Source organism: Mesorhizobium sp. M0618 (assembly GCF_040320765.1).
GTDB lineage: Bacteria > Pseudomonadota > Alphaproteobacteria > Rhizobiales > Rhizobiaceae > Mesorhizobium.
Window position 1 is genome coordinate 113,899 of the sequence record NZ_JAMYQH010000017.1, and the last position, 44,630, is coordinate 158,528.

Here is a 44,630-nt window from a genome sequence, read left to right on the forward strand (position 1 = left end):
AGCGCAGCCAACACCGTCAATTTCCTGGTCGACCTCAATGCGCGGCTGCAGCGCGAGATTGCCTATATCGTGCGCATGGAAACCGGGGTGTTCTCGCCGGAAGAGACCTTGGCCGCGAAAAAGGGGTCTTGCCGGGATTCGAGCTGGCTGCTGGTGCAGATCCTACGCAATCTCGGTATCGCGGCACGCTTCGTTTCCGGCTATCTGGTCCAGTTGAAGCCCGATCTGGTGGCGCTGGACGGTCCGCCGGGAACGGCGACAGACTTCACCGATCTGCATGCGTGGTGCGAGGTCTATCTTCCCGGCGCCGGCTGGATAGGCTTCGATCCGACCTCGGGCCTGCTCACCGGCGAGAGCCATGTGCCGCTGGCCGCCACGCCGCATTTCCGCAACGCGGCCCCGATTTCCGGGATGGCGAGCTTCGCCAATGTCGAATTCGGCTTCGAGATGCGGGTCGACCGCATCGCCGAGCATCCGCGCATCACCAAGCCATTTTCGGACGAAAGCTGGCAGGCGCTCGACGCGCTGGGCAACAAGGTCGATGCAGCGCTTGCCGCCGGCGACGTGCGGCTGACCATGGGCGGCGAGCCGACTTTCGTGTCGATCGACGATTTCGAGTCGGCCGAATGGAACACCGCCGCCGTCGGTCCCACCAAGCGTGAAAAGGCGGACGAACTGATCCGTAAACTGCGCGAGCGCTTCGCGCCCGGCGGCTTTCTCCATTACGGCCAGGGCAAATGGTATCCGGGCGAAAGCCTGCCGCGCTGGACCTTTTCGCTCTACTGGCGTGCCGACGGCCAGCCGGTATGGAGCGATCCGTCGCTGATCGCACGCGAAAAGAGCGAGGCCGATATCGGCCCGAAGCAGGCCGAAAGCCTGCTCACCGCGATTGCCGGCGAACTCGGCATCGACAAGGCCATGGTCAGCGAAGCCTATGAGGATCCGGCCGAATGGCTGCTCAAGGAAGGCAAGCTGCCCGACAATGTCGATCCGTCCAACTCCAGGCTGGAGGATCCGGAAGAACGCAGCCGCATGGCGAAAGTGTTCGAACGCGGACTGACCAAGCCGTCCGGCTATGTGCTCCCCGTCCAGCGCTGGAACAGCCAGGCATCGGATCCGCGCTGGCGCTCGGAAAAATGGAAGACGCGGCGCGGCCGGCTGTTCCTGGTGCCAGGCGATTCACCGGTCGGCTACCGGCTGCCGCTCGGCACGTTGCCCTATGTGCCGCCCGAGCAATTCCCCTATATCGTGCCGGTCGACCCGTCGCTACCACGCGGCCCGCTGCCCGCGCGTGAAGCCATACTGGCCGGACCGGCTCCAGCCGAACTCGAAGGCGCCGACGAGATGGCGCGCCGCCAGCAGGCGGCATCGTTCACCGCTGCGACCGGCCAGCAGGAGCGGGTCGAGCAGGAGATCACCGAGATTGGCGGCGCTGTGCGCACCGCGCTTTCGGTCGAACCGCGCGACGGGCGGCTGTGCGTGTTCATGCCGCCTGTCGAGGCGCTGGAAGACTATCTCGAACTGGTCGCGGCGGCCGAGAACGCGGCAAAGGCGATCGGCCTTCCCGTGCATATCGAGGGCTACGGCCCGCCTCACGATCCGCGCCTCAACGTCATCCGCGTTGCGCCTGATCCCGGCGTCATCGAGGTCAACATCCATCCTGCTTCCAACTGGCAGGATTGCGTGGCGACGACGACGGCGATCTATGAGGAAGCGCGGCAGACACGGCTTGGCGCCGACAAGTTCATGATCGATGGGCGCCACACCGGCACCGGCGGCGGCAACCATGTCGTGGTCGGCGGTGCGACACCCAATGACAGCCCGTTCCTGCGAAGGCCGGACCTGTTGAAGAGCCTGGTGCTGCAATGGCAGCGCCATCCGTCGCTGTCCTATCTGTTCTCTGGCCTGTTCATCGGGCCGACCAGCCAGGCGCCACGCTTCGACGAAGCGCGTCACGACTCGCTCTACGAGCTTGAGATCGCGATGGCGCAGGTGCCGCATCCAGACCAGGGCAACGCACCCTTGCCATGGCTGGTCGACCGGCTGTTCCGCAATTTGTTGACCGACGTCACCGGCAATACGCATCGTTCGGAAATCTGCATCGACAAGCTGTTTTCGCCGGACGGACCGACCGGTCGGCTGGGGCTGGTCGAATTCCGCGGCTTCGAGATGCCGCCCAATGCACGCATGTCGCTGGCGCAGCAACTGTTGGTGCGCGCCATCATCGCACGTGCGTGGAAAGGCCCGCTCGACGGCCGTTTCGTGCGCTGGGGCACATCGCTGCACGACCGCTTCATGCTGCCGCATCATGTCTGGGCCGATTTCCTCGACGTGCTCGACGACCTCAAGCTCAACGGCTTCGAATTCAGGCCCGAATGGTTCGACGCCCAGCTCGAATTCCGCTTCCCGTTCTGCGGCGAGGTTCAGCATGCCGGCATCAAGCTGGAGCTGCGCCAGGCGCTGGAGCCGTGGCATGTGATGGGCGAGCAAGGCGCGATCGGCGGCACCGTGCGCTTCGTCGATTCCTCGGTCGAACGGCTGCAGGTCAAGACCGAAGGGCTGAACCCGGAGCGCCACGCAGTCGTCTGCAACGGCCGCATCGTGCCGATGAAGGTCACCGACAATCGCGAAGTGGCGGTGGCGGGTGTCCGCTTCAAGGCCTGGCAGCCGGCATCGGGCCTGCATCCGGCGCTGCCGGTCAACACGCCACTGGTCTTCGACATCTATGACCGCTGGTCGGGACGTGCGGTCGGCGGCTGCGTCTATCATGTCGCCCATCCCGGCGGGCGCAATTACGACACCTTTCCGGTCAATGGCAACGAGGCGGAAGCTCGGCGGCTCGCCCGCTTCGAACCGCGCGGCCATACGCCATCCGCCTATGTGATCCGTGAAGAACAACCGGCGGAAGATTTCCCGATGACCCTTGACCTTCGGCGGCCGGCAAGACTCTGATCAGCGATGGCAAAGGGGAATCACAAGAGAGGACACGGCAAGCCGCGGACCCACAGCCTGCTGGAGCACTACCAGCCGATCGACGGCGTCGTCGACGAGATGGTCGATGCGTCAGGCAATCCTCGCCCGGCCTGGAAGCATTTTGTCGAGGCGCTCGAGGAACTTGGCGCTGAAAAGCTCGGCCAGCGCTTTGCCCGCGCCGACCAGTATCTGCGCGATGCCGGCGTTTATTACCGCGTCTATGACAAGGCCGGTGCCAATGAGCGCGAATGGCCGCTGGCGCATGTCCCGGTTCTCATCGAGGAGAGCGAGTGGGCGGCGATCAGCGCCGGCCTCGTGCAGCGCGCCGAACTGTTCGAGGAAACCATCGCCGATATCTACGGGCCGAACCGGCTGGTCGAGAAAGGCATCCTGCCGGCGGGATTGATCGCCGCCAGCCCCGAATATTTGCGGCCTGTCGTCGGCACCAGGCCGGCCGGCGGCCACTTCCTGCATTTCTGCGCCTTCGAGCTCGGCCGTGGACCTGACGGCCAGTGGTGGGTGCTGGGCGATCGCACGCAGGCGCCGTCCGGCGCCGGTTTCGCACTGGAAAACCGCGTCGCCACCACACGCGCGCTGTCCGACATCTATGGCGAGATGCATGTGCACCGCCTTGCCGGCTTTTTCCGCCGTTTTCGCGATGCGTTGATCGGCATGGCCAAGGAGACCGACGGCCGCGTCGCCATCCTGACGCCGGGGCCGCTCAACGAAACCTATTACGAACACGCCTACATCGCCCGCTACCTCGGCATCATGCTGCTCGAAGGCGAGGATTTGACCGTCTCCGACAGCCGGCTGATGGTGCGCACGGTTTCCGGCCTGATGCCGATCAGCGTGTTGTGGCGGCGGCTCGACGCCGCTTTCGCCGACCCGCTCGAACTGCGCCCGGATTCGCAGATCGGAACGCCGGGCCTGGTCGAGGCGATCCGCCAGGGCGCGGTTGCTACCGTCAATGCGCTGGGCTCCGGCCTGATGGAGACGCGCGCGCTGCTTGCCTTCCTGCCCAAGATTTCACGGGCCTTGCGTGGCGAGGAATTGCTGCTGCCAAGTGTCGCGACATGGTGGTGCGGGCAAGCTACCGAGCGCGCGCATGTGCTGGCCAATATCGATCGCATGGTGATCGGGCCGGCGCTGTCGACGAGGCTTGCCTTCGAGGACGACGATTCAACGAAGCTAGGCTCGGCTCTGTCGGCCGGGGAGCGGGCGGAACTGGTGGCGCGCATTGAACGTGATGGCGGCGATTTCGTCGGCCAGGAAGCGGTGACGCTTTCGACGACGCCCGTCTATGTCGGCGGCTGGCTGGAGCCGCGGCCAGCGAGCCTGCGCGTCTACCTGGCGCGAACGCCGGAGGGCTGGACGGTGATGCCGGGCGGTTTTGCCCGTATCGGCCTGTCGCTCGACCCGACGGCGATCGCCATGCAGCGTGGCGGCCAGGCGGCGGATGTCTGGGTCGTCAGCGACAAACCGGTGGAGCGCGAGACGCTGCTGCCGCAAGAAGGCGACAGTTTCAGCCGCACCAGGCCCGGCAGCCTGCCCAGTCGCGCGGCGGAGAACCTGACCTGGCTCGGCCGCTATATCGAGCGCTCGGAAGACACGGTGCGCATCCTGCGCGCCTACCATGTGCGGCTGGCCGAAACCTCCGACCCGGATATGCCGCTGCTCGCCGACATCAGGGATTATCTCGAACCTTTCGGCATCGATGTGGAGACGGCGATCCCGTCAGGGCTGATCGGCACGCTGGATAGCGCGGTCTACAGTGCCGGGCAGATCCGCGACCGCTTCTCGCCCGATGGCTGGCTGGCGCTGAAGGACCTGTCGAAAACCATCCATCAGTTCGCAACGACGGTCGCGCCCGGCGACGACGCGACCCGGGCGATGACAGTCATCCTGCGTAAGCTCGCCGGCTTTTCCGGCCTGCTGCACGAGAACATGTACCGCTTCGCCGGTTGGCGCTTCCTCGAGATTGGCCGCCGGCTGGAGCGCGGTATCCAGATCTCCCGCACGCTGTCGCGGCTGACCAGCGCCAAGGCGCCGGACGGCGCGCTCGACATGATGCTGGAAATCGGCGACAGCGTGATGACCCATCGCCGCCAATATCCGGTGCAGGCCGGTCGGCGCACGGTGATCGACCTGCTGGCGCTCGATCCGCTTAACCCGCGCTCCATCCTGTTCCAACTTGAAAGGCTGAAGGCCGAAATCGGCCTGTTGCCGTCGCTCGGCGGGGAGGGGCAAATGTCGCCGGCGGCGAAGGAAATCCTGCAGCTCAACACCCAGATCGCCATCAAGGAGCCTTCGGACATGACCGCAAAGGCGCTGGACGACCTCGCCTATGAAATCGGCGGCCTCTACAACAGCCTCGCCAAAGCCTATTTCGGATAAAGCATGCTCTACGACATCAGGCTTCATCTGCATTACGATTACGCTGCGGCGGCCGGCGGCGGTCGTCATCAGGTGCGCGTACTGCCGTCGACGATATCAGGCGTGCAGCGTGTCATCGCCGCATCCCTGTCCTTTGCGCCGGCACCCAACGAGCGTTCCGACTTTTCCGATTTCTTCGGCAACAACGTCACCTCGATCGCCTTTCGCGACGCGCATGACGCGCTCGACATCAGGATGAGCGCCCGCGTGTCGGTGTCTCGGCCCGAGCCCGGGCTCGACGTGTCGCCCGATATCGCCCGGCTGAGGCAGGAGCTCGCCGCGGTGCGGTCTCTGGCACCTGATGCACCGCACCATTTCCTGACGGCCAGCACCCATGCCGGCATCGACGATGCGATCACCGCTTACGCACGCGACAGCATCGCCGGCTCTGCCGCCGGCACGGTCATGAGCCTGTGCAATCGCATCCATCGCGATTTCACCTATGACGGCGAAGCGACAACGGTGCGGACCCGGGCCAGTGATGCCTTCAAGTTGAAGCGCGGCGTTTGCCAGGACTTTTCGCACATCATGATCGCCGGCCTGCGCGGGCTCGGTATTCCGGCCGGCTATGTCAGCGGATTCTTGCGCACCATCCCGCCGAAGGGCAAGCCCCGGCTGGAAGGCGCCGATGCCATGCATGCCTGGGTCAAGGTCTGGTGCGGGCGCGATGCAGGCTGGCAGGAATTCGACCCGACCAACGGCATGCGGGCCAGCAACGACCATATCACCGTCGGCCACGGCCGCGACTATTCGGACGTGGCGCCGATCGTCGGCGTGCTCAAGACCACGGGGGGACAGGTTGGCGAGCAAGCTGTCGACGTCATTCCCGTCGTGCTCGAAAGAGCCTGAAGCAGGTCGTACACGCAGCGGTATTTGCGCCGCAATTCGGGATGGACAAGACTGCTTCTCAAATACCGATGCGGCCGCTAGTCTGTATTCGTTTCGGGGTGACGGTAGTTGTATCCTCAAGCGCATGGCGCGAGGGTTTGTAATTGAGAGCAATCAGCGTCGTCATTCCTGCCTGTAACGCGGCGGCGACCATCGCTGCAACGCTGGCGTCGCTACGCAGCGAGGCCGAGATCATCGGCGAGATCTTGCTGGTCGACGACGCGTCGACCGATGGGACGGCAACCATCGCGCGGGAGGCCGCGGCACAACTGTCGTTGCCGCTGCGCGTGCTGTCGGCCAAATGCCGCGATGCAGGCGGTGCCCGCAATTTGGCGCTGGCCGAAGCGGTCTATTCCTGGGTCTACCTGATCGATGCCGACGACCTGCATCTGCGGGGCGGGTTGCGCGCACTGCTCCGCAAGGCCCGGGAGCAGCCGGAGGCCGACATGATCGTCGGTGCCTACCGGCGACGGGTGAACGGCCAGGACCGGCAGATCAAGATGCCGAACGGCTACCAGGCTGCGTGCCTGGCAAATGCTTCGGCCTATGTCAAAGGCGACATACGTTCGGTCGCCGTGGGCAGCGTTCTGGCATCGCGGACCCTGATCGGCGAGACGCGGTTCCCGATCGGAATGGCCTATGACGAGGACACGCTGTTCTGGGCACGGCTGATGAGCAAGGCATCGCTCGCCATGGTTTCGCAACCTGTCATGGTCTACGAGGTTTCGCCGGTACGTTCCGATGACCGCTTTGCCATCAACCCGGTGCGGCGCTTCCTGGACTGGCGCCGGGAACTGCGCACACTCACCGACTGCAACATCCCGTTGTCGGCCCTCAAGGCCAGGGAAGGCCTTGTCGCCCTCAAGATCGCCCGGGTCCACTATGCGCGCGGCGATCTGGGCACCGCGGCGCGCGTCCTGGCGGTAGCCGCGGCCGCGCCAAAGCGGCGCTCAGAAGCTTGGCGCTGCCTGCGCTACAGGTTCAAGCTCGCGGCGCGGCGGCGTTTGTCCGCGCCGCCGATCAAGCTGGAAGGCGCTCTGTAGGCGCCAGCCAACACGATATCGGCGCGAGACGCTTTTCGGACGGCGCGTGGAACCAGCGGTCGGCCAGTGGCTTATCTACGGAATTCGCGTGGAGCCGACATGTTGCAAAAATCCGGATTGTCGCCCAGCCGACCGGCTGGCCAGGATGCTGTGTCGCCAGATGGCGCGCCCAAAAACGGGGCACAAAGCTCGGCCGACCATGCGTCGCTTAGCTATGTCAGTGATGCTGAGCCCGGTATCCGGCGGCTGAAAACAGGCAAGGGGTTTTCCTACCAGGGACCGGACGGAGGGACAGTTTCGGACACTACCAGGGCCCGCATCGAGGCGATCGTCATTCCGCCGGCCTGGACGGATGTGTGGATTTCGCCGGACGCGGACGGCCATATCCAGGCAACCGGCAGGGACCAGCGCGGACGCAAGCAATACCGCTATCATCCGCAATGGGCCGAAGAGCGCGATGGTGCCAAATATTCGAGCCTGGTTGCTTTCGCCGAGAGCCTGCCGGACCTGCGGCACAGGATCGACAGCGATCTGCGCCGTCGTGGCCTGCCGTTCGAGCGTGTCGTCGCCGCGGTCGTCTGGCTGCTCGACAACACGATGATCCGCGTCGGCAATGCCGCCTACGCCCGTGACAACAAGAGTTTCGGGTTGACCACGTTGCGCGACCGGCATGTGGATATTGTCGGTTCAAGCCTGCGCTTTGCCTTCAAGGGCAAGTCGGGCAAGGAGTGGAAGCTGAAGCTGGTCGACCGCCGCATCGCCAGGATTGTGCGCGGCGCGCAGGACCTGCCAGGCCAGAAGCTGTTCCAGTATCTCGATGAGGACGGCAACAGGCGGCCGGTCCGCTCCGAGGACGTCAACCGCTATATCCGTGAGGCGGTCGGTGACGCCTTCAGTTCGAAGCATTTCCGCACCTGGGGCGGCACCATTCACGCCGCGTCGCTGTTTGCCCAAACGGAACTGCCGCAAAGCCAGGCGCAGCGAAACAGGGCGATGAACAGCGTTATCGACAAGGTTGCCGAGCGGCTGGGCAATACGCGTGCCGTCTGCCGCAAATGCTATATCCATCCGCGGGTCTTCGAAGCGTGGTCGCAGGGGCGGTTGCTGAATGAAATGGCGCAAGCCAACAAACGCAAACGCTCCATCGATGGTCTCGATGACGAGGAAGCTCTCGTGCTGCGATGGCTGAAACTGCGAGAAAGCTGACCAGCGCGGCCGGCTGTGGCCAAATCCGCCACATCTGGATTTTTTTATCGACGTCGTGTCGGGATCGGTCTTACTGTTTCGTCCTTTGACAGAGAAAAGGACCAGCCATGCTCTACGCAATCCTCTGCTATGCTTCCGAAGATGTCGTCTGCTCCTGGAGCAAGGCACAGGACGACGAGGTCATGGCCAATCTCCTCGACGTTCAGGACAAGTACGCCAAGGCCGGGCGGCTTGGCCCGGTGGCAAGGCTTCTGCCGACGACCGCCGCGACGACCCTGAGAAAGGTCAAGGGTGAATCGGTCGTCATCGATGGGCCGTTCGCCGAGACCAAGGAACAGTTTCTCGGCTTCTACACGCTCGAATGCGCTGATCTCGACGAGGCGGTGGAGTTCGCCCGCGAGCTTTCCGAGGTCAACCCGAGCGGTGGGTCGTATGAAATCCGGCCGGTTTCGGTCTTTAACCCAACAAGAGTTTCCGCATGACCGAAATGGCCTGGATAAGCTCCGCGATCAGCGCCGCCCGCCCGCAGGCCATGGGTGCGCTGCTGCGTTATTTCCGCGATCTCGATACGGCGGAGGAAGCTTTCCAGGACGCGTGCCTCAGGGCGCTGAAGAACTGGCCGCAGAACGGGCCGCCGCGCGACCCGGCGGCCTGGTTGATCTTCGTCGGTCGCAACAGCGGCATCGATGCGGTGCGCAAGCGCGCCAAGCAGGCGCCGATGCCGGAGGAAGACCAGGTTTCCGATCTGGAAGACGCCGAGAGCGATATCGCCGAGCGGCTGGACGGGGCGCACTACCGCGACGACATATTGCGGCTGCTGTTCATCTGCTGCCATCCTGATCTGCCGGCAACGCAGCAGATCGCGGTGGCGCTGCGCATCGTCTCCGGTCTTACGGTCAAGCAGATCGCGCGCGCCTTCCTGGTTGGCGAAAGTGCCATGGAGCAGCGCATCACTCGCGCCAAGGCGCGCATTGCGGACGCCGGCGTGCCGTTCGAGACGCCGGGCGCGGTCGAGCGGTCGGAACGGCTCGCCGCCGTCGCCGCCATGGTCTACTTGGTCTTCAACGAGGGCTATTCGACCAACAGCGGCGAGGCGCCGGCCCGCGCACCGCTGTGCGAGGAGGCAATCCGGCTGGCACGGCTGTTGCTGCGGCTGTTTCAGACCGAGCCGGAGATCATGGGGCTGACGGCGCTGTTGCTTCTGCAGCATGCGCGCGCACCGGCCCGTTTCGACGAGAGCGGCGAGATCGTGCTGCTCGAAGACCAGGATCGCAGCCTGTGGAGCCGCAAGATGATCGATGAGGGGCTGGCGCTGGTCGACAAGGCGCTGCGCCATCGCAAGCCCGGCCCCTACCAGGTGCAAGCGGCGATTGCCGCGCTGCATGCGCGGGCCGAAAAGGCCGAGGACACCGACTGGAACGAGATCGATCTGCTCTATCGCTTGCTCGAGCAGATGCAGCCGTCGCCGGTGGTCACGCTCAACCGGGCCGTCGCGGTCTCGAAGGTGCGTGGACCGGCAGAGGCGCTCGCCATGATCGAGCCGCTGGAAGAACGGCTTTCCGGCTATTTCCATTTTTTCGGTCTCAAGGGCGGCCTTTTGATGCAACTCGACCGGGGCGACGAGGCGCGCGTCGCCTTCGACCGCGCCATAGCGCTTGCGAACACGGCGGCGGAAGCTGCCCATATCCGCATGCATATCGACCGGCTGATCAAGGACGGTGCGGTACGCCCAGCGGCCAAGAAGGCAAACTGAGCGCCATCTGGCTCAATCGTGCAGTTTGGGCTTAGACCATGCCGGGGTGGTGATTTTCCCTTGAACCGAGTAATGCCACGCGATGATCGTGCCTGAGGTGCCTTTGTGCACGCGGGCAGCATGGCGCCAGGCTTTGACCGGCGTGCCTTTTGTGCATGTCGTTGTCCCAAAACCGCTGGGCACTTTTGGGCGACATGCATTATGAGCGACTGGATCTGAAAGGGACAAGAATGACGATAGGCAAGGAAACGACCGAACTGCTGGCGAAACTGGGTGTGGCCAAGGAGACGCTGGTCGGCGGCGACCTGATCGTGCGCAGCCCGGTGACGGGCGAGCAGATCGCGGCGCTGAAGACGATCTCACCGGCTGACGCGGCCAAGGTGATCGATGCCGCGCACAAGGCCTTCCAGGCCTGGCGCATGGTGCCAGGCCCGCGGCGTGGCGAACTGGTGCGGCTGCTCGGCGAGGAGCTGCGTACGCACAAGGCCGAGCTTGGCCGGCTGGTCTCGATCGAGGTCGGCAAGATCCCGTCCGAGGGGCTCGGCGAAGTGCAGGAGATGATCGACATCTGTGATTTCGCCGTAGGCCTCTCCCGGCAATTGTACGGCCTGACCATCGCCACCGAGCGCCCAGGCCATCGAATGATGGAAACCTGGCATCCGCTCGGCGTCGTCGGCGTCATTTCCGCCTTCAATTTCCCGGTGGCTGTGTGGTCGTGGAATGCCGCCCTGGCGCTGGTCTGCGGCGACGCTGTGGTGTGGAAGCCGTCGGAAAAGACGCCGCTGACCGCACTTGCTTGCGAAGCCATCTTCAAACGTGCGGTCAAGCGCTTCGGCGCGGACGCACCTGATGGCCTGGCGCCGGTGCTGATCGGCGATCGCGCCGTCGGCGAGATACTGGTCGATCACCCTAAAGTGCCGCTGGTTTCGGCGACCGGCTCGACCCGCATGGGCCGCGACGTCGGTCCGCGGCTGGCCAAGCGCTTTGCGCGCGCGGTGCTGGAACTCGGCGGCAACAATGCAGGCATCGTCTGCCCGACCGCCGATCTCGACATGGCGCTGCGCGCGATTGCGTTTGGAGCGATGGGCACGGCCGGCCAGCGCTGCACGACGCTGCGGCGCCTGTTCGTGCATGACAGCGTCTACGACGCCTTGGTTCCGCGCCTCAAAAAGGCCTACGAGAGTGTGTCTGTGGGCAATCCGCTGGAGACCTCCTCGCTGGTCGGGCCACTGATCGACAAGGCGGCATACGAGGCCATGCAGAAGGCGCTGAAGGAAGCCGCCGCCCATGACGGCAAGGTGACCGGCGGGACGCGGGTCGAGAACGGCCACCCCGATGCCTACTACGTGCACCCGGCGCTGGTCGAAATGCCAAGCCAGGTGTCACCGGTCACGGAGGAGACCTTCGCGCCGATCCTCTACGTGATGAAATATTCGGATTTCGACGTGGTGCTCGAAGAGCACAATGCCGTGGGGGCAGGCCTGTCCTCGTCGATCTTCACCCGAGACCTGCAGGAATCCGAGCGTTTCCTGGGTGTCGACGGATCGGATTGCGGCATTGCCAATGTCAACATCGGCACCTCGGGCGCCGAGATCGGCGGTGCCTTTGGCGGCGAAAAGGAAACCGGGGGCGGCCGCGAGAGCGGCTCCGACGCATGGAAGGCCTATATGCGGCGCGCCACCAACACGGTGAACTATTCCAAGGCGCTGCCGCTCGCCCAGGGCGTGTCGTTCGACATCGACTGAAGGGCTCGCCGGCTTGGGCATCCCGCACGGGGGATGCCCACCGGTCAGCTGCCTGCTGGCGAGTCAAAGGCCTTGACGAACGCGGCATCGATGATAGCCAGCTTGACGGCCTGGGCGGTCATGTACTCCCGGTAGAAATCGCCCGACACCCACATCACCGAATTGCCGCGCTGGCCAAGCCAGCCAACGCTGCCGAGGTCTTCGGCATCCCGCAGTTTGCGTGCCAGGTGGGTTCGCGACAGCTTGAGCCATTTGGCGAAATCGCCGATCGAGACGACGCCAGTCGGTATTGCAGCGAGGCCGGCATGGTCGGGATCGACGCCCGATATCAGCCAGTCCATGACGACGCCGCCATTGTTAAGCCAGGTGAACAGCGAAAAGGTCTGCTTGGGCTCGCGCACGGGACTGGAGGAGATCAGCCCGTCAGCCACCAGCGGTTGCACCCTGGCGAGCGCATAGGGCCGCTCCAGAAACGTTGCCAGACGGTTCGCGCCGTCGAGACTGTCCAGTGTGTGCAGATGAGCCATCATCCAGCCGGCGAGCGTGTCCAGCGTGTTCACTGTAGGCTGTATGGGGCGGATGCGGCCATCCTGAGCTGCCGAGAGGTGCTCGATGAAATTGTAGTGCAACATCTCCTTGAGGAAGGCGTCGGCGGTGTTGCGGCTGGCGACGGAATTCTCCTGGATGACGTCGATGAAACGCGCCGCCGTCAACTGCTTGCGGTAGTCATCGGGCTCCCGTCTGAAATGCAGGGCAAGGCCGATATGCGCCATCAGCCAACGCTGCTGGGTGGCAAATATCGAGGCAAGCCTCGGGTTCGTCTCGTAGGTCTGGATAAGCGCCTGCGCCTGGGCACGGACACAGCGATGCAATGCCGGGTGACCGGCAATATGGTCCAAGGTCAGCGCCATTCTCCCCCCGTGCGTCAAGCCCCCCAACGCGAAGACGCAGATCACATTTTCAGCCTTCAAGGCCCGTGTCCAGACGCGCCCGCTCTATAACAGGTTATGATCGCCAGTAGACAATGTTCACGGCCCGGGCAGATATCGATCGCGCCGATCCTTCAGCGGTCTTCCGGAGCTGGAAAACAGGCGTCGAAGGCCGCATCGACAATGGCCAGCTTGGCGGCCTGGACGGTCATGTACTCCTGGTAGAAAGTGTTCGATACCCACATCACCGAATGGCCGCGCTGGCCGAGCCAGCCGATGCTGCCGAGTTCCTCGGCAGCGCGCAGCTTGCGGGCGAGGTGGGTCCGCGACAGCTTGAGCCATCTGGCGAAATCTCCGATCGAAACCACGCTGGTCGGAATCCGGTCCAGGCCGGCATGATCGGGGTCGATGCCCGACATCAGCCAGTCCATGACGATGCCGCCATTGTTGAGCCAGATGAACAGGGAAAAAGTCTGGTTGGGCTCGCGCACCGGCTTGGAGGCAAGCAGGCCGTCCGCCACCAGAGGCTGCAGCCTGACAACCATGTCGGGCCGCTCCAGGAACCTGGCCAGCCGGTTGCCACCGTCGAGATGATCCAGCGTCTGCAGATGGGCAAGGACCCAGCCGGTGAAAGTCTGCACGGTTGCCGCCGTTGGCTGCAAAGGGTGCGTGCGCCCGTCGCCACCCGAAACATACTCGGCGACATGATAGTGCAGCATCTCCTTGATGAAAGCGTCCGCCGTGTTGCGGCTGGCCACCGCGTGCTGGTGTACGAACTCGATGAAACGCGATACCGTCAGCTCCTTGCGGCGGTCGTGCGGATCGCGCCTGAAATGCATGGCAAGGCCGACATGACCCATCAGCCAACGCTGCTGCGTGGCGAAAATGGAAGCCAGTCGCGGGCTCGTTTCATAGATGTTGATCAGCGCCAACGACTGTGCCTGGACACAGCGATGCAGGGCCGGATGGCCGGCAATGTCTTCCAGATTCAGCGCCATCCTCCTCATGTTCCGAGTTAACTCCAACAGCGGAGTCGCGTCCACATTTTCCAGCCTTCGATAGCTGTGTCCAGAGGCACCAAATGCGAAGAGCAAGCCCAACCCGAACATGGGGCCGGCCACGATCGGTTCATGGGATCCGCTAACCGATTGCTATGGCTTGGAAAACCCCTCCCAATAATAGTCAGCCGGAGGGCCGCCCGTTGAATTGACCTTCACCAGGGCCCGGCATAGTTTCCGCGACATCCGAGCGGCGGGGGCACGCCTTCCCGGAAGTGAGTTCGAAAGCAGAAGCCAATTAACGAGCGATGAAATCTCGCGCGGTGGCGAAGTTTTGCCGAACTCTACCTCGAAGGACGAGTGATTGAGTGAAGTATACAAGCAAGATCGCGGTTGGCAGGGATAACGACTGTCACCCAGTTTTCGGTGAGCTGGCAGCCCGTAAGGGATGGTTGATCCTGTTTGCCGTCTCGGCGTGCCTGTGGCTTCAAGCCGGCGCGTTTGCCCAGACAGCCAGCCAGATCACGCCGCCCAGCTTTCGGCCGCCGCCGGCAGCCAACACGGCAGGTGTTTCCATTCCCGAAGGTGAGGGCCTCGAGGCGCCGGCGGGCGCCGGGAAGCTCAAGGTCAAGCTCGGGGATGTCAGGGTCGAAGGCGGCTTGCCCGACATGGCTGACGCAACACGCAAGATCGTTGCCGGCCTTGCGCACCGCACGGTGACGGCGGCGGAAATCTTTGCCGCGGCGCGAAAACTCGAAACCGAATATGGACGGGCCGGCTATGCGCTGGTGCGGGTGGTGCTGCCGGCGCAGAAGCTCAACGACGGCGCAGGGCTCCGGCTGGTCGTCGTCGACGGCTTTCTCGAACGGATCGACACCAGCAATCTGCCCGAGCGCATACGCGGGCGGGTCGAGGCAACGCTGGCGCCGCTCGTTGGACAAAAGAGCATCAAGCTGTCGGCGATCGAACGCAAGCTGCTGCTGGCTGGCGATACGCCCGGGGCCCGGCTGCGCTCAACCTTGCAGGCCGGAACAGCCAAAGGCGCCAGCGTGCTGGTCATCGATGGCAAATATCGCCCGATCGGCGGCCAGGCGACCGTGGACAACTCGCTATCGCCGTCGTTGCAGCGCTGGTCTACGGGCATCGGCGTCGATTTCAACTCATTGCTCGGCCTCGGCGAACTCGTCTATGTCAGGGCAGGCGGCTACCCCGATGGCGGCGAGAGTGGCCTGTTCACGGATGGCCCACGCAATCGCAACTATGCCGCGGGCATCGTCGTGCCGATCGGCTATGACGGGCTGACGCTCAACCTGGAAGCCAGCCGCACGCAGGCCAATCCGACAGCCGAGCCCGGCACGCTCGGCTTCGGCAGCGCCTTCGAGCGTTATTCGGCGCGGCTTCGATATCCCTGGATCCGCAGCCGTGCGCTTACGATCAGCACCGAACTGTCCTTCGACGTGCAGAACGACACGCTCGACGCGGTGACGCCGATTTCGCTGCCGATCGCCGAGGACCGGCTGCGCATTGCCCGGCTCGGTCTCGACGGCATCTGGTTCACACCGCTTGGCGGCGTCTTCATCGGCAACGTCGTTGCGTCCTTCGGTATCGATGGGCTCGGCGCGCGTTCAGCCGCCGATGCGACGCCGCTGCTGCCACTGTCGCGTCAAGGCGCCGACGCCGATTTCCAGAAGCTGGAGGTCTCGGCCAGCTACAGCCAGCCGCTGGCCACCCATCTCGGCCTCGATCTCTACGCCTGCGCGCAGACCTCGTTTGGCAAGCCGCTGCTGCAGTCCGAACAGATCGGGCTGGTCGGCGCGAACGGTCTGTCGAGCTTCGACGCGGGCGCGCTGCAGGGCGATGCCGGCTATGTGCTGCGCGGCGAGCTGTCCTCACCCTGGTACGTGCCGTTCACTGGCGGCATCGTTTTGTTGTCGCCCTACGTGTTCGGCGCTGTCGGCCAGGTCCATCTCGAAATGCCGACCGCGCTCGAGACGGCCAACATCGTCGGCGCGTCATACGGGCTTGGCCTGAAGGTCGGCACCGCGCTGGCGGGCGACGCGACCAACGCCAGCCTGACGCTGGAATGGGGCCGCCAGCATCGTGACAACCATCTGCCGACAAGCGATCGCTTTTCGCTCAGCGGCGCCGTCCAATTCTAGAGAGATGACCATGCAGCGCAAAGCCCACCTCCCACGACGGCACCTGAACCGCACCGGCGCGCCGTTGATGGCGCTGCTTTTGACGTCGACGGCGCTTGTCGGCTTCACGTCGGCGCGGGCACAGGAACTGCCGACCGGCGGCAGCGTAGCATCCGGCGGCGTCACCATCGCCAACCCATCGTCGTCGCAACTGAACATCAGGCAGTCGACCAGTTCGGCGATCGTCAACTGGCAGAGTTTTTCGATCGGTGCCGGCGCGACAGTCACCATCGACCAGCCATCATCCTCGGCAACGATGCTGAACCGCGTCACCGGCGGCACCAAATCGACCATTGCAGGCCAGCTCAACGCCAATGGCCAGGTGTTCCTGGTCAACCCCAACGGCATTGCCATCTCCAAGACCGGCAAGGTTAGTGCCGCCGGCTTCGTCGCCTCCTCGCTCGGTATCAGCGACGAGGATTTTGAGGCCGGAAAGCTGGAATTCGAGGGCAAGGGAGCTTCAGCCGCCGTCTCCAACCAGGGTGCGATCAGCATCGGGCGTGGTGGCTATGCCGCATTGATCGGCGGCAGCGTCGACAATGCCGGCTCGATCACCGTGCCGCTTGGCAAGGTCGGGCTCGGATCGGGTGAGAAGGCAACACTTGATTTGTCCGGCGACGGCTTCCTGCAGGTTTCCGTGCCGAGCAAGGCTGACGGCAGCAATGCGCTGGTCAGCAATTCCGGACGTATCAGTGCCGATGGCGGGCTGGTCGAACTCAAGGCGGCTGCGGTGCGCGATGCCGCACGCCAAGCCGTCAACATGTCCGGTGTCATCGAGGCACGCACGGTGTCTGGCCAATCCGGTGCCATCGTGCTCGGCGGCGATGAAGGCTCGGTCGAAATCACCGGCATGCTCGACGCTTCGGCCAAGGCCGGCGGCAAGGGCGGCAAGGTCACGGTCACCGGCCGCAAACTGAAGCTCAAAGCCGCCAAGGTCGATGCCTCGGGCAAGGATGGCGGCGGCAGCGTCAGGATCGGCGGTGACAAGCAGGGCAAGGGCACCTTGCAACGCGCGGTCACAACCGAGATCGATGCGAAGACGACAATCAGTGCCGATGCGACCGGCAACGGCACTGGCGGCACGGTCATCGTCTGGTCGGACGAGCAAACAAAGTTCGCCGGCAAGATTTCCGCACGCGGCGGTGATGACGGCGGCAATGGCGGCTTTGCGGAAGTGTCCGGCAAGCAGCGCCTCGACTTCACCGGTGAGGTCGATCTGCGCGCCCGCTTCGGCGACACCGGTGACCTTTTGCTCGATCCCTACAACGTCACTATATCGAACGCTGCCGGCAACACCGGCGGCAGCATGTCCGCCAACACCAATGACAGCGTCATCAACGTCACCACGCTGCAGAACCTTCTTGCAACGGCAAACGTCACCATCTCGACCGGCAGTGGCGGTTCGCAGGCTGGCGACATCACCATTGCAGCACCGATCGCCTGGAACACCAACACGCTGACGCTCAGCGCCTCTCATTCGATCGTCTTCAATGCGAACGCCACGATCGGCGGCGTCGGCGGACTGGCGCTCATCACCAACAATGGCGGCACCGGCGGCACGATCTCCTATGCCTTGGGCGCATCGGCGACCTTCACCGGCACGCCCGGTGCGCAGGCGCTGTCGGTCAACGGCCAGAGCTACACGCTGATCTATGATGTCAACGGCCTGCAGGCGATCAACAGCGGGCTCACCGGCAGCTACGCGCTGGCCAAGAATATCGATGCCAGCTCCACGTCCAGCAGGAATAGCGGTCTCGGCTTCATATCGCTGGGCACCGACGGCAACAGCAACATCCAGAACGGCGGCAACGGCTTCACCGGCTCGTTCGACGGGCTCGGCCACACCGTCGACAGCCTGTCGGTGACGCAGTCCGCTGCCCAGTATGTCGGCCTATTCGGCTATATCGGCGCGGGCGGCCTGGTCCAGAATGTCGGCGTCACCAATGTGACGGTCCGGGGGTTTAGGACCCTTGGCGGGATCGCCGGGTTCAATGCCGGCACGGTGGCCCAGAGTTATTCGACTGGTCAGCTGTTCACCACGCAATACGGGTCCACCTCAGGCGGTCTGATCGGCGAGAACGATGGCGCACTCTCCGACAGCTTCTCGACAGTGGTCATCAACGCACGCGACACAAATGCCGCGGGCGGCGCGGTGGGCTTCAACAATTTCGGCACCATCGATCGCGTCTATGCCATGGGCGCTGTCGATATCGGCAGCGGCGGCGCGGCCGTCGGCGGCCTCGTCGGATCGAATTATGGCTATTCGTTTGTCGGCGAGGGCGGCAGGATAACCGACAGCTATTCGACCGGCGCGGTCAGCGGCGGATGGAATGTCGGCGCGTTCATCGGCAACAACCTTTACGATGGCGTGATCACGGGCGCGTACGACACGTCGACATCCGGCCCCTACAACACCACATCCAGCGCCAAGCCTGCGATCGGCGGTGGCACCACCGGCCCCAATGTCAATGTCGTCGGCCTGTCGACCTCCAGCTTCCAGAATGGCGGCGCCAATGGACTGAGTGCCGCCTTTGGCGGCGGGACTGGCGGCCTCTATCCCTATCTGAAGAGCTTCTACCCCAATGGCGTTCAGGCGATCTCCGGAATTGCTTACAAGGATGCCGGCAACACGCCGCTGATTTCCGGTACCGGCCAACCCTATTACACAAAGAATCCCGGGCTGGTGTCCGTCGTCTCCGGCGGCGTGAACCTCGGCACAGTCTCGACCGGCGTCAACGGCTACTATTATCTCGCTCTGCCGGCCGGCGCGGTCTCGAACTCGGTGCTCGCTTACACCGTTGCCGAAGCGGACTCGGGCGCCAAGAATGGCGTGACCTTCCGGACCGGCCTGTCCGGCAGCAATGTCTCGAACCTCAACGTCTATGGCGACTGGCGGCTCGACGAGGCGGATGGCTCGATCGCCTCGCTGTCGGCGCTGAGCAGCGCCTATAGCGCGGCGATTGGGTCAGCCTCTGTCGGCAGCCTGTCCTTCGCCAATCGCCAGATTGAAACCGTAGCAGCCACCTTCGCCCTCAACCAGGCGCTGTCGGTCGGCACCGGCACGCTGGCGCTGTCGTCGAACGGCGTGGTGACGCAGACTAGTGGCCTGACGGCGGCGTCGCTGGTTCTCGGTGGCACGGGTAGCTTCACCCTGACCAACGCCGGCAACCAGGTCGGCAACGTCGCCGGCAGCGCCGGTTCCGTCGATCTGCGCGATGGTGCAAGCCTGACGATCGCCAGTGCTTCCAGCGCCCGTGGGGTTATGGCGACCGGGGTGAACACCACCGGTTCGGTGAAGCTTCAGACGACGGGCGATTTGACCATTGCGGCAAATGCGACAATCAGCGGAACGGATCCAGTGCTCTCGGCCGCTGGCCTGTTCGTCAACAACCGGGGCAGTGACGCCGTCGCCGCCACCAGCGGACGCTGGCTGATCTATGCGGCAAATCCCACCGGCAATACATTCGGCAATCTGGACAGTGGCAACACGGCCGTCTGGAACACGTCGGCGGGTGGTCCGGTGAGTGCGACAGGCAACCGCTATGTCTTTGCCTATCAGCCGACACTGACCTTCAAATCCAGCAATGCGACCAAAACCTATGGCGATACCGCCCTGCCGGCACTGACCTATTCAGTGGCGGGCTACCAGGCAGGCGTGATCGGCGCCTATCTCGGCGACACCGCCGCCACGACCTTCAGCGGCGGCCCAAGCGTTACGTCCGTCAATCCGCCGGGCAATACACAGGCCGGAGCAGGATCCTATGCAATCACCGTCGGCGCCGGCAATCTCGCGGCGTTGAGCGGCTATGGCTTCGCCTACAACAGCGCGGGCCTGCTTACCATCGGCAAGCGCGCGGTGACGGTGACGGTGACGCCGGGCCAGGGAAATATCTATGGAGACGCCAATCCATCATCCTATGCATACACCGTTTCGGATCTCGGCGCTGGCACGGCCTTGGTCGGTAGCCTTAGCCGCACGGCAGGGAACAGCGCCGGGACTTATGCCATCAACCAGGGCAGCATCACCAACACCAGCAATTCGAACTACGACATCACCTATGTCGGCGCCAATTTCACCATCGCCAAGCGCGCGATCACGGTAACGGCCGATGCCAAGAGCCGTACCTATGGCAACTCCAATCCGACGCTGACCTATCAACTCACAACAGGCAGCCTCGTCAGTGGCGACAGCTTGGGCGGTTCTCTGACGACATCGGCGACGACGGCATCCGGTGTCGGCAGCTACGGCATCGCGCAGGGCACACTCAACAACAACAACTATGCGATCAACTATGTCGCCGCCAATTTGTCGGTGACGCCGCGCGCCATCACGGTGACAGCCAACGCCAAGAGCCGCATCTATGGCGACAGCAATCCGGCTCTGACCTATCAGCTGACATCAGGCAATTTCGTCAATGGCGACAGCCTGAGCGGCGCACTGGCAACAACGGCGACGACGGCATCCGGTGTCGGCAGCTACGGCATCACGCAGGGCACACTCGCCAACGGCAACTATACGATCAGCTATGTCGGCGCCAATCTGTCGGTGGCGAAGCGCGCCATCACGGTGACAGCCGATGCCAAGAGCCGCATCTATGGCGATGCCAATCCAACGCTGACCTATCAGCTGACCACGGGCAATTTCGTCAATGGCGACAGCCTGAGCGGCGCGCTGGCGACGTCGGCCACGACAGCATCCGGTGTCGGCAGTTACGGCATCACGCAAGGCACACTCGCCAACAGCAACTATGCGATCAGCTATGCCGGCGCCAATCTGTCGGTGACCAAACGGGCGATCACGGTGACGGCCGACGCCAAGAGCCGTGCCTATGGCGACGCCAATCCGGCGCTGAGCTATCAGCTGACCTCGGGCAATTTCGTCAATGGCGACAGTCTCGCCGGTGCGCTCGCAACCACAGCGACGACAGCATCCGGCGTCGGCAGCTACGGCATCACGCAAGGCACACTCGCCAACAGCAATTATGCGATCAGCTACGTCGGCGGCAATCTCGCGTTGACCCCGCGCGCGATCACGGTGACGGCCGATGCCAAGAGCCGCATTTATGGCGATGCCAACCCGGCGCTGACCTATCAACTGACATCAGGCAATTTCGTCAATGGCGACAGCCTGAACGGTGCGCTGGCGACGTCGGCAACGACAGCATCCGATGTCGGCAGCTACGGCATCACGCAGGGCACGCTCGCCAACAGCAATTACGCCATCAGCTATATCGGCGCGGACCTTTCGGTGACACAGCGCGCCATCACGGTCACGGCCGATGCGGGCCAGAGCAAGATCTATGGGGACAGTGATCCGCTGTCCTACGGCTATGCGGTTTCCGGTCTTGGCGGCGGGACGGCGCTGGTCGGCACGCTTGATCGCGCCGAGGGCGAGAATGTCGGGACCTATGACATTGGCCGCGGCACCCTCACCGATGCGGCCAACGGCAATTACGACATCACCTATGTCGGTGCCGGTTTCAGCATCGGCAAGCGATCCGTGATCGTCACTGCCAGCTCGGGTCAGGGCAAGACCTACGGAAATGCCGATCCGTCGTCCTATGGCTACACCTTCACCGATCTCGGTAATGGCGCGGCGCTGGTTGGCGCTCTCGACCGCACGACCGGCGAAGATGTCGGCGCCTATCAGATCGGGCAGGGCACACTCGCCAACGCGGCCAACTCGAACTACGACATCAGCTATGTCGGCGCCGATTTCAGTATCGGCAGGCGTGCCGTGACAGTCACGGCCAATTCGGGCCAAGGCAAGATTTACGGCAATGCCGACCCGTCCTCCTATGGCTACACCAGCACCGATCTCGGCAGTGGTGTGGCGTTGGTCGGCGCTCTCGATCGCGCCTTGGGAGAGAACGCCGGAGCCTACGCGATCGGCCAGGGCACGCTCACCGACAGCGCCAATTCGAACTACGAGATCAGCTATGCCGGTGCCGACTTCAGCATCGGCAAGCGGGCGATCACCATAGTGGCGGATGCGCAGAGCCGGCCGCAGGGCATGCCCAATCCACCACTCACCTATTCGATCGGCGGTCTGGGGTTGGTCAACGGGGATACATTCCTTGGCGCGCTCTCGACTGAGGCGACACCTGCTAGCCCTGCTGGCAACTATGCCATCGAACAGGGGAGCCTGACCCTCTCGGCCAACTATGAGCTGGCCTATGTCGGTGCCGATCTGGTGGTCTCGCCAACCAACACCGTGCCGGCACCGGATGCGGCCAGCACGGTCGCGTACAACGCCGATGCCCATGCTGCTGGCGGGCCGGCTCGGGTTTTCTTCACCGGGCAGCCGGTGGATGGCGATGCGCAAACGCTGGTCGAAGACCCGCGCCTTGACGGTCCCGCCTTCTGCCAGGGCGTGGCGGACGCAGCTTCCGTCTGCAGCGTTGCCTCGGTCCGGTAGGAAATGGGGACGCGCTGGTTGGCGCCTTGACCGCGTTGCCGGCGAGACTGTCGGCAGCTATACCATCGCCCAGGGCGGCATCACCAACGCCGCCAATCCGAACGGCGATATCACCTATGACCTAATATGGCCGCTTGGGACCCGGCCGTCCTTGCCGCGTTGCCACGGTCCGGTGAGCGTGCGGGCGACCACGATTTGACGCGGTCAATTATCACCTCTCACATCAGCGCTACTTCGTCAGCCGATCATACAGGGCCGGCTTTCGCCGGCCGGTTGCTCCGATCGGGATCAGCCGCAGACGCGGACCTCTTCGATCACCCTGTGGTGGTGGCGCCAATGCTTGACCAGTTCGATATGGCAGCGATGATGCCGGTGATGGCGGCGATATTCGCCGTACCGGTATTCGCCATTGTCATACTGAACGTTCTGGTCGCCATCATACTGATCGTCATAATAGCGATCGCGGTGATGACGGCGAATAACGATCCCACTGTCGGAATCGTCATCCGGCAAATATCGGTCGCCGTCGTCGGACTGGATGGTCACGCTTGCCGCTTGCGTCGGCGCAGTGATCGCCGCTGTCGCGGCCAATGCCAACAGGGAAGCCAGAATCAGCTTTTTCATCTCGTCCTCCTGCGTGTTCAAGACATGTTAACTCGCGGAAGAACCGGGCGTTCCGCCTAATTTTACACGCTTTGCGACGCGGAAGACATCAAGGCGTCATCGTCCACCCGTTCCAGGCGCACGAAGGCCGTCAGCGGCAGGTGGTCGGAGGCAACGCGCGAAAGCGGCGTGTCATGCGCGTTGATGGCGGCAATCATGCCGTGCCTGTTGGCCATGATCCGGTCGAGCGCCAGCAGCGGCAGGTTCGACGGGAAGGTGGGGACCGCCGGCGGCTGCGGGCCGAACGTCGCATGCAGCGTGTTGAGAGCGGAGCGGTTGCCGAGCCGCCATTCGTTGAGGTCGCCGAGCAACAAGGTCGGTCTTTCGTCCGGGCTGTTCATCAGGTCGAGCACGACGCGCGCCTGCTGGGAGCGCGAGCGGCGCAGCAGGCCAAGATGGGCGGCGATGATGCGCAGCGTCCGGCTTCCATCGAGGTCGATCTCCGCCACCACCGCGCCGCGCGGCTCCAGTCCCGGAAGCTTGATCTGGTGCACGTCGCGAACGACGCCCTTCTTGAACAGCAGGACGTTGCCATGCCAGCCATGGCCCTTGCCGGTGGCCGAAATCGGCACCGGAACCAGGCCGGTTTCCCGCTCGAGCCGGGCCAGGTCGAGAAGCCCGACACGGTCGCCGAAGCGATTGTCGGCTTCCTGCAGCGCAATGACATCCGGATCGATTTCGCGGATGACGCGGATGATCCGCTCCGGGTCGAATTTCCTGTCGACGCCGATGCATTTGTGGACATTGTAGGAGGCAACCAGCGTGCCGGTGGTGGCTGTCGTCTTGAGTGCTGCGGCGTTAGCCTTCTGCATCCGGCGGTCACGAAGGGACAGAAGCATGCTTGCCGGGAGGCTGCGTCCAATTCTGTGCATCTCTGTGCTGCTCGTCCTCGCTGGTTTCAATTCAGAAGCGGGATAAAGTGAAAATAGGCAATTTCGGCGTATGTTCCATGACAGACGAGTTCCTCAAGCACACCTCCGCCTTAGAGATAGGGTGAACCGAGCCACAATACCCGGTCGAACAGCCGGATAAGAAACGGCCGGGCTCGCAAGGCTTCCAGCGTCACCGGCACGGCGGAGGCAATCGCCGACCCGATCCGCGTCTCGATCTCGCTGGCAAAGCCGGCATCGAGCACCTCCAGGTCGATCTCGAAATTCAGCCGCAGCGATCGGGCATCAAGATTGGAAGATCCGACATAGGCCCACACGCCGTCGATCGAAAGCAGCTTCGAATGGTCGAACGGTCCCTCGGTTCGCCAGACACGGCAATAGTGTTTGAGCACCTGATCGAACTGCGCCATCATCGCGCGGTCGACGAGGAAAAGATTGTTCACCGCCGGCACCACGATGTCGATTTCGACCCCGCGCCTGCCGGCGGTGATCAGCGCGCTGATCAGTTCCCGATCCGGCAGGAAATAGGGCGACATCACGCGTATAGACTTGCGGGCGACCGAGAACGCACCGATCAGCAGCTTGTGGTTGGTCTCGTTGCTGGCATCCGGGCCGGACGCGACCGCCCGCACCATCATCGGTGCGCCTGGCGGTGGGGACAGCGGGGCGATGCGCCAGGCGTCGCCCTTCAGCGCCTCGTTGGTGGCGAAGCGCCAGTCCTCGGCGGCGACCGAAAAGAGGTCGGCGACGATCGGACCGGTCACCCGGAAATGTGTGTCCCTGGCGCTGTTGGAGCCGGCGAATTCGGCTGAGAAGCCTTTTCGGATGTTCATGCCCCCGGTGAAGGCGGCGATGCCGTCGACCACCAGGATCTTCCGGTGGGTCCTCAGATTGGCGTAGGGCAGGCGCAGGCCCATGACGATGTTGCCGTTGAAGACATCGGCGGGGATGTTGGCCTCGCGCAAATGCCCCAGGATGCTCGGCACCGAGTAGCGGGCGCCGACGGCATCGATCAGCACGCGGACGGTGACGCCGCGCCGGACGGCGCCGGCCAGCGCCTCGACGAAGAGCAGGCCGACGGCGTCATTGTCGAAAATATAGGTCTCGAGCAGGACGCTGCGCTCGGCGCCATCGATCGCCGCGCACATGGCGGCATAGGCCTCGTCGCCGGTCTCCAGCACATCGATTGCATTTCCAGGATTGAGCGTGCGCCGCGCCACCCTGTCGCCCAGTGTCCGCAAGCCCGTGAACCGTTGCCCGTAGCGCTCGACGATCAGGGCCTCTTCGACAGCGACGTTGCGCTCGTGCTTGGCGGACACCGCGCCGTCGGCAAACGGGCGCTGGGCGGTGATCGTGGCGCGGCGGATGCGGTTGATGCCGGCGATGGCATAGATCAGCACGCCAAGGATGGGGGACAGCACCATCACGCCGACCCAGCCGGTGGCGGCGCGGACATCTTCCTTGGTCATGACGGCATGGACGATGCCGACCGTCGCCATCACCACGGAGATGATCGCCAGAATTTGCGGCCAGTGAGTCGCCAGGGTCTCCAACATGCCGAGACTATCCAGCGAGCGGTTGCAGAAGGCAATGCAGCCGCTCGTGCCGCGCATTCGCCGGATGGTGGCATGCGGCCCTGGCTGAAGAGTTCGACCAGCCGCAGAGATCGATGGGTTGAAGCACCCCGATAGATCCTGTTCAGAAGGACAAACCTGACCCAAGGGAAGCATAGAGCCTGGCATCGTCCTGTTCTGCCCGGGCCCTCCGAAGCCTCTTATGCTTTGGTACCACCTCTATTGTATATCAGGAGGAATGATTTTAGTGATATAAACACTTTGATTGACGGCGAGGGAGGCGCCGAATGATGAAATTCAACTTCGATGGACCTCCCGGCGATGACGCAGCTGCCGACACGTCGGCAGAATGCCAACGCCAATTGCTGCCTCTCGTCCGTGAGATCGTTCAGGCAGCCGTCGCTGCCGGGTGGAGCGAGGAAGACGTTCTTCTGGGTTTTGTGGAACTTACATGGGATTTGTATGAGAATCGTCGCGACGATCTGCAATGACCGGCGGCAAATCCGGTAGCTCTACATTGTTGAATGGCCGCCGAAATGGCCAAACTGTCCCCTGAAGCAGGGCTCCGAATTCAGGTCAACCAGAGGCCTCGCGGCAGTTGGCAACTTTTGCGCACGCAGCTTTTCACGATAGGAATTTTTTCTTGACTCGGTGACCTCAGCTATAGTACATATTCGCCCATGGTGCTGATTTGCGCCAGTGACCCGCCGCGCAGGCGGGTTTTTCGTTGATGCTCCGTCAGCCAATGCGCCGGCGAAGGTGTCAAAAAATGTTCCAGTCCCTCACTTGTGACTGGTTCCTCTTATCCCGAACAAAATTTTTTCTTTGCGTACGGATGTTATTCACTATCCGCGGCATGTGCGTTACGCTGGGTCCGGGTCGGGCTAAGGGGGATTTCAGGCAGCGGACAAAGCGGCAGAGGCCAGGCATGAAAAATACGGACGATGCTCGGGACAGCGGCGATTCCTGGGGCGTCAATCGAGAACGGACAGCTCGATATGTCCTGGACATAATTCCTGAAAGCGCAGGTCCCAGGAGGGCCACCACGCGGAGGAGTGTCATATACTCCGTCCGCGATCCCGTCCCGCAGAAATTCCTGGCCAAGAAGCATTCCACCGGAATTGTGCTGAGGCCCGCACGCGGAATGAGAGCCTCGCCCGGCAGCGACAAGATCACAGAATACGTCGCGCCACGCGTGCGGGAATATCTCGACGAAAACTTCGCGCGAAAAGTCGTCGCCGGATTGGCATTCGTCGCGGGAGTTTCACCGGACCCATTTCATAGCAAGGTTCGCCATGGCATTCGGCATGCCGCCACATCGCGGCGAGTTGCCGAAATCGCCTATCTCGCCGGCTTTTCGGATCAGAGCCATCTGGCCGTGGCGCTGAAGAAATACAGAGTGAGAACGCCGACCGGGGCCGGGCATGCTTCCCTCAAGAACTGAGGGCCCGGCCATGGCAAAATGGCAACGCCTGCTCGCCCGCGACGCGAGACCGGAATTTTCTACAAGGCTTGCTGAGTTTTTCAAAATACGTCCCGCTGCAAATCTGCCCCAAGCTCCGCAGGAGTCCTCTGGAATGTCATGCAGTCCGCGTATTGTTCGCCGTCCGGCCGGAACGATCCGATGAGTGGCGATGCCGGTCAGCTTCGATCAATCACGAATTGTTTTTCAGGGGAACATGGAAGGAAGCCTTGGGTTGAACCTCATCTGGGACGTATCGGGAGGCCGAAAAATGCCGGGCGATGATGGTTTCCCCGGGCCGGTTTCCGGAACCAATTCGCGACAGCCGACGCTCAACGCGAAAGGCGGGCTTTCCGTCCGCGCCGCGCGCCGCGTGCAGCAATTCCTGGACGAGAACTTTACGCGCAAGCTGGCGCTGGCTGATATGGCCGCGGTTTGCGGGCTTTCCCCCTATCACTTTGTGCGGGCTTTCTCGAGGACGTTCGGAATGCCGCCGCACCAGTACGTCCTCGACCTGCGGCTGGATTTCGCTGAAAGACTGCTTGCAGACAGCCGCATGACGATCGCCGACATCGCCCACTCCAGCGGGTTTTCAAGTCAGAGCCATTTTACCACCGTGATGAAGAAATACCGGCAGAGGACGCCGTTGCAGGCACGGGTGGGAAAGCTTAACGCCAAGGTTAGGTGAGGCGACGCTTATTTCATTGCTTTGTTTCTTGGTTTTAAAGCATTGGCTAAGGTAACAAGCCGTTAACCTCTGTAGCTTTGCTGCGCTCTTTTCTCACAAGGCAGCAATTTCGTGAAATACCGTAGGCAGGAATCATGTCTTCCTGCGGTGGAGCGGAATTGTCAGACATTTCGTGCCGGCCAGCGGAGAGGGAACCATGACCGACAACCAGTTTTCGAACGGCTCGCTTCTTGTTCAGCGTCGCGCGGCGCATTTCGCCGGGCACTGGATCGCGGGGGCCGATCATGGCTCACGCTCGACGCGCCGCCGCCTAATGGCGGTGCTGCGCATGGCGCACCGTGTGCTCGGCCTCGGCCGCAAGAATATGGGTTTGGGAACATTGGGCGCTGGTGGCAGTGTAGGTTCGGCGCTGGCGTCATCCGTCAGCCCGGCCAGCATCATCGGCGGCCTGGCGGTGCTCGTCGCGCTCGGCCTCGCCACGCCGGCCCAGGCACAGTATCAGGCGGGCGGCGGGTCAGCAACCGCCGGCGAGGCCGTGGCGATCGGAAATGGCTCTACCGCCAGCAACGCCTGGGCCATAGCGCTCGGCTTCCAGTCCGTTTCGTCGGCGCAATACTCGATCGCCATCGGCCGGACTGCGTCGGCCACAGGCCCCGGCGGCGCGATAGCGCTGGGCTCCGGCACGATCTCAAATAATGTCAATACGGTAGCGATCGGCGTCAACGCCAGTGCCACCAACGCCGGCGCCAGCGCGCTCGGCACTTTCTCCGTTGCTTCGGGTGGCAACTCCACCGCCGTCGGCGTCAGCTCCCTGGCCAGCGGCGCCACGTCGTTCGCCGGAGGCTGGGGGTCCCAAGCCACCGGGACGCGCGCCATTGCGATCGGGAGCCAGGCGGTCTCGTCGGGACTGGACACCGTTGCCCAAGGCACCAACACCATTGCAAACAGCCAGAATGCCATCGCTGTCGGCTTCCAGTCGACCGCAACCGCGATAAACGCCGTCTATCTCGGTTCGCGTACTGGCGCCGGAACCGGAGCGCTGGCCCAGAGTGCCATCGCCATCGGTACGGATGTGACGGCGTCCCAGGTTGACTCCACTGCGATCGGGCGCGCGAGCAAGGCAACGGGAACGTCCGCCATAGCGATGGGCGCGACCTCGACTGCGAGCGGCTCTGCCAGCACCGCGGTCGGCAACGCGTCCGCTGCCAGCGGCATAAACGCCTCCTCATTCGGGACGGGTGCAAATGCGATAGGAGACAATTCTCTCGCAGCCGGCGTCAGTGCCAACGCCGGCGGCGTCGGCAGCACCGCGCTCGGCATAGGTACGTCGGCCGGCGGCGCCAGTTCGGCAGCCGTGGGCTTCCAGGCCCAGGCCGCCGGCACCAATGCCGCAGCCGTTGGTCCTCAGGCAAATGCATCGGCGATAAACTCGGCAGCGTTCGGCAACGTCGCCACGGCTTCGGGCCAATTCGCGCTGGCCCTGGGCAATTCGGCCGTATCGAGCGGAGTAGGCTCGGTCGCGGCGGGCTCTGGAGCCCAGGCCACGGACGTCTCCACCACGGCTGTGGGTAACAACGCCGCGGCGACCGCCGCAAATGCCAGTGCGCTGGGATTGGGCGCCACGGCCAGCGGAGCGTACGCCACTTCGCTTGGCTCCACATCCAAGGCCACCGGTGCCCGTGCGTTCGCCGGTGGCCGTTCGTCCACTGCCCAAGGCGACGATTCCGTCGCCATCGGCACGACGTCCTTCGCGGCAGCGGCGAGCTCGACCGCAATCGGAGCGGGCGCGGTGACACTCGACGTCAATGCGATCGCCATCGGCACCGCCGCCGGGGCGGACACCGCCAACGCGATCGCCATCGGCACCAGCGCGTACGCAAGCGGCGGCAAGGCAGTGGCAATCGGTGCCGACAATGTTGCCTACGGCGACGGCGCGGTCGCCATAGGCGATCCGAGCTTCGCCAGCGGCACCGGCGCCTTCACCGGCGGCGCCAACAACATCGCCAACAGCGACGGCACGGCGACCGCCACGGCTGCCAATATGGCCAATGGCGCCGTTGCCATCGGCAATAGCAACAAGGCCATCGGGCAGGGCTCGGTGGCGCTGGGCAACGGTTCCACGGCGGGCGCGGCAGGCCTCGCGGGCAATGTCGCGCTCGGCAATGGCGCGACGGCGGCGGCGAGCTCCGGCGACGTGGCGCTCGGCTCCGGCTCGGTGACCACCACGGCCGTCGGCACGGCCAGTGGGGTGGTCAACGGCACGACCTACGCCTTCCAGGGCACCAACCCGCTCTCGACGGTCAGCATCGGCGCGGTCGGTGCGGAACGCACGCTCACCAACCTGGCGGCGGGGCGCGTCAGCGCGCTCTCGACCGATGCGATCAACGGCTCTCAGCTCTTCGCCACCAACCAGGCCGTCGACGCCATTGGCGTCACGCTCAGCAACATCAATGTCGGCGGCGGCATCAAGTATTTCCATGCCAACTCGACCCTGGCGGATTCGCAGGCTCTTGGAGCGGATTCCGTGGCGGTCGGGCCCAATGCGGTGGCAAACAATGCCGGCGACGTGGCGATCGGCCTGAATTCGGCGTCGGGCGCAACGACCGCCGTGGGTGGCACAACGATCGGCGGCGTCAACTATACCTTCGCCGGCGCTACCCCGGCCGGTGCCTTCTCGGTCGGCTCGGCGGGCGCCGAACGCCAGATCCAGAATGTCGCGGCCGGGCAGTTGAACGGCGGTTCGACCGATGCGGTCAACGGTTCGCAGCTCTTCGCCACCAACCAGCAGGTCACGCAGAATACGACCGATATCGCCAATATCGGCAGTGGCGTGACCGATCTCGGCAACACGATCAACAACATCGCCGGCGACACGTCGACCGCCTATACCGACGCCAATGGTGTGGGCATCCGCTACGCCCGCACCAACGAGGCAGGCTTGGCGCAAACCGATTCCTTCGCACAAGGCGTCGGCTCCACCGCCGTCGGCTACCAGGCGACCGCCACCGGCGTCAGCGCACTGGCGCTCGGCCGCGACAGCAATGTCAGCATCGACGGCGGCGTGGCGCTTGGCTCGGGTTCGGTCTCCGATCGCGCGATCGCTCCGCTTACCGGGCAACTGCCCGCCGGCCCAGCCAACTTCATCCAGTACAACACGACCGACAAGACGCTGCTCGGCGCCGTTTCGGTCGGCGACGCTACCTCGTATCGGCAGATCACCAATGTGGCCGACGGCACGCAATCTCAGGATGCGGTAACGCTTCGGCAGCTGCAGGGCGCCATCGCCTCCGTCTCGGTGACGTCGACGAAATACTTCCATGCCAATTCGGCGGCGGGCGACTCGCTGGCGGTCGGCGCGGAATCGGTCGCGGTCGGCCCGACGACGGTCGTCAACGGCGACAACGGCATCGGCATCGGCAATGGCGCCACTGTCGAGCAGGATGCACCCGGCGGCACAGCGATCGGCCAAGGCGCCCACGTGATGCTGGCCGACGGCCTGGCGCTCGGCACCAATTCGCTGGCGTCCGGCATCCAGTCGGTGGCGCTCGGCGCCGGCGCCCAGAGCACCTTCATCAACAGCGTTGCGCTCGGCGCGCAGTCCATCACCAGCGTCGGCGCGCAGGCCGGCTACACGGCCTTTGCGCTCGCCGGTTCGCAGACCTCGGTCGGCGAGGTGTCGATCGGCGCCGCCGGGGCCGAACGCAAGCTCACCAACGTCGCGGCGGGCTCGGCCGATACCGACGGCGTCAACGTCTCGCAATTGCGCGGCGTGACGCAAAACGTCAGCAACCTGTTCGGCGGCGGCACGACCGTCAATCCCGACGGCTCCATCACCGGCCCGACCTACACCATCCAGGGCAACAACTATTCCACCGTCTATGACGGCTTCACGGCCGTCGACAATGCGCTGACCAGCATCAGCAATGGCGGCGGCATCAAATATTTCCACGCCAACTCGACGCTGGCCGACAGCATCGCCGGCGGCACCAACGCCGTGGCGATCGGGCCGGAGAGTGTGGCGAGCGGCACCGACAGCCTGGCTGCGGGACATGGCTCGACGGCCACCGGGCAGGGCGCCGTCGCGCTCGGCCAAGGCGCCAAGGCCAACAATGCCAACGATGTGGCGCTCGGTTCCGGTTCGGTGACACAGACCGCCGTGGGGACCTCCAGCACCGTCATCAACGGCAAGACCTACACTTATGCCGGGACGACGCCGACCGGAACCGTCAGCGTCGGCGACGCCGGCGCCGAGCGGACGATCACCAATGTCGCCGCCGGCCGCGTCGATGCCGGCAGCACGGATGCGATCAACGGCTCGCAGCTCTACGCCACCAACACGGCGATCGAGGATCTGAAGGCCGGCGTCGGAAACCTTACCCAGAACGCGGTGACCTATGACACGCAGGGCGGCAACAAGACGAACACCATCACGTTGCAGGGCGGCGACGTCAACGCGCCCGTCGTCATCTCCAATGTCGGCCCCGGCGTCAAAGGGACCGATGCGGTCAACGTCGACCAGATGAACCAGGGCCTGACCGCGGGCAAGAGCTATACGGACAACCGCGTGGCCTACGCTATCGATACGTCCAACGACTACACCGACAAGGTGGCGGTCACGACCTTGCAGCAGGCCAACGACTATACCGACCAGAAGCTCAGCCAGCTCAATTCGGACATCAGCGGCATCCGCGACGAGGCGCGGCAGGCGGCCGCGATAGGCCTTGCGGCCGCCTCGCTGCGCTATGACGACCGGCCCGGAAAGCTGAGCGTCGCGGCGGGTGGCGGCTTGTGGCGGGACGCAGGCGCGTTCGCCTTCGGTGCGGGCTATACCAGCGAGGACGGCCGCATCCGGGGCAATCTGTCGGGCACGGCCGCGGGTGGGCATGTCGGTGCCGGCGCCGGCATCAGCTTCACCTTGAACTGAGGCAGGAATGAAAGGACTTGTTGCCCTGACCTGCCTGGTGCTCTGCGGCGGCCTCGTGCCGGCCGCCGGGCAGGTCGCGTCGACCTACAGGATCAAGCCATCGGACGTAGTGGTGCCGCCCGAGGTCAAGCTCGGAGACTATCAGCGCACCATCCGCCCATTCGATAACTGGACGCTGATCTGCGACGAGAACCTCAGGGCTCGCAAGAAGGTCTGCAACGTCTCGCAGATCATCGAGGACGCATCAGGCAAGATGGCTTTCAGCTGGTCGCTTGCCGCCACCCAGGACGGCAAGCCGTACATGATCCTGCGCACCGCTCCGAACGCCAGGAGCGATGGCCTGGTGTCACTGAAGTTCGATGGACAGAAGCAGCCGATCGATGTTCACCTGAACGGCTGCAACGAAATGGTCTGCGTCGGCATGTTGCCGGTAGGCCCCGTCATGCGCCGACAGATCTCGCAGAATGCGACACCGGCGATCTCCTATTCGACGGTCGACGGTCAGACGATCACCGTGACCGCAACGCTCAAGGGGCTTTCAGAGGCCCTTTCACCACTCAAATAACCGGGGCATCACCATGAGCCAGCAGGACCAGTTCACGTCCGCGAAACGCACCCCGACCGTCGAGGCGGATCGGCAGAGGCGGGCCGAGTCCCCAAGGCGGCGCTGGCCACGCGTGGCCGGGTATTCACTGCTGGGATTGGTCGTGGCGGGGCTTGGCTTCGCCGCCGGGAACTATGCCGCGATCGCCAATCTGGTCGGCGGCGCGACGGCCGCACCCGCAGAAACAGCGGCGGCCCCCGGGCTTCCGGACACGCCCTTCCTCGAGCATGTCAAGCAGGCCGGGGTGCAGGCCTGCTCGACCGTCTATCCGGTGCTCGGACAGATTCTGACGAACGGCACGAAATACAGCGTCAAATCCCTGTGGAACGACCAGGCCGCCGACAAGCACGCCATTCAGGCCTTTGTCGGCATGGATTATGCGTCGGAACGCTATAGCGGACCGGCCGCCGGCATCGTCTTCGCATCGCCCACCGCCACGGGTTGCGAAGGGGCGATGGTGCGGGTGGCGCCATTCGCCAGCCCGTGCGCCGACATCGCATCCATCCTGCCGCAGGGCAGCAAGATTACCGACCATCTCGGGCAGGTCGAGGTCTACGAACTCGGCGGCAATGCCGGCGAAGCGCTTCTCCTGCCGACGGGCAAAAGCTGTGTGGTGATCTCCCTCGCTTCGGCGGCGAAGTAGGACGCGAAGCGATTGAGGTTAAGGAAAGGATGCCGACCATGAGATTGCAGGCTTTGGCAGTTTTGGGCTTGACCCTGTTGTGGAGCGGACAAGTCGTCTCGGCCGACCTTGTGGCCCCACCGGAGCCGCAACAGGAGGAAAAAGGCATCTGGGCGGCTATTGCCTATTCGCAGGCCGATAGCAAATACGGCTTCTTCTGGGGCGCCGACAAGCGGCAGGAAGCGAAGGACATCGCACAGAAATATTGCGAGAACGCGGGCGGAAAGGCCTGCAACGTCGTCACCGTCTTCCGCAACCATCGCCATTGGAATGATGACGACGAGACCGGCTTTCCCTACAAGCACTGCGGTGCACTCGCCGTGGCGGACAAGGTGGAGAACCGTTTCACGCCCTGGGGCGTGAACTCGGCCGAGACCCGTCGCGAAGCGGAGGATCTCGCTTTGCAGGCCTGCGAGGCGGCGGGAGAGAAATGCAAGATCCGCGAATGGGTCTGCACATGAAGCCTGGCCCGAAGGCCGTCTCCGCATGTGGGGCAATCCTGTTTTCGTTGATGTCGCCGGTGTCCGCCCAGCAACAGGTGGCGGCTGTCCCGGATGGACCCTCATCGCTGCGTGAGGTCTATCAGGACTGGAGTGTGACCTGCTCGGTTCGCGAGAAGGCGAGAGTGTGCTCGCTCGCGCAAGACCAGGTCCAGCAGAACGGGCAGAGGCTTCTTGCCGTGGAGATCGCGGCACGCCCGGACGGCTCGACGACGGCTACCCTGCTTCTGCCCTTCGGCATCCTGCTCGATCCGGGCGTGACGCTGCAGATCGACGATCAACCGCCACTGTCCCCGCAGCGCTTCAGGACCTGCCTGCCAACGGGTTGCGTCTCCGTCTTTACCGTCGATCGGCCGACGCTTGGAAAGCTGAGGGGAGGCTCGGTGCTGAAGCTCAATGTGACGACGGACGCCGAGACCCCGCTGAGCTTCCCGGTCTCGCTTCGCGGCCTGACCGCGGCGCTCGACCGCATGGTGGCGTTGAGCGCAAATTAGGGTGCGCGCTGACCCAGCTTTTGGCCGCAATCAGCGACATGACGCGCACGCCGGCCGCCGCGACGGAGTATTTTGGGGCGGCTGCCGAGAGGGCGTACCTGAAAATGGCTCAACTTCAGGTTGGGTCATCAACAGCCGCCATACCCACATGGCATGATTCTGGCCATATCGGCCCACTGACCTGCCGTTTTTCGGGCTATCCCGCAGAGTGCGGCGTCCGGATACAACCGGAGCGAGCCGACGTTATGTGCTATTTTTGCTACATCTCGCAGCCTTGTTGCCCAAAAAGGCTATTTAGCGACCTCTAAATCAATAATCGCTCACATATTTCGTGGATTTGTGAATAATCCACCGACGGGCAGGCCTTGGCTTGGTTAGCGCTCTGAAAAGGACGCTGGGGAAACGTTAGGGTGGGATTGATGAATACGACAAACATGTCGACCATAGGCAGGCGCCTTGGTCTTTTGATGGCGGCCACCATGCTGACCTGCGGGAGTGCTCATGCGCTTACGCTCAAGGAGGCGATGGCTGTCGCGGTGGAATCCAATCCCGAGATTGGACAGGCGATCGAAAATCGCGAAGCAATCGAGTTCGAGTTGCGGCAGGCCAAGGGCCTTTATCTTCCCAGTGTCGATGTCGAGGCATCGGCCGGCGTTCGCCGGCTCGACAATTCATCCCGGCGCTCCCTTTCCATCGAAGACGACGCGCTCTATCCGGCTGAAACGGATCTTACCGTTTCGCAGACGCTTTATGACAGCGGCGCAAGGCGGGCCGAATTGAACCGTCAGGCATCGCGCGTCGATGGCGCTTCGTTCCGGGTGCTGGAACGGTCCGAATTCATCGGGCTGTCCGTTGTCCAGGACTATCTGGAATACATGCTGCAGGCTTCGATCGTTGTCGAAGCGAAGAAAAATCTCGGCTTCCACCAGGGAATTCTCGGCGACATCCGGCAAGGCATTTCGGGCGGCGCGCTGAACGAGGCCGACCGGCAGCAGGCCGAGGAACGGCTGTTTGCCGCCAAGGCGCGCATGCAGGAGGCGACCGAGGAACTGGAAGCGGCCAAGATCCGCTTCTTCAAGACCGTCGGAAAGCCACTGACCAGCCCATCGAGGCCGGGCGATGTCTCGGCTGCGCTCCCGCGATCGCTTGACGAGGCAATAGGGTTGGCGCGCGAAAGCAATCCGCGCGTGCACATGGCCAACAGCGACATCGACGCGGCGGCTTCCCTCGTGGATGCCGCACGGGCAAAATTCGGCCCCTCCATCATCGCTGAAGGTCGCGCCCGGGCGGGAACTGACATTGACGGCGACGATGGCGACACCAGCGACCTTCAGGCGCGCGTGGTCCTGCGGTGGAATCTCTACCGCGGTGGTATTGACAAGGCCAACGAGCAGGAGCAGATCCGCCGCACCAGCGAACAGCGCCTGGCGCTGCATCAGGTGCAGCGCGAAATCGAGGAAGCCGTTCGCACGTCATGGGATCGCCGTTTCCGGCAAGCCGATCTGGCAAAGACCCTGAGGCAGCAAGCCGCCGCCAATGAGAAGCTGGTCGCTTCCTATCGCGAGCAGTTCAAGGTTGGACAGCGCTCGCTGCTCGACGTGCTGGATGCGCAGAATACGCGGTTCAACACGGCAACGCTGGCGGATACCGCGTCCTACGCATCGCTGTTTGCCCAGTACCGGCTTCTGGCCGCGACCGGACAGTTGCTGAAAACGATGAACCTTCAGCCGGCAAAGCAAGCGACAGCCTATGCACGCACCGAGTTCGCAGCACCGGAAACCGCGGACACTGAAACTTATGCGCGGACGCCATCGGAGCAGAAGAACGACCTGCCATTCGATATTCTCGCCCCGGTGAGGAAGAAGTAAGACGACGCAAGGCCCAGCGAGCGTCCTGACGGGCAGATCGTGAACCAGCAACCCAACATCCTCTCCCCCAAGGAGGCGTTCAAGGCCTGTTTCTCAGCCGTTGCCGGATATCTCGGCAGGCCGAGCGCGGAGACCGTGCTGTTTGCCGGCGTGCCGCTCTCGGACACGCGAATTGCGGTCGACGACATCAGGCACCTTGCCGAACGCATCGGCCTGGAAGTCACCGAGTTCAACCACCGGGATTTTCTCAGGGGGCGTATCGATCTGCCCGCAATCGTCTTTCGCGTCAGCCAATTGCCCGTTGCCCTGCTCGCTCTAGGCGAAGACGATGCGTATATCACCGCGCCCCAGGAAGACGGCCGCACCGCGATCGGCCGATCGGAACTGGCCGCCAGCTACATCAGCGGCGGCGCTTCCTTCTCGATCACCTACGCCAATGCCGCCGAGACCATGTCGGTCGGCTCGGCGGCCAGGATCGAGCGGAGACATTGGCTCACGGGGACGATGGGCGCTTTCTGGCGCACCTATTCGAAAGTCGTCCTGGCGGCGGTGTTCATCAATCTGCTGGCCATAGCCTCGCCGATCTTCACCATGAACGTCTACGACAGGATCCTGCCGAACAAGGCAATATCGACACTGTGGGTGCTGGCTCTCGGCATCGGTGCGGTCATCCTGTTCGACCTGCTTTTGAAGACGGCCAGGGCCTCCCTCATCGACTATGCCGGGCGCAAGGCGGATCTCCGAATATCCTATCTGCTGTTCGAGAAAGTGCTGAACTCGTCGCTGTCGGCGCGCCCCGGATCGACCGGTGAATACGCAAACAGGGTCACGCAGTATGAATTCGTCAGGGAGTTCTTCACCTCGAACACCATAAGCGTGTTCATCGACACGGCATTCGTCTTCGTCTTTCTCCTTGTGATCTATGCAATTGGCGGCTGGCTGGTGATCATACCGGCGCTGGCCTTCGTGATGTCCGTCATCGTCGGCCTGATCACTCAGCGCCGCATCGGCAAGCGCGTCGCCGCCTCGATGAACGAAGCGTCGCAGCGCCAGGCCCTGCTGGTCGAATCCATCTCGACGCTGGAGACCATCAAGTCGCTGCGCGCCGAGGCGTATCTGCTGCGAAAATGGGGGGAGCACTCCAAGAACGCCGCCAACACGTCCGAGAAGATCAAGCAGCTTTCGGCGGCGGCGGGCAACATCACCCAGTCCATACAACAACTGGTGACCGTCGCCCTGGTCGTGGCCGGCGCCTATGCCTTCTCGGAAGGGCATGTTTCGACAGGAGCAATCATAGGAACGGTGATGCTGGCGAGCAGGGCCGTGGCGCCGCTCGGCCAGATCGCCATAACGCTGTCCCGGTTCCGCCAGGCCATGCTCTCGCTGAGAATGGTGAACTCGATCATGGCTCAGCCGGAAGACCGACCCGACACGGTGGGTTTCGTCAACCGCCCCATTCGCAAGGGGGCGATGGTGTTCAGGAACGTCGGGTTCGTCTATCCCGGCTCGGAGAACGAGGTTCTGACCGGCCTGAATTTCTCGGTGAAGCCAGGGGAGCGGATCGGCATCATCGGCCGCATAGGATCGGGAAAGACGACGATGGGGCGGCTGATCGGCCGGCTCTTCCTGCCGACTTCCGGTGAGTTGCTGCTGGATGGGATCGACATTCGCCAGTATCACCCGTCCGAGGTTCGCGCCGCGGTCGGCATCGTTGCGCAGGCCGGCGACCTGTTCTCGGGCACCATCAAGGAAAACCTCCTGATGGCATGCCCCGAGGCTACAGACGAACAGATCATCGAAGCTGCAAAGGCGGCCGGCGTCGACGATTTCGTTTCACGCCACCCGCGCGGCTACGACATGAATGTCGGCGAGCGCGGCACCAATCTTTCCGGCGGCCAGAGGCAGACCGTGGCGATCGCACGCCTGCTTTTGACCAAACCGAAAATCGTCTTTCTGGATGAGCCGTCGGGCTCGATGGATCTTGCCTCGGAACGCCAGTTGATCAAGCAGCTCAAAGTCGCTTTCGACCGCGACACGACGCTGATCGTCTCCACACATCGGTTCAGCATGCTTGAGCTGGCCGACCGCCTGATCGTTATCGAACGGGGCAAGATCGTTGCCGACGGACCGAAGGACCAAGTCATACAGGCGTTGCAGAAAACAAGCGCCTGACAAAACAATTATTGCTGCATCCAATGCGTTGGGGCGTGGGAAATGCTTGCCAGGGAAGATCGACCGCCGCTGTTTGCGTCGGCGTCCATATTCATCATCGGAGCGCTCTTCGTGGTCTTTGTCGCCTGGGCGTCCTTTGCCGAAGTCGATGAGATCGCACGCGGCGACGGCAAGGTCATACCCGCTTCCAAGACCCAGATCATCCAGGCGAGTGAAGCCGGTGTCGTTCAGGAAATCGCCGTGACGATTGGCCAGGTCGTCAAGAAGAACGATCTCATCATTCGTCTGGACAACACGCTCAATACGTCCAGTCTCGGCGAGCAGCAGGCCAAGGCGCGCGCGCTGGAAGTGCGCATAGCAAGGCTGAAATACGAACAGGCCGGCAATCTCTCGGGCCCATTTCCGTGCCCGCAGGACATCCAGTCGGTCGCTCCGCAAATCTGCGACAATGAACAGAAGCTGCTCATTGCCCGGCGCGGGAACTTCGACAACAAGCTGTCCGTGCTCAAGTCACGCCTCGATCAGCGCGAGAGGGAACTGGCCGAGGCGGTGGCCAATTCCGACCGTCTGACCAAGAACCTGGTCGTCAGCGACCAGGAGGCAAAACTGGTCGACGCGATGGTCAAGAAAGGCCTGATGGCAAGGACCGAGCAGCTCCGGGTAGAGCGCGAACAGACCGAGCTCAACGGCCAGCTGAACCTGGCCGGCGAAACAATAAAGAAGATCAAATCGTCGATCACGGAAGCCCAGCTGCAGGTCGAGGAACTCGGCCTGCAACTGCAGCAGGAGGCGTTGGACGACCTTACCCAGGCGCTGGCGGAACTTTCGGTGGTGGATGAAACCATAAGGGGGGCCACCGACAAGGTCGCGCGCACTGACATCCGGTCTCCCGTGGATGGCATCGTCAACACGCTGGAGCTCAACACGGTCGGGGCCTTCGTCCAGCCTGGCGCCGTCGTCGCCGGCATCGTGCCGACCTCCGAGACGTTGCTGGTGGAGGCACGGGTCTCGCCACGGGATGTCGCGTTCATCCGCCCCGACCAGGAAGCCCTTATCAAGGTCACCGCCTATGATTTCTCGATCTTCGGCGGCATCGAGGGCAAGGTCTCCAACATCACTGCCGACAGCCTGGTCGATCAGAAAACCGGGGAACCCTACTATCAGGTGCGCGTGGCGACGGACAAATCCACTCTTCAAAGAGACGGCAAGGCCTATTCGATCATTCCCGGCATGATCTGCTCGGTCGACATCAAGACCGGGCGCAAGACGATCCTGCACTACCTCCTGAAGCCGATCAACAAGGCGCGCGAGGAGGCAATGAGTGAGCGGTAGCGCCAGCCCTCATCCTGATGGCGAGCGACTGCTTCCGCCAGTCGCGGCCGAGGATTTTGGGCTTGAATTTCGGGTCGTGGCGCGTGGCGGCATAAGACGCGGCATCCGCTTGGAGCGGGCATTCTGGTTGTCGCTGAAGCAGATGGCCGAACGCAGGAAATGCACGATCGGCATGCTCATCGACGAGATCGCCGAAAGCCAGGCACAGACAGGCAATTTGACATCCGCGATCCGGGTGGCCTGCATGCGTGGATTGGCGGATGAAAACCTGACCTTGCGAAGGCTTGCATCGATCAACACCATCAACGCCATACTGGTCGCTTGCCCGTCCCCGGCCTTTGCGCTGGCATCGTCGAAGAAGATCCTGTCGTTCAACGCGCCGTTCCAGCAACTGGTCAAACGTCAATTGCCGATCGCCCCAAGCGATGACGCACGGCACGATCTCAAGCTGGCATTGGACCTCAACGTAGCCGACATCTTCGCGCGGCTCGATGCCAATGGCGAATCGCCGGTGGCCACCGGCTTTGTCATCGGTGCGGGTGACCGTCGTTACCGGGGGCAATTGAATGCGGTGCGGGCTCCGGTGCTCGAGCCAGAGCTGCTGATGGCGTTCGTCTTCGGCGGTTGAATCACCACCAATCCAACGAGAACTTATGGCTGAAAACCTTCGCCAGGTGCGACGGTTGCGAAACCGCCTTTGATGTCAGCCATCTGGGCTCCGCCCGGTCTTGAACCGTGGATCCAGGCCCGGTCCGTGCTGAACGAATAAAGCGGAACATAATCCGGGAGATCGCTGTCACGCACCACAGTGTTGCTGAGGCTGTCGAGAATGAAGGTGCCGCTGCCTGTGCTCACCGACAGCACTGCGTGAAAGAAGCCTCGCTTGCGATCCTGGAGGACGACAAGCGCCATGCTCTGCGTCGGGATGCCGGCCCTCAGCAGGGCCGTCATCTTGAGAATGGCGAAATCCTCGCAATCGCCGGCTCGCCGCTCGAGAATCTCCGAAGGCTTCGCCCAATAGTCGAGCTTGCCGTAGACGACGCTATCTTTCCTGTAGGCGATCAGGCGATTTACGCTGCTGTTGACGAAGGACAGCTTCTCGCTGAATCCCTTGCCTTGAGCGGCGGCGACCATGCCGGCAAAAGCTGTGCTCTTGCGCTCGCAGGGGCTGCCCGCCGAACAAGCGGTGATTGCCCGGTACACGGGCGCCCAGCGCGCCGCGACGGGAAAATTGCGCATGGACAAGGCAACCGATCCGAAGACCCCCGGAATGATCGACGCGGTCTGCACCGGATCTATCCCGGTGTCATCTCGCGCCGTTGACGAGCCATCCCCGCGGTCAGCATCTGCCGGGCCATAGCTGCTGATGACCTGACCGATCCGGTAAGCGCCCGCAGGCTGCCTGGGCTGGGGCCTCGCCAGCGAAACACCGCCGAGACAGGGCGGCGTCTGGACCTTCTCCTGAGGCCAGCCGGATGCGGCGATATCGCTCGCGAATGACGGCCCCGCCAGGCCGACAAGCCCGATTGCCAGCAGGAGCATCTGGAGCCGGGTTTTTCCCGGAACTGGTTTTTGCTTTTTCATAACGCCCACCTTTGACTGTGGACGCTACCAATCTTGTCTCAAATTATTGGAAAGGAAGGTGGATAAATATCCAGCAACTGTCTTTCTCCAGTTTGTCTAAAATTTTATTCAAATTTATACTTTGGTTCACCAAAAAGATGCCGACTAGTCATCCGTCAACCAGACCTCCAGAAACCAACATATATCAGGTTATATTGTTGCGGTTTACCACGTGTAAAAAATGCCGGGCAATGCATATCATAATATATGAAATAGATTAGGGGGCAGTTGCAAAGTAGAAGTGGCCGCTGTCTCTATCCGGTAAATATCGGAGGGGTTTCAGCCATGACGAACAATATCGAGTTGGACAGCTTTTCGGCTTCCTTGAACGAGCATTCCGCGTCCAATGAACACGCCGATCAGGCGTCGCCGGCGGAGATCCGGGTCGCACAGGCAAATTCGACGCAGCCCGCGCCGGCAGCGTCCGAACCGGTGCCGGTCGATGTCGGCGGCGGAGCGCCTGTCAAGCCAGAAGCCCCCGCGGAAGCAAAGGCACCGCCGGCAGCTGCGCCGCACGAATACGTAGCCGACGCCAGCCATGTGGTGAGGCTTCCCGCCAACGCCTCCATCGACAACATCAAGGTCGATGGCCAAAACCTTCTGCTCGAACAGGCCGACGGCTCGGTGATCGTGGTCAAGGATGGCGCCCTGAACGTGCCGACCTTCATCATCGGCGACGTCGAGGTGCCGCGCGTTGCTTTGCTGGCGGCACTCGAAGCCAGCCATGTCGATGTCGCCTTCGGCGCCGACGGTTCCATATCGGCCGGCCCGGGCGGTTCGAATTCAAGCGCGGGCGGAGACTTCTCGGTTCCCCCCGGCGGCATCGGCGACGGGTTCGACCTGTCGGCCCTGTTGCCCCCGACGGCCTTGCAGTTCGGGCTTCTGGAGCGGCGCGAGCTATTTCCCTCGATCGTCGACAGGCAGGTTACAGTGACGGCCACGTCATTGCTTGCCCCATCCGAAGCGGCCAGTGAAACAGGCCTTGATGGCGATGAGAATCAGTCGCCCGGCAGTGACGCGCTAAGCGATGCTGAAACGTCCGGCACTGGAACGATCAACATCGATGCGCCGGATGGAATTGGGTCGATTGTCATCAATGGCGTCACCGTCACCGCCGTCGGCGATCAGATACAAGGGCAGTACGGCTTCCTGACGATCGTCTCCTTCAATCCGAGCACCGGTGCCATCGAATACAATTACACGGTGACCGAATCGGTCTCCCACACGGATCAGACACCCGGCTATGATCCGAGCACCGATACGGTTCCTGACAATTTCAGCATCACTGTCACGGATGTCGACGGCGATTCGGCCAGCACCACCTTTGCCGTCGCCATCGTCGACGACGTGCCGACGGCGGTTGCCGATATTGACAGCATTGCGGCGGGCCAATTCGGCCCCGCGACGGGCAATGTGCTGGTTGGCGGCACCGATGTCGTCGACGCCAACACGACAGACGGCGTTGCCGATACCCAAGGCGCCGACGGCGCGACCGTGGTGGGCGTTGCCAAGGGCACGACGAATGTCGATCTGGACAGCACGGCCACGCTCAACAACCCTCTCCAGGGTGAATATGGCAAGCTGACGCTGCTCAGCGACGGCAGCTATACCTATGTGCGCGACGCCGGCACGCCTGGCGGCGTCAACGACGTCTTCACCTACACCATCAAGGACGGCGACGGCGACACCTCGCACACCACGCTGACGATCTCGATCGGCAACTCGACGCCTGTGATCACCGACCTGACGCCGGAGGCCAATGGCGGCGACGTCATCGTCAACGAAGCGGCATTGAATGTCGGCACGCCGGGCGGACCTGGCTCAGATCCGGCAAGCACGGCGGAAATCGGCGCCGGCACCTTCACCATCTCCTCGCCCGACGGCATCCACTCGCTGGCAATCGAGGGCAACGCCTTCATTACCGACGGCGTGTTCACCGCGGGCTCGTTCACCACCGCGCTCGGCAACACACTCAACGTGACGGGTTACAATGCCGCCACCGGCCAGGTGAGCTACACCTACACGCTGGTCGACAACGAGGCGCATGATCCCATTCAGGGCACCAATAACCTGTTCGAGAACTTCACCGTCACGCTGACCGACCAGGATCTGCAGAGCGCCAACGCCACGCTATCCGTCAAGATCGTTGACGACGTGCCGACGGCGCATGATGAAGCCTCGCAGTCGATTGCGGAAGGTGCCCCAGCGCTTACGGGAACATTGGACTTCGTCGCCGGCGCCGACGGCGCGACGGTGACGCATGTCAACGGCACGCCGCTGATCTTCGATCCCGGCACGGGCTACTCGCAGTCCATCGACATCGGCGCCGGCACCATCCAGGTGAAGGCGGACGGTTCCTACACGTTCACGCCGGATGCCTCGGTCGACAACAGCTCCGGTCCGGTGGCGGTCAACGCGACCTACACGGTGACGGATGGCGACCTCGATACTTCGACGGCCAACATCGCCTTCTCAATCACCGACGGCGCAGGCCCGGTTGCGGGTGCTCCGATCACGCTGGCGCTTGACGACCAGAACCTGAGCGACGGCTCGACACCGGCCGGCCC

The 44,630-nt window shown here is 63.3% G+C and carries 29 protein-coding genes (1 of these 29 running past the window's edge); 23 read left to right on the forward strand and 6 right to left on the reverse strand.

The annotated features are described in order from the left end of the window. The 8 genes from NKJ04_RS19250 to amaB form a co-directional block, all read left to right on the forward strand. Positions 1-2,952, forward strand: the 3' portion of a protein-coding gene (locus tag NKJ04_RS19250) for a transglutaminase family protein (RefSeq protein ID WP_352677098.1). Its footprint begins 408 nt before the window's first position; 2,952 of the gene's 3,360 nt are visible here — the last part of the coding sequence; its start codon lies beyond the left edge, outside the window; its stop codon occupies positions 2,950-2,952. Positions 2,953-2,958: 6 nt separating this feature from the next. After that, complete coding sequence (locus NKJ04_RS19255; RefSeq protein ID WP_352677099.1) at positions 2,959-5,370, forward strand: circularly permuted type 2 ATP-grasp protein; 2,412 nt, start codon at positions 2,959-2,961, stop codon at positions 5,368-5,370. Between the two features lie 3 nt (positions 5,371-5,373). Next, a complete protein-coding gene (locus tag NKJ04_RS19260; protein WP_127290352.1) occupies positions 5,374-6,258 on the forward strand; it encodes a transglutaminase family protein in 885 nt (294 codons plus the stop codon). A gap of 143 nt (positions 6,259-6,401) precedes the next feature. Further along, on the forward strand, positions 6,402-7,340 hold the full coding sequence (locus NKJ04_RS19265) for a glycosyltransferase family 2 protein (RefSeq protein WP_352677100.1): 939 nt from the start codon (positions 6,402-6,404) through the stop codon (positions 7,338-7,340). 99 nt (positions 7,341-7,439) lie between these two features. Further along, a complete protein-coding gene (locus NKJ04_RS19270; RefSeq protein WP_352677101.1) occupies positions 7,440-8,546 on the forward strand; it encodes a DNA topoisomerase IB in 1,107 nt (368 codons plus the stop codon). A 107-nt stretch (positions 8,547-8,653) separates the two neighbouring features. After that, the gene (locus tag NKJ04_RS19275; RefSeq protein ID WP_352554051.1) at positions 8,654-9,028 is read left to right on the forward strand and encodes a YciI family protein; all 375 of its coding nucleotides are present in this window, start codon (positions 8,654-8,656) and stop codon (positions 9,026-9,028) included. Next, positions 9,025-10,299: an RNA polymerase sigma factor gene (locus NKJ04_RS19280; RefSeq protein ID WP_023809970.1), complete on the forward strand. Its 1,275-nt coding sequence runs from the start codon at positions 9,025-9,027 to the stop codon at positions 10,297-10,299. Before NKJ04_RS19275 ends, NKJ04_RS19280 begins: the two co-directional genes overlap by 4 nt. 230 nt (positions 10,300-10,529) lie before the next feature. After that, positions 10,530-12,044: an L-piperidine-6-carboxylate dehydrogenase gene (gene amaB, locus NKJ04_RS19285; protein ID WP_128304940.1), complete on the forward strand. Its 1,515-nt coding sequence runs from the start codon at positions 10,530-10,532 to the stop codon at positions 12,042-12,044. A gap of 44 nt (positions 12,045-12,088) precedes the next feature. On the opposite strand, the gene NKJ04_RS19290 is transcribed toward amaB, so the two are convergent. Beyond that, on the reverse strand, positions 12,089-12,955 hold the full coding sequence (locus NKJ04_RS19290; RefSeq protein WP_352677102.1) for a hypothetical protein: 867 nt from the start codon (positions 12,953-12,955) through the stop codon (positions 12,089-12,091). A gap of 152 nt (positions 12,956-13,107) precedes the next feature. Continuing rightward, positions 13,108-13,971 (reverse strand): hypothetical protein, encoded by an 864-nt coding sequence (locus NKJ04_RS19295; RefSeq protein WP_164893012.1) that lies wholly within the window; start codon positions 13,969-13,971, stop codon positions 13,108-13,110. Positions 13,972-14,339: 368 nt separating this feature from the next. On the opposite strand from NKJ04_RS19295, the gene NKJ04_RS19300 reads away from it, so the two are divergent. Beyond that, on the forward strand, positions 14,340-16,130 hold the full coding sequence (locus NKJ04_RS19300; protein WP_352677103.1) for a ShlB/FhaC/HecB family hemolysin secretion/activation protein: 1,791 nt from the start codon (positions 14,340-14,342) through the stop codon (positions 16,128-16,130). Between the two features lie 10 nt (positions 16,131-16,140). Then, positions 16,141-22,587 carry an MBG domain-containing protein gene (locus tag NKJ04_RS19305; protein WP_352677104.1) on the forward strand — a complete coding sequence of 2,149 codons (6,447 nt, stop codon included), beginning with the start codon at positions 16,141-16,143 and terminating at the stop codon, positions 22,585-22,587. 288 nt (positions 22,588-22,875) lie between these two features. Here NKJ04_RS19305 and NKJ04_RS19310 read toward each other — a convergent pair whose 3' ends face one another. From NKJ04_RS19310 to NKJ04_RS19320, 3 genes are all read right to left on the reverse strand, one after another. Then, positions 22,876-23,211 carry a hypothetical protein gene (locus NKJ04_RS19310; RefSeq protein WP_128304944.1) on the reverse strand — a complete coding sequence of 112 codons (336 nt, stop codon included), beginning with the start codon at positions 23,209-23,211 and terminating at the stop codon, positions 22,876-22,878. Positions 23,212-23,273: 62 nt separating this feature from the next. Then, the gene (locus NKJ04_RS19315; RefSeq protein ID WP_352677105.1) at positions 23,274-24,122 is read right to left on the reverse strand and encodes an endonuclease/exonuclease/phosphatase family protein; all 849 of its coding nucleotides are present in this window, start codon (positions 24,120-24,122) and stop codon (positions 23,274-23,276) included. 110 nt (positions 24,123-24,232) lie between these two features. After that, positions 24,233-25,696 carry a phospholipase D-like domain-containing protein gene (locus tag NKJ04_RS19320; RefSeq protein ID WP_352441926.1) on the reverse strand — a complete coding sequence of 488 codons (1,464 nt, stop codon included), beginning with the start codon at positions 25,694-25,696 and terminating at the stop codon, positions 24,233-24,235. 305 nt (positions 25,697-26,001) lie between these two features. Here NKJ04_RS19320 and NKJ04_RS19325 point away from each other — a divergent pair, with 305 nt between their 5' ends. The 12 genes from NKJ04_RS19325 to NKJ04_RS19380 all read left to right on the forward strand — a co-directional run bounded on the left by NKJ04_RS19325 (position 26,002) and on the right by NKJ04_RS19380 (position 41,068). Continuing rightward, positions 26,002-26,205, forward strand: coding sequence for a hypothetical protein (locus NKJ04_RS19325; RefSeq protein WP_164779989.1), 204 nt, complete (start codon positions 26,002-26,004; stop codon positions 26,203-26,205). 653 nt (positions 26,206-26,858) lie between these two features. Then, positions 26,859-27,158: a hypothetical protein gene (locus NKJ04_RS19330; protein ID WP_352613195.1), complete on the forward strand. Its 300-nt coding sequence runs from the start codon at positions 26,859-26,861 to the stop codon at positions 27,156-27,158. 190 nt (positions 27,159-27,348) lie between these two features. Then, positions 27,349-27,864 carry an AraC family transcriptional regulator gene (locus NKJ04_RS19335; protein ID WP_352677111.1) on the forward strand — a complete coding sequence of 172 codons (516 nt, stop codon included), beginning with the start codon at positions 27,349-27,351 and terminating at the stop codon, positions 27,862-27,864. A 196-nt stretch (positions 27,865-28,060) separates the two neighbouring features. Continuing rightward, complete coding sequence (locus NKJ04_RS19340; protein ID WP_352677106.1) at positions 28,061-32,788, forward strand: YadA-like family protein; 4,728 nt, start codon at positions 28,061-28,063, stop codon at positions 32,786-32,788. A 7-nt stretch (positions 32,789-32,795) separates the two neighbouring features. After that, positions 32,796-33,353: an invasion associated locus B family protein gene (locus NKJ04_RS19345; RefSeq protein ID WP_352677107.1), complete on the forward strand. Its 558-nt coding sequence runs from the start codon at positions 32,796-32,798 to the stop codon at positions 33,351-33,353. A gap of 13 nt (positions 33,354-33,366) precedes the next feature. After that, a complete protein-coding gene (locus tag NKJ04_RS19350) occupies positions 33,367-34,035 on the forward strand; it encodes a hypothetical protein (protein ID WP_352677108.1) in 669 nt (222 codons plus the stop codon). 38 nt (positions 34,036-34,073) lie between these two features. After that, positions 34,074-34,535: a DUF4189 domain-containing protein gene (locus NKJ04_RS19355; protein WP_352677109.1), complete on the forward strand. Its 462-nt coding sequence runs from the start codon at positions 34,074-34,076 to the stop codon at positions 34,533-34,535. Then, positions 34,520-35,068, forward strand: coding sequence for an invasion associated locus B family protein (locus NKJ04_RS19360; RefSeq protein WP_023809955.1), 549 nt, complete (start codon positions 34,520-34,522; stop codon positions 35,066-35,068). Before NKJ04_RS19355 ends, NKJ04_RS19360 begins: the two co-directional genes overlap by 16 nt. A gap of 419 nt (positions 35,069-35,487) precedes the next feature. Continuing rightward, complete coding sequence (locus NKJ04_RS19365; protein ID WP_352441933.1) at positions 35,488-36,936, forward strand: TolC family protein; 1,449 nt, start codon at positions 35,488-35,490, stop codon at positions 36,934-36,936. A 39-nt stretch (positions 36,937-36,975) separates the two neighbouring features. Further along, positions 36,976-39,108 (forward strand): type I secretion system permease/ATPase, encoded by a 2,133-nt coding sequence (locus NKJ04_RS19370; protein WP_128304950.1) that lies wholly within the window; start codon positions 36,976-36,978, stop codon positions 39,106-39,108. 42 nt (positions 39,109-39,150) lie between these two features. Continuing rightward, complete coding sequence (locus NKJ04_RS19375; protein WP_023809952.1) at positions 39,151-40,440, forward strand: HlyD family type I secretion periplasmic adaptor subunit; 1,290 nt, start codon at positions 39,151-39,153, stop codon at positions 40,438-40,440. Beyond that, positions 40,430-41,068 (forward strand): ribbon-helix-helix domain-containing protein, encoded by a 639-nt coding sequence (locus NKJ04_RS19380; protein ID WP_128304952.1) that lies wholly within the window; start codon positions 40,430-40,432, stop codon positions 41,066-41,068. The genes NKJ04_RS19375 and NKJ04_RS19380 overlap by 11 nt, the downstream gene beginning before the upstream one ends. A gap of 23 nt (positions 41,069-41,091) precedes the next feature. Here NKJ04_RS19380 and NKJ04_RS19385 read toward each other — a convergent pair whose 3' ends face one another. After that, on the reverse strand, positions 41,092-41,982 hold the full coding sequence (locus NKJ04_RS19385) for a transglutaminase-like cysteine peptidase (RefSeq protein WP_502897949.1): 891 nt from the start codon (positions 41,980-41,982) through the stop codon (positions 41,092-41,094). Positions 41,983-42,348: 366 nt separating this feature from the next. On the opposite strand from NKJ04_RS19385, the gene NKJ04_RS19390 reads away from it, so the two are divergent. Then, the coding region (locus NKJ04_RS19390) for an Ig-like domain-containing protein (protein ID WP_352613190.1) at positions 42,349-44,630 on the forward strand (2,282 nt) is incomplete at its 3' end.

Bases quoted from the DNA above. Each gene is read 5' to 3' on its own strand.
- NKJ04_RS19355 (WP_352677109.1), top strand. From the start codon at position 34,074: ATGAGATTGCAGGCTTTGGCAGTTTTGGGCTTGACCCTGTTGTGGAGC.
- NKJ04_RS19365 (WP_352441933.1), top strand. From the start codon at position 35,488: ATGAATACGACAAACATGTCGACCATAGGCAGGCGCCTTGGTCTTTTG.
- NKJ04_RS19270 (WP_352677101.1), top strand. From the start codon at position 7,440: ATGTTGCAAAAATCCGGATTGTCGCCCAGCCGACCGGCTGGCCAGGAT.
- NKJ04_RS19290 (WP_352677102.1), bottom strand. From the start codon at position 12,955: ATGGCGCTGACCTTGGACCATATTGCCGGTCACCCGGCATTGCATCGC.
- NKJ04_RS19385 (WP_502897949.1), bottom strand. From the start codon at position 41,982: ATGCTCCTGCTGGCAATCGGGCTTGTCGGCCTGGCGGGGCCGTCATTC.
- NKJ04_RS19340 (WP_352677106.1), top strand. From the start codon at position 28,061: ATGACCGACAACCAGTTTTCGAACGGCTCGCTTCTTGTTCAGCGTCGC.
- NKJ04_RS19375 (WP_023809952.1), top strand. From the start codon at position 39,151: ATGCTTGCCAGGGAAGATCGACCGCCGCTGTTTGCGTCGGCGTCCATA.
- NKJ04_RS19280 (WP_023809970.1), top strand. From the start codon at position 9,025: ATGACCGAAATGGCCTGGATAAGCTCCGCGATCAGCGCCGCCCGCCCG.
- NKJ04_RS19310 (WP_128304944.1), bottom strand. From the start codon at position 23,211: ATGAAAAAGCTGATTCTGGCTTCCCTGTTGGCATTGGCCGCGACAGCG.
- NKJ04_RS19260 (WP_127290352.1), top strand. From the start codon at position 5,374: ATGCTCTACGACATCAGGCTTCATCTGCATTACGATTACGCTGCGGCG.
- NKJ04_RS19255 (WP_352677099.1), top strand. From the start codon at position 2,959: ATGGCAAAGGGGAATCACAAGAGAGGACACGGCAAGCCGCGGACCCAC.
- NKJ04_RS19275 (WP_352554051.1), top strand. From the start codon at position 8,654: ATGCTCTACGCAATCCTCTGCTATGCTTCCGAAGATGTCGTCTGCTCC.
- NKJ04_RS19320 (WP_352441926.1), bottom strand. From the start codon at position 25,696: ATGTTGGAGACCCTGGCGACTCACTGGCCGCAAATTCTGGCGATCATC.
- NKJ04_RS19325 (WP_164779989.1), top strand. From the start codon at position 26,002: ATGATGAAATTCAACTTCGATGGACCTCCCGGCGATGACGCAGCTGCC.
- NKJ04_RS19330 (WP_352613195.1), top strand. From the start codon at position 26,859: ATGAGAGCCTCGCCCGGCAGCGACAAGATCACAGAATACGTCGCGCCA.
- amaB (WP_128304940.1), top strand. From the start codon at position 10,530: ATGACGATAGGCAAGGAAACGACCGAACTGCTGGCGAAACTGGGTGTG.
- NKJ04_RS19360 (WP_023809955.1), top strand. From the start codon at position 34,520: ATGGGTCTGCACATGAAGCCTGGCCCGAAGGCCGTCTCCGCATGTGGG.
- NKJ04_RS19315 (WP_352677105.1), bottom strand. From the start codon at position 24,122: ATGCACAGAATTGGACGCAGCCTCCCGGCAAGCATGCTTCTGTCCCTT.
- NKJ04_RS19345 (WP_352677107.1), top strand. From the start codon at position 32,796: ATGAAAGGACTTGTTGCCCTGACCTGCCTGGTGCTCTGCGGCGGCCTC.
- NKJ04_RS19295 (WP_164893012.1), bottom strand. From the start codon at position 13,971: ATGGCGCTGAATCTGGAAGACATTGCCGGCCATCCGGCCCTGCATCGC.
- NKJ04_RS19350 (WP_352677108.1), top strand. From the start codon at position 33,367: ATGAGCCAGCAGGACCAGTTCACGTCCGCGAAACGCACCCCGACCGTC.
- NKJ04_RS19305 (WP_352677104.1), top strand. From the start codon at position 16,141: ATGCAGCGCAAAGCCCACCTCCCACGACGGCACCTGAACCGCACCGGC.
- NKJ04_RS19335 (WP_352677111.1), top strand. From the start codon at position 27,349: ATGCCGGTCAGCTTCGATCAATCACGAATTGTTTTTCAGGGGAACATG.